The sequence below is a fragment of the Paenibacillus sp. FSL H3-0333 genome (assembly GCF_038002805.1).
Classification (GTDB): Bacteria; Bacillota; Bacilli; order Paenibacillales; family Paenibacillaceae; genus Paenibacillus_AQ; species Paenibacillus_AQ silagei.
On the sequence record NZ_JBBODG010000001.1, the window covers coordinates 6,446,279 to 6,503,949 of the forward strand.

Genomic DNA, 57,671 nt, shown 5'->3' on the forward strand with positions numbered 1-57,671 from the left:
GAACTCCCGCCGGGAATTGACCCCTATGTCATCAAAGGAGTGCCTTCGAGCGGACTACTCCCGCGTGTAAATGCGGACCGCGGCGGTGATGCCGGCGAGGGGGACCGTAAGCTGCAAGCCTATAACTTCCGCATGTGTCTGACAGACAATCCGGGCAACCGGATGATGGTCGGCAAGCCTGAGGGCTATCACGAAGCCGATTATGAGATTCTGTTCCGGGCCATTGAGCAGGGGCAGCGCTCACGCTTCTTCAAGCTGAACCGGGTCACTGCGGACAAGACCGATTCCAATAACAACAGCGGTATTTCAACAGATTACAACGGGATGAACCACTGCTATCCGGAGGCGGATTATGCGGCGCGGGACAAGATATGGGAGGCTCACCGCATCTACCAGCAGGGGGTTGTCTGGACGGTCCAGAACCATCCTCGGGTGCCGGAGGAGATCCGGGAGTCCTATAAGCCGTGGGGCCTGCCGCTCGATGAATTTACGGACAGCGGCCACTGGCCTTCCCAGCTCTACATCAGGGAATCCCGCAGAATGAGCGGAGATTATGTGGTGACGGAGCATGATGTAAGGCGGGAGCACCCGGTGCCGGATTCCGCCGGAATGGGCTCCTTCGCCATGGACTCACACCATACGCAATACTATGTGAACGAAGACGGGCATGTCAGCACAGAGGGCGGATTCTACATCCGGCTGGACGAGCCTTATCCGATCAGCTACCGGGCGATGGTGCCGAAACGCAGCGAATGCACCAACCTGATCGTACCGGTATGCTTGTCGGCCACTCATGCGGCCTACGGCTCCATCCGGATGGAGCCGGTCTTCATGATTCTAGGACAATCGGCGGCCGCCGCTGCTGTACTGGCGCTTGAGGCGGACGGCGTGGTTCAGGATGTGGAGTATGAGCGGCTGCAAGCCTTACTCCTTGCGTCCAATCAGGTGCTGTACACCACCGGACTCACCCGGGATTGAACCGGAAGCCGAAGCTGCGCCGGTACTCTCCCGGGGGAGCGCCATACCGTTCCCGGAACATCCGGCAGAAATGGGCGTAGCTCTGGAAGCCCGTATTGTCGGCAACCTGCTCCAGGGAAAGTGAGCTGTAGAGCACCTGCTGCTCGGCAGACTTCAGCCTGACATTAATGCAGTAGGCGAATGGCGATTGGCCAAAAGCGGCTTTGAACAGACTGGAAGCACGGGAGATGCTTAACCCTACGGAGGCGGAGATCTGCTCCAGGCTGAGCGGTTCATGGGCATGATTGTCAATGAACTGCTTCAGCTTGTAGGCGGTCTCCGTCCCTTTGGTGCGCCGCCGTGCCTGGATCACCTGCTCCAGCGTCAGGCAGAACGTTCTAAGCAAATAATCCAGCAGCTCCTCCTGATGCTGCATCACCTTCCTCTTCTCGCCGGCAATATGCTTCCATAGGGTAATGACCGTATCATCGAAGCCGATATTCGTCCGGGCCGGCAGCCTGCGGTCCTGCCACCACGAGTCCAGCCACTCGCCGCTGGCGATCAGGAAATAATCCGAGGCGGGCTGAACTCCGCCAGAGCCTGGATAGCTGCGGGGCTGTACGATCAGCTCGTACGGCTGATCCGGAGCATAGATCAGCAGATCGCCGGGGATGATCGTCTCGTACACTCCTCCTACCAGCGCACGGCAGGTCCCTTCCATCTGAAGTCTGAAGAGATAGAAGGATAACCCGTCCTGATACTGAACGGAGTGAGGCTGCGTGTGTGTGAAGTAATTGGCATACAGGACGCTGCACCGTTGCGGATCGGACGCTGTCACGGGTAGGACTCCTCATGGCGGTCCGGGTGGTACCCCGCCCTGAATTCCGACGGCGTCTGGCCGGTGATTTTCTTGAACATCTCGCTGAAATATCTGCGCTCCTCATACCCCACAGCGGCAGCCACCTCCTGCACCTGCGCCCCTTCCACCAGCAGCAGCTTGGCCCGGTGAATACGCTCTGCGGTAATATACTGGGTAACGGTCACTCCGTTCACCTTCTTGAACAGGCTGGAGAAGTAGCTGGGGCTGAGATGAACATGTGCCGCACATTCCCCGACCGTGATGTCCTCGGACAAACGGCCTTTGATATACTCTACCGCTTCATAGATCACCTTCTGCCCTTCCGACAAGCTGCTTCTGCGCACCAGGGCGGCCCCTTCTGTACACAGCTCCAGCAGCAGCCGCTGAAGAGTGGCAAGCGGCAGTCCCGCTGTTCCCTGCACCGCCCGGAACCGCTGGATCAGCGGCTGAATCTCCCCGTACGGAACCAGCTCATAGAAGGTGCGGATCGCTGATGCGGCCAGCTCCTCATACAGAACGAGCAGATAATCAGGATTATGCCCGGAGCTCAGATTCTGCAGCGATTCTGAGATCGCTGCGAGGATCGCGCCAGTCCGGCTGACATTGCCGGAGCGCAGCGCCAGCAACAGCTCGTCCTTGTATTCCAGCGCCAGCGGCTCCTGGCTTCCGTTCTGGTGAACATCTGTATACATAATGGCCGCATTGCCTCCGGTGAACAGATGGTGAGCCAGTGCCCGGTGCGCTTGGCGGTAGGAATCCGGCAGCTCGCTGGTCTCTTCCACCCGGCCTCCGACCCCGGCCGATACCGTGAACTTGGTATACCGTTCAATGTTCTTGCAGCAGCGCTCGGCAATCTCCACTGCACTGGCCGGACCACAGTCATTCATCACCGCAAGATAGCGGTTATGCTTGGCCCGGAACACCACGCAGCGCGTATGCCCGGCAATGGTCTCCTGGGTGATATTCAGCAGGGAGAAGCGGATCAGCTCCACCTCGTGGATAGACAGCTCTGCTGCCCGCTCCTGAAAGTGATCAATCTCCAGCAGCATCACCACGAACCCCTTGGGGTTCAGATCGATGTCTAAGAATTCCCAGCGCGGCTTCGCCTGCTCCCACGACGTTCGGTGGCTGACCAGCAGAGCGAAATATTCCTGCCGCAGCACCGGCAGACTCTCCCGCAGCTTGCTCTCCATCTCCCGGAGCGTATCCAGCCTGGAACGCTGCTCCATAATCTCCGCCTTTGCCCGCAGCACCGCCTTCATGATCTCCTCTTCCGTGAACGGCTTGACCACGAAGTCGAACGCGCCAAGCTGTACAGCCTGCTGCGCATATTCAAAGTCGGCATACCCGCTGACCAGAATGATTTTACAGTCCCGGTGGTGCTCCAGTACGGCACGCAGCATGGCCAGCCCGTCCATCCTTGGCATACGGATATCCGTAATGACCAGATCCGGGCGCAGCTCCGCGATCAGGTCCAGCCCATCCTCCCCATTGGCCGCGGTCCCTGCCACCCGGATGCCGTGCTCCGCCCAGTTCATGCAGGTCAGGCCTTCCACCACGCTTTTAATATCATCAATGATACAGAGGGTTACGCTATGATCGTCCATCCTGATGCTCCTCCCGTTTGGGTAAAGATATAATAACCGCCGTCCCCCGGCCCGGCCCGCTGTCCACCCGTAATGCTGCACTGTCCCCATAGTAGAGCTGCAGCCTGCGGATCAGATTGGATACGGCATAGCCCTTCTCCGATTCCCGCCGGAACAATGCACGGACCGCCTCCTCGTCCATACCAGCTCCATTGTCGCTGACCTTGATACACCAGCGTGCTCCCTCATCGAAGACTTCGATGTCAATCTGCCCCCCGCTCTCCCGGTTGCGGAAGCCATGCAGAATACTATTCTCCACCAGCGGCTGCAGCAGAATGCGCGGAATCGGGAGGGTAACCAGCGCTTCATCCTCGACATAAATCTCATAACGGAACAGCCCTTCATAGCAGCTGCATTGCAGTTCCAGATACATGCGGACATGCTCCAGTTCCTTAGACAGCGTAGTGATCTCCTGCCCCTTGTTCAGCCCGAGCTGGAACAGCCGGGACAGCGACATGACCATGCTCTGCGACTGCTTCACCTGCTTCAGATTCAGCTTCCAGTAGATCGTATTCAGCGTATTGTACAGGAAATGAGGGTCCATCTGCGCCGACAAGGCCTTGATCTCTGCCGAGCGCTTATTGGTCTGCGCCTGTGTGACCTCTCCGATCAGCACTACGATCTGCTCCAGCATCTGGTTGAACCGCATCCCGACCTGGGCCAGCTCGTCTCCGCCCCCGCTCTCGAATCTTGCCGTCAGATCATTGCTCTCCACCCGCTTCATCACCTTCATCAGACCTTGCAGCGGACGCAGCAGATAACGGGTAAAAGCTCCTGATACCATCATGGTAACAGTGAAGGCGAAGAGGGCTACCACCACGAGCAGCCATTTCACATAGATCATATCCTTCAGTACGCCGGACTTGGACTGGATCGTGGTCATCGTCCAATCAGCAATACCCAGATGCGCATAGTTCAGCAGATACGATTCGCCGCCCAGCTTGAAGGTATTGCTGATATCCCGGCTGCTGCTGATCATGCCGGTCAGATCACTGCCCTCCACCGCCTGCAGAACGAGCGGGTCCTTCACAGAATAAACGGGGCTGCCTTCCGCGTTCAGCAGGAAGCTGCGTGCCCCTCCGCCGGTATCCCCGCTCACCAGCTTGCGGAAGCCGTCTTCACGGATGTTGACGATAATATAGACCCCGCGGACCGCTGTATCAAATATAGGTTCCAGAATCAGTGAAATCACCCGTTCCTTCCCGGAGAAGAGCATGTCCTCATGGCCTTCAACCCATGTATTCTTCTTCTCCTGTTCGATCCGCTCATATAGTAAGGTATCCTTGAACTCCGTCAGACGGTTCCGGTTCATCGAGGAAGGGTAGAACTCCCCGATCGGCGTGGACACATAGATCGAATGGATCAGCGGCTCCGCAATCCGCGCTTGTGAGAAAACGTTATCAAGATCATTCAGGTGAGTATAATACCGGCCCGTGTCCCCGGTGACGACATCCCTCATCATATCGTGAAAGGGCTGGCTGATCATGAAGGTCATCATAATCAGCATCAGCTTGTTCAGCTTCTCGTCGATGATCTGCGCTGATTTGACAACGTTATCCTGGGTAAGCTTCAGCGCATTCTTCTCCAGAGTCGCCGCCGAGATGGAATACGACAATCCCCCGGTCATCAGTACGGAGAGGAGGATCACGGCTAAGAATGCAGTTTTTAATTTGCTGCGGAATGATTGCTTCCGGAAATAGTTCAAGTCGTTCACGCCTTCCTGTGTGCAGATGCCCTGCTCTTCGATTATGTCACCTGAACGTCCGGTCCGACAATACGCAGCGCACGAAATAGTGAATTCACCGTATGCGGAGCATGGATCTACCGTATGTACAGGGCAACCCGCCGCCTCCCTCTCCGCCTGCACCAAATAGCCTGTTTGAATTCCGGCAGGCACCGGCTTCAAACAGGCTATATTAAGTATGGCTATGAATATCTCACTGGTTGCAGAACACCAGGAGGAGTATGCGCCATCAGGACTCCGGCTTACTGTGCTTCAGCAAAGCCAATATGTTATTGAGCAGATGCACCTTACGGATGGGCTTGATAATGATGGAGGAAAACTGCGCTTTGGTCTCCTCGTCCAGATTCGTCCCCAGGGGAGCAAGCAGAATAACGGGCAGCTTCCTGCCCGGAACAAGCTGACGCATGTGCTTGGCAAGCTCTGTGGCTTCTGTCCCCGCAATATCCTTATCCATAAGGATTAGATCATAATCGTTATTGGCCGCCAGAAGCTCCAGGGCCTCTCCGGCAGTCCGGGCAGAAGACACTGCCACGCTCCAGTCCTCAAGTACCGAAGAGATGACATCCAGACTGGTCTGATTATCATCCACAACCAGAATCTTAATTGCGTCAAGCACATCCTTCTCGAAGGGAATCGAGGGCAGGCTTGTATATTTCTCAAGATACAGCGTGACCTCCAGCTTCGTCCCTGTCCCTTCCTGGCTTTCCGCAGAGATCTCTCCCCCCATCAGCTCCACCAGCTGTTTACAGATGGCCAGCCCCAGTCCGGTACCTCCGTAATGATGCAGCTCGCTGCTCTGGTGAACCTGGGTATATTTGTTGAACAGCAGCTTCAGCTTGTCCTGCGCTATACCTATTCCAGAATCCGTAACCGTGATCCTAATCCCTATTTCTTCACGGTGAACAGGCAAGGATTTCAGCTCAATCAGAATTTCCCCGGCGTGGGTGAACTTCAGGGCGTTGCTTACGATATTCATGATGATCTGGCGTATCTTGGGGGCATCCCCCAGAACATAGAGGGGAATCTCCGAATCCACATTCAGAATAACCTCCAGGTTTTTCTCAAAAGCCTTGGTGGAGAACAGATAGACGCTCTCTTCCAGTGCGGTAATAATATCGAACGGTTCCTTTTCAATGAGCAGCTTGCCCGCTTCCATCTTGCTGAAATCCAGAACATCGTTCAGGAATTGCAGCAGCTTGGCATTGCTTGATTCAATGATCTCCATGTAATACTGCTGCTGCTCGTTCATCTCAGTCGTCATCATCAGATCCGTCATGCCGATAATGCCGTTCATCGGGGTGCGGATTTCATGGCTGAGCATAGCGAACAGATCCATTTTCGTTTGTCTCCGCTGTTCCAAATCTTCAAGCTTCCGTTCCAAGTTCATAATATAGGTGAAAAAATAAGCCATAGCGCTTAAGAGGTCCAGGTCTTCCTTCGTATGCCGCCCGGCAGCAGGGTCCAGCAGGCAGATCGTTCCCAGAGATTCGCCATCCTCAGTGAGCAGAGGAACGCCAATGAATGAATGTACTCCCTGTGTGTGTATGAAGTCAAGTGCAGGGGACGCGGGCTGTTTATGCGTATCAGAGACCAGTAACGGTCCATTGTCATTCAGAAGGATCAGACTGCCAATAGCATCAAACAACACAGATCCCTGTATATCCGGCCCCAACAGCTGTTCCCGGTTGAACACCCGCAGCAGGGGATCTGAGCTTACACCATGCACCGAAATCAGAATCGTGTTTGACTTGAAAAGTTGGCTTAACAGCTCTATCATCCGGTCTGCGGCATCCTCTATATTGCGAATCGCCGAACTGCCGGTATCGTTCATCTCCATCGTCGTTCCAGAACCCCATTTCCAAAACCTAAATATGTTACCATAAACTTGACTGGTCCTTATCATAACAGAAAAAACACAGCAACAACCTGCAAAATTCACAAAAATAGGCTGAGGAAGGAATTGGATGGGATGAAAAAGATACTTTGTTACTCCTGCAGGGATTCTGTGGTCCTCTTCGCTCCGGTGTGGGCCAGCTGGACTTTATTGATCAGACGCTTATACCGATCCTGGTCTTCCGCTGAAGCGTGCGGCCGGAATTGCTCGAATAATCTTACACAGCGGATCACACAGGCTATGCTGCCAAGTGCGGCGGAAGCCTCCAGGCTCCCGAAGATATAACGTATCCCCTGCTCTATCTTCTCTGCTTTGAGAGAGTACAGCGCCAGCTCATAGAGCAGTACCGGATATTGCTGAGGCGTCTCCCTGCCCGGAGTTCCTTCGGCTTGCCCGGAGGCCGTTCCCTCCGGCGTAAGCAGCGGCTGGAAGCGGCTGATAAGCTCATCTACCTTCCAGCCATACCGGTTAGCCGCTTGAACTGCCTTAAGCAGCCCGTCCAGCAGTCCAAGCCCGGGGGTGCCGATAGATTCCATCACCTCGGGAAGAGCCTCCAGCTCACCGCACATCAGGCGGTATAGAGACTTGTAGACTGTCCCCAGCCTGCTGAACTGCGCCCGGATCTGCTGAACCTCTTCCGATTCCTCGACAATCCAGCTCATTTCAGTGTAAAGGCCCACATATTCCAGCGCCCGCTCATATTCACCGGATTCCTCGCATACCTTGGATTGCAGCCAGTAAGCATACAGTATATAGAAGCAAAGAGGTCTGGGCGCCTGCCTCAGCTCCTTCTTCTTTTTCGTTTTGTAGAATCTGATTTCGTACTGGATAGATGTCTTATGACGGAGCTCCTCTGCCAGTAGTCTGGCCTTCTCCCAGTGCTGTAGAGCAATATAGATATCCGCCAGCTTCCGAAGCGCTTCCAACTGGTCTATTTCCTCCAGGCGCTCTACAAAATATTCAAACCGGGTCGCCGCACGGAAATCCGCCTCCGGGCTCTGTCCGATCCGGATCATGAACAGCCGGTACTGACACAGGGCCAGCCGCTCCGAATGCTGATATTTCTCAGTGTCGGCTACCCCTTCATACAGCAGAGCCGCTGCCTGAAGCTTGCCTTGCCCGTAGAATTCCTCCGCCGTATCGAACAGGAGCGGGGCATATGTAATATTGTCCATGATGATTTGAACCACCTGCCGGATACACTCCAGCTTGTCCAGCTCCGCACAGCGGTGCAGGAAGGGGCCCAGCCGCCGCCAGTCGGGTGCGGAATGTACGACACATTCATCTATATATAACTCATAAAATGTTCCTTCAGGAAGCCCCATTCCGGCGGTAATCCGGTCCAGCTGCTGCATGGCAATAGGACGGTTACCATTAATAATGCTGCTGAGCGTTCCCGAATTGACACCGGAGATTCCTGCGAACTGATTGATTGTCTGGCCTTCTTTTTTAAGAAAAGCAGCCAGTTCTGTTTGAATTGTAGTGTGCTGTTGCAAACCAATACCGCCCCTCAAGAACCAGATATTCTAGTAAAAATCCAGATATTCCTATATCATAAATCCCTTAATTAGGCAGGTCAATCTGGTTTGAACGGTTCAAAAGAGGTTGACAAAGACGGAATATTTGTTATATATACCCAGTTAAAAAATCTTTTGCAACATTTCTGCTGATCCAACGTTTATTAGGGTATAAACAAGTTTGAGAATATTCCGGCAGGGTAAATAAAGAGTGTAGACTCACGCCGTGTAAGATTACGCCAAGGGGGAAATTCATAATGTTAAAAAACAAAAACGTCTACCTGCTTCCTGTTCTGGTCCTGTTGTTCCTTTCCCTCGTGACTACGGCAAGCACAACCATAAAAACCGCTGATGCCAAGAGCGAGGGGTTGGCCCAGCATCTGACGGTGTATATACATTCCTTAGAGAATCATAACGGTCAGACGACCCTTACCGGGGATGAGATCGAATGGTATGAAGGCGCAGCTGCCGACGCGGTCTTCGCCCAGCGGGAGCCGGAATCCGCATCCGAAATCGGCGGTGCCCCGGACGGTTACTATATCGTGAACGACAGCGACACGCTGACTACTTATACGGTAGCCCCGGATGCCAAGGTCACCATGCAGATCTATGATCGCACCGGCAAGCTCGAAGACCTGGACATTAACTGGAACGAATCGCTCACGCTGAAGCAGTTCATTCATGAATTCGCCAAGACGGATGTATTCGATCTAAGCGATTCGCCTTATCACCTCACGATCAAGGATGGCCAGATTGTATCGATCGTGCAGCAGTACACTCCATAAGGAGCTGCTATCTTAATCCCTTCCATAAAATAACCTCAAGCCACAGCCTGTTGCCCAGCAGCGGTTGTGGCTTTTTTACGTCTAATCTCTCTCCCCAATCTAACCTTTTCACACATATTCAATCCTATCACTATTTACCCCCAAGCCCTTTATCTATAAGCTTAAATATAGGATATTCATCCAGCAGTAACCCTACAGAAACCATAGGAGTGAGAATACAAAATGACAATTACACCCCATCAGCCTCTGGCGGCCCCGATTCAGGGTAAGCCCTTGTACGAGGAATACCGCATGGACCAGGTCCGTGTGTCCGATCCGTATATCGCGAACGCCTTTGCCAAGGAGATCGAATATCTGACCAGCTATGATCCAGACCGCCTGCTGGCGGGCTTCCGCGAGAACCGGGGACTGCCGAAGCGTGCCGACAAATATCCCGGCTGGGAGAACACAGAGATCCGCGGACACACGCTGGGCCACTATCTGTCGGCGCTGTCCCAGGCCTATGCTTGTACGCGGGATGACGCGCTGGCGCTCAGGCTGAACTATCTTCTGGGAGAGCTGGCCCTGTGCCAGCATGAGAACGGTTACCTGTCCGCGTTCGAGGAACGCCTTTTCGATCATGTGGAGAACAAGCAGCCGGCCTGGGTCCCCTGGTATACGATGCACAAAATCATCGCCGGACTCACCGCGTCCTACTCTGCTACCGGCAGCAAAACGGCCTATGACCTCGCGGATACGCTCGGTGACTGGGTGTACCGCCGCACAGCCTCCTGGTCTGAAGAGGTTCATCAGCGTGTATTATCGGTGGAATACGGCGGGATGAATGACTGCCTGTACGACCTGTACAGAATCACCGGAAAAGCAGGCCATTTAAGCGCCGCACATAGCTTCGACGAGCTGACGCTCTTCACTCCTGTCCATGAGGGCAGGGATATCCTCAAGGGCAAGCACGCTAATACCACGATTCCGAAATTCCTCGGTGCGCTGAACCGTTACCGGACGCTCGGGGAGAGCGAAGCCTTTTATCTGGAAGCGGCGGTGCAGTTCTGGGAGATGGTTGTTCATCATCACAGCTACATCACCGGAGGGAACAGCGAATGGGAGCACTTCGGTGACCCGGATATGCTGGACCGGGAACGCTCCAACTTCACAGCGGAGACCTGCAACACCTACAATATGCTCAAGCTGACCCGCGAGCTGTTCAAACTCACGGGAGATCCCCGTTACGCCGACTTCTACGAGAACACGTATCTGAATGCTATTGTGTCATCACAGCACCCGCATACCGGCATGACGATGTACTTCCAGCCTATGGCGACCGGGTATTTCAAGGTCTACAGCTCGCCGTTTGAGCATTTCTGGTGCTGTACGGGAACCGGCATGGAGAGCTTCACCAAGCTGAATGACAGCCTGTATTTCTACGATGAATCCAGCATTGTGGTCAACCAGTACTTCAGCTCTACTCTGAATTCTGCTGCGCACGGCCTGATGCTGATCCAGTCGGCCAATCTGCCTTATAGCGATATTGTAGAGTTCAAGATCTCAGTGATACAGCCTCAGACTCAGTCCACCACGCTGAAGCTTCGTCTGCCGGATTGGCTGGCCGCAGAACCTGAGCTTCTATTGAATGGGCAGCCTGTGAACTCAGCGGTCAGCGGAGGTTACCTCTTGACGGACAGAGTATGGGAAGACGGCGACACGCTTCAGCTCAAGCTTCCGATGAAGCTGAAGCACTTCAGCCTGCCGGATGCCCGCCAGGTGGTCGCGTTCAAGTATGGGCCGGTGGTGCTGAGCGCCGCTCTGGGCCAGAGTGACCTGTCCGTGTCTGCTACAGGAGTGGCTGTAAGTGTCCCGACCCGCAACATTCTGGTGAAGGATTTCATCACAACGGTGAACGAGAGCCCGCAGGAGTGGCTGGAGCAGCTTGCGGACCGAGTAGTCCGGCTGGAGCAGGAAGAACTGGCCTTTGCGCTGCGGGGAACGGATGAGGATCAGCGGCTGGTCTTCACCCCGCATTATAAGCAGCATAGTGAGCGTTACGGCATCTACTGGCGTCTGGTGGAGGCGGATTCGGCTGAGCTGCAGAAGCATATTTTACAAGGGAAAATCCGGCAGCGTGTGCAGGACGCTACACTGGACAGCCTGCCTGTCGGCAATGACCAGTATGAGCTGGAGCATGGCATTGAGGGAGAGAACACTTCTGTAGCCACCTGGGACGGATATAACATCCGCAAAGCGGAGAACGGCGGCTGGTTCAGCTACCGGATGAAGGTGGCACCGCGCATGGACAACTACCTCTCAGTCACTTATTTCTCAGGAAATAATGGTAAGAAAATAGCGATTTATGTAGATGGGGAGCTGATTGCGAGCGAGGTCCTGCATACGGATGAAGCCCGCAGCTTCTACGAGCGGAGTTATCTGATTCCTGCTGAAGCAGTTGGCGGCAAGACTGAGGTGGAGGTCAAGTTCGTGGTTCCAGAGAAGGAGAATGGCATCTTCGACCTGCTGCGCATGATGACCGGGTATGATCACAATGCCGGACTGCGCCAGCTTGCCTTCAGTGAAGGAACGCTGTCTACCTCCTTCAGCAGCGGCATAACCACGTATAGCCTGAGTGTTCCGCTAGCGGCAAGCCTGGTACAACTGAACGTTACACCTCACCATCACAATGCCCTGGTCTATACAGACGGGATTCTGATTGAGGATTCACTCCCGCGCGAGATCAAGCTACCACATAGCCGCACTGAGGTGAAGCTTACGGTCAAGGCGGAGGATCATGTCACCGTGCAGGAATATAAGCTTCAGATTGTGAAAGAATAACAGTTGGCATAATGCAATACACTGTTCCACACAAGGGTTATCTCGGATGCAGCTTCTGCTGTATTCAAGATAGCCCTTATTTGATATTGTTGTAATAGGATAAGACTATTTCCACACCGAGGGGGATGATAACATGACTGCATTCACACTGCTGGTAGATAAGCCGGTACATCTGGAGATGACCGGAAAATTCGTGGCCCCCTCGGCGGAGTGGATTCACTTAAGCCGGATTTTACAGGATTATGAGCTGATAGTTATGACCGAAGGCGTGCTCTACCTGGCGGGTGACAACCAGCAGTTCGTCGTCTCCAAAGGCGAGTTCCTGCTCCTGCCTCCGCTTACCAGACAATACGGGTACAAGTCTTCAGACTGTAGCTTTTATTGGCTGCATTTTCATGCTGCGAACGGTAGTCAGACTGCGGCTCCCCCTCCGTCAAACGGCGATAACGAAGAATATGTAATTCACCTGCCTCAATACGGAACCCTGCGGAATGTCGAGAAAATCATCGTCATGATGAAGCAGCTCCAGGACTCGGTGCGGAGCTACAATCAGACGGTGCTGGGCAACTATATGTCTACCGTTATTCTGTGCGAGCTGTACAGCCAGACCCTGCCAACCGATGCCGATCCGTTCAAAAGAACCAAGCAGGAGCAGCTCTACAACGATATTGTAGATTACATCAAATGGAGCCGCAGCGAGCATATTAAGGTATCACAGATCGCCGCCTATTTCGGCTATAACGAGAAGTATCTCTCCCATCTGTTCACCGTCATCTCCGGGATCTCCCTGAAGCAATATATTCTGCAGCAGAAGATGGAGCTGGCGAAATTCCTGCTGACCGACACCAACCAGAACGTCAGCGAAGTGTCATTGCAGCTAGGCTATAAGGATTGCCATAATTTCATGAAATCGTTCAAAAAAATTGTCGGCCTTACTCCCACCGAGTTCCGCAACGCTTATGCCAAGCGCCTGCTGTTCTATGAATGAGCGTGAGAGCATCCGCCAGCTCCTGCCTCTTCTTCGCTCCCTCCACAGCCCTTCCAGAGAGTAACGATTTCTCTGGAATAGGCTGTGGATATTTTTTTGAGAGCATAATGAACTTTCCGGGCGGCTACGCACTCTTATCTGTGAAAGGGGTGAGCACATGAATATAAGCCGTCTTGTCAGAGCCGCACAGCGCGGTAACAAAGAAGCATTATTAGAACTGATCCTAGCCGAACAGGACGCTTATTATCGTCTTGCCTATAGCTACATGAGGAATGAGCATGACGCGATGGATGTAATGGAGGATATGATCGTCACGCTCTATGAGAAGCTGGCGCAATTGAAGAAGAGTGAGGCCTTCTATAGCTGGAGTAAAACCATTCTGGTCAACCGCTGCAAAACGGTCCTCCGCAACCAGAACCGGTTCGTTCCCCTGGAGGAGGACGAGGCGCCGGAGCCTGCAATGGAGGCATGGACTGCCACTAACCCGTACCGCGATACCGAATCTGAAATGGATCTGTCTGTCCTGCTCGCACATTTGAATCCCCGGCAGCGGGAGGCGATTGAACTGCGTTATGTCCACGATCTGCCGTATCAGACCATTGCCGATATCACCGATGCGCCGGTCGGCACGATCAAGTCCAGAATTTCGCAGGGAATACAGAAACTTAAAAGCTATGATTGGAGGTGACCGTTATGAGAACGATCGAGGAGAGATTACAGGAGCATCAGCAGATCAAGGCGCCGTCAGAACTTGAAGGCAGATTGCGGAAGGCGCTGGAGCAGGCTCCGGTTAGACGGAAATCACGGGCTGGACGGGCACGGTCCTGGGTCGCCACAGCCGCAGCAGCCATGTTACTGACAGTGGGCGTCTATCAGTATCCTGCGCTGGCCTATTACGGCGGGAAGCTGTTCAGTCAGACTGAGCTGAATACCATGGCCTTTTCTGAATTGGCGGATCACGGATACGGTCAAAGCGTCAATAAAAGCAAAACGTTAGGTGACGGAACGGTGATTACCATTAACGGGGTAATTGCAGACGACAACGCCTTGACGATGTATTACAGTATTGATCCGTCTTCAGGCAGTATATATACCGGCGACTTCCCTGACGGCAACTATTCACTCCGTTACGGAGTAGATAAACTGGAAGGGTTCATGACAGATTCAGATCCCCTGGGGGGGAGCGGCGGCGGCAGTAAGGACAGTAGCCGCTTCGAGGGAGTATACAAATTCGAGCCGGCCAGCCCCTTCTCCAGAACATTGACCGTTACCTTCAGCGAGCTGCTGGAGAACGGGAAAGTGGCACACTATCCTATCTCCTTCAAATATGACCCGAACCTTGCCATGAAAAGTCTGCTCGTCGCAGATATTGACCAGGCTGTACCGGTGGATCAGGGAACCGTCTACTATGACACGATTACGGCTTCTCCTACGTCAACCATCGTAAAGGGACATTATAAGATGGATAATGGCGAAAATCCAAGATTCTCTGCTGTAACCAAACTGTATGTGAATGGGACGGAAATGAATTACCGGTCGATGCGGGGGACGAATTCCAGCAAAAAGGGAACCCCGGAATTTATAATTGAATACGATGTGCTGCCAACAGACAAGCTGCAAAGTGTTGAACTTGTACTGGATAATTTCAGCGGATATCAGAAGGTCGGGCAGCCGATCCCGCTGGCCTCACCCTCAGACCACTCCGTTACAGTCGGCGAGGAGAAACTCTGGATTCGCAGCGTCTCCCGGACTGCTGACGGCTATGATATTGTGGTCGCCGGGAAGCAGTTCACTATGCTGGATAAGGATACTTTGGCTGTTCAAGCCGGAGGAGCCGCCGTTCCCGTCAGTTCGATATCCGATTCCCGCCCGTGGGATCTCAAGAACGGCAATATCCTGTGGGAACGCACATATTCCTTCCAGACCACAAAAAAGCCGGAATTCATGATGATGGATGGCTTCCACTATATTAAGTTCTATAGACAGACTGTTCCGGTTCCTCTAGGGGACAAATAAAACAGTTCATGCAGGAGTGTAGTCAGCCGCTGCTGGCAGCGGCTGATTAGAGCCCAATAAAGCCTTTAGCCCCACGCTGCAAGTGGGACTAAAGGCTTCAAGTTTTTATAGGCTTTATATCTGCTGATCAGATGCTTACTGCAAATAAGCTTTGGCGATCTCAAGCAATTCCTCCTTGGTAACCCCCTTTGTAGCCTCAATATAATAAACGATGTGGAAATCACTGCTGGGAAGATTGTGAATGAAACGAATCCCGTGGCTGCCGCTTGTATATAAGGAATACAGCATTTCAACACCATCGACCGTTATAGTCTCTGCTGACGGCTCCTCAGAATGGTGTATCGTTAGCTTCTCATTCATTTTCATCGGCTGAACAAGAATTGTTTGTCCCTCCCCTTTATACGTAACGATCATACTCCAGCCCTCTTTAGACACATCAAGCATTCTCATAGCATATCCATCCTTGGAATCCCGGGCTTCTTGCGCTAATTGTTCTGTCAATTCAGCTTCTTTCTGGTCGGTGAGCGGATCAGGATTATAGGTCAAAACACCTGTAACAAAATCATATTTATTCTGCAGGCTATCATAAATAAGTGCGCCGGACTGCTTCAGCTCATCGCGAAGTGTAGCTGCATCCGAGAACCCGGATGCTGCTCCTCTCCTGATGTAAAGCTCTCCCTCAGTATTCTCTCCTGCCATATAGATTGCTGCTGCCTGGCCCGGCTGCAGCAAGTCTTGTCCCAGACGGTGTGCTTTTAAGCTGCGCAGCTGCTCTTCCTTCGTATAATCTGGAAAATTTGAATCCTCGAATTTCTTTTCCTCATAGATTACATCCCCTTTGTTGTTCGTGAGTGTAATCAACTGTGTAGCCGCAAAGGCTGATGAAGCTAATAACAGTGATGCCAGAACGATAAGAGTACTCAGCTTATATTTAGAATAGAAGGTAACCCGTTTATTCATTTTCTCATCCTCCAATATACTCATCACAGCTTTCGTTACATCAGCCTCAGGAACTTTGACGTTATGAAATATGGTTCTGAGGTCTTGATTGTTGTCGTGATCCATCCGATATCCCTCCTGTAAGATGAGCATAATACTTTCTGAATTTAGCGGCCGTGCGTTCAAATTTCTTACGGAGGCTGCTGCTATTTTGCTGCATAATTTCTCCGATTTCCTTATAGCCCTTATCTTCCACACAACGCAGAATCAGCAGGCTTCGTTCCTCCGGTGTTAATTTGGACATCGCCCGCAGAACATGCTCATTGTAATAGTTATCCTCAATGGCTTGATCTACATGCTGATTCTGTTCATCGCTGCGATACAGGAATGGAAGATATCTACTTAACCTTCGCTTACGAATGATGTCGATACAGCAGTTAGAGGCTATTGTATACAACCAGGCTTCAAAAGGCTTCTCCAGATTGTATTGGCTTAACTTCCGGAATGTCTTAATAAATACCTCCTGCGTACAATCCTCCGCTTCTGTATAATGACCTAACATATGGTAACAATACGAAAAAATACGCCTCTGATACCGATGCATGATCTGTTCAAACCGAGCAGTATTCCCTTTGAGGATATCCGGGATGATCTGCTGCAGATCAGTTTCATCCATTTTCCCACCCCTTTCCTGAAGTCCCTGTGAACTCTTTATATTCTGTACTACGGATGAGCCCTGCCCTGATGTGACATCCCGGCTAATAAAGTTGAATCCGCGCAAGGTCAACTTCTCCAGGCTGAACCTATGTAAAAATAGAGGTAGCCAAGGACATCATCATAATGTCCTTGGCTACCTCTATTATAGTATATTTCTATGGAGTCAACCGCTTAAGCAGCGCCGCAATAGCCGCGTTCCTGATGCATTGAAAGCTTCGGCATCAGAATGCTGCTTGTTATGTATAGCTGCTGGATCTCCGCTTATTATCAGAACTTGTTCAGGCTATCCTTCACCGGCACGCCGAAGTCCGGCATACCGTCCACGTTCCACCGCAGGCGCTTGGCCCGGGTGTGGCGGTTGTGGTCGTAGAGCGGGTCTCCGGTGATCTCCTTATAACTTCGGGCATGGTAGATCAGCACATCCTCACCGTTCTCGTCCACTGTGAAGCTGTTATGACCCGGACCGTATTGCCCGTTCTCCTCACTGGTCTGGAAGACTGGCTCCGGATGCTTGATCCAGGATGCTGCGTCCAGCAGATCGCTGTCCACATCAGCGGTAAGCAGTCCCAGGCAATAGTTGTGATCGGTGGCGCTGGCCGAGAAGCTTATGAAGATCCGGCCGCCCCGCTTCAGCACCGCAGGGCCTTCATTCACTTTGAAGCCGATGACCTCCCAAGGATACTCCGGTGTTGAGATCATCGTCTGCGGACCCTTGAGCGTCCAGCCGTTCTCCATGGCTGAGATATACAGGTTGGAGTTCCCATCGATCTCAGGGTCCTTTTGCGCCCATACATAGTAATACACGCCCTTATGCTCGAACGTTGTAGCGTCCAGGGCGAAGGATTCCCAGGCGGTCTTCACCTGCCCCTTCTCAGTCCACTCCCCTTCCAGCGGGTTCGCTGAAGTATTCTCCAGGGCGTACATCCGGTGGTCAAACAGCCCTTCCTTCGTCTCCGTGGTCCGGGCCGCCGCGAAATAAATATACCATTTGCCATCAATATAATGGATTTCGGGTGCCCAGATATTGGCGCTGAGCGGGCCGCTCTCATATTTGCGCCAGGCGACTACCGGCTGTGCTTCCCGAAGTCCCTCAATCGTTAACGCTCTGCGTACTTCAATCCGGTCGTACTCCGGCACGGAAGCGGTGAAATAGTAATAGCCGTCGGTATGCTTGTATACCCAGGGATCTGCACGCTGTTCGACAAGCGGGTTAGTGTACTCTCTATTTGTATTCATTATGGTTTCTCCTTTGGTCTTGAACTGGTGGCTGGCGGTGCTCAGCCGGTAATTCGGTATTCCGGAGGAAGGGTCAGCCCTTCACTCCGGAGATAGCAACAGATTCAATAATTTGCTTTTGGAAAACAAGGAAGATAATCAGCATCGGCAGCAGGGCAATAATCGAAGCCGCCATAATCAGCGGATAGTCCGTCTGGATCGCATAGGTCGCATTGAAGTTGGCGATAACCAGCTGGAGGGTCTGCTTCTCCGGTGAATTCAGATAGATAATCGGAGACAGGTAGTCGTTCCAGATGCCCATGAACCACAGGATCAGCTGCGCTGCCACCGCCGGCTTGATCAGCGGGAAGGTAATCGAGCTGTACAGGCGGAAGTACGAGCTTCCGTCGATTTTGGCCGCTTCGATAATGGCATTCGGCACACTGCTCAGATACTGCCGCAGGAAGAAGATCATGACGATATTGCCGAACAAGCCCGGCACGATCAGCGGCAGCAGCGTATCAATCCAGCCCAGCTTCGAGAACATGAAGAACTGCGGAATCATGACTGCCGGATACGGAATCATCAGGGATGACAGCATCAGCAGGAATATTTTATTCTTACCCGGAAACCGCAATTTAGCAAAGGAAAACGCCGCAAGGCTGGAGGTGAACGTACCTACAATCGTCACCGTCACCGCGATGATCAAGCTGTTCCTGATCCCGCTCAGCAGCGGACCCGCCGTCCAGATCTCACTGTATTTATCGAAATGGAACGGCCGCGGAATCCACACCGGAGGCAGAGCGAACACATCCTGCTTATCCTTGAATGAGGTGGACAGCATCCAGAGCAGCGGACCAATCATGAACACCGCGCCTATTAATAGTAGGACAAAGATAATGCTATGGGTAACTCTTCTTCTGCTCGTCATATTTATGGTCTCCTCCCTCTTCAGTTAATCGACATCGAACGATTGCTTCTCGTTCATTCGGAATTGGATAAGAGTCACAACAAATATGAACACGCCGAGGAATACCGCCATAGCAGAGGCATAGCCCATCTGGAAGTTGCCGAAGGCTTTTTGCCAAATGTAGAACACCACGGAGGCTGAAGCATATTCAGGTCCGCCTGTAGGGGTCATAATGTTCATCTCGGTAAAAATTTGCGATCCTCCAATAATGTTGGTCACGATGATGAAAAAGGTTACCGGGCGCACCATCGGCCAGGTGATATGCCAGAAGGACTTGAAGCCGCTGGCTCCGTCCAGCTCCGCCGCTTCATAATAAGATCTGGAGACACTCTGCAGCGCCGCCAGATAGAGCAGCATCGTATACCCGAGGCCTTTCCATACCGCCATAATGATCAGCGCCGGCTTGACCGTATATTTATTCGCCATCCAGTTCGGCCCGCTGATTCCGAAGAGATCAAGGAACTGGTTGACGAGACCATAATCACCGTTATAGGCCCAGTTCCACATGATCGATACTGCGGCCAGAGAAGAAATGACCGGAACATAATAGATGACCCGGAACGCTGTAGTCCCCGGCACCCCCCGGTTAAGCCCAAGCGCCAGCAGCAGTGCCAGTGTAATGCCGATCGGAATGCCAAGCATCATAAACAAAGTATTGAATAAGGCCTTATGGAACAGCTCATCCGACCACAGATCCTTGAAGTTGCCGAGGCCGATGAAGTTCATCTGGCCGAGCCCATCCCAATCCGTGAATGAGCCATAGATCGAATAGATCATCGGATACAGCGTAAAAATCAGCAGTCCCAGCAGCGGAGGCAGGATAAACAGAAATCCGTAGATTTTCTCCTTGCGGTACAGACCCAGCTTAGTGTTCATTAGAATCACCTCAAATTCGGATAGTCTATAACTTTCCCCACAAAGTGATGCATCAGCTCCGATGAGTATTCAGATACTTTGCGGGGTCCCCAAAATATATACAAGTTCATCTCAGAATAAAGTGATGCCGGCCCGCTGTTACAGGAGACCTGACATCACTTTGTATGCTGGATAAGAACGATGCGTACCGCTTATTTCTTGGATTTCGCCTCTTGCTCAACCGCTTTATCCAGCAGCTTCTGCATCTTCGGCTGTTCCGTCTTCACGTACTCTTCAGGGGTAACCTTGCCGTCAAGCACTGGCTGGATGTCCGTGTAGAACAGGTTATACCATTCAGCATTGTACGTGTAGTGGCCAGGCAGCACCCGTCCGTATTCATTCACGACCTGGAGGAATTCTTCCTTGTTCGCCGGTTTGGTCGTAGTATCAGCAGCCCATTCCTTAGCCATATCCATCAGGTTCGGAATTTGCACCTTAGCCTTCACCAGCGCTTCCATTCCCTCCTTGGAGGCCGTCAGATAGTTGATCAGATCCACGGCTTCATCGGGATGCTTGGTTTTGGCGGAAGCACCGATGCCGAGTGAGCCGGTCCATGTGGCGGATTTGCCTGTGGAGCCTGCAGGATATGGAATCAGGTCATAATCGAAGGGAAGCTTCTCGTAAGTGCTCATATCCCACGGACCTACAGGGAAGAAGGCCATTTCACCTTTCATCCAGCGCTGGTAGGTATCCAGAGTCTGTGCTTGTTCTGTGGACGGCGTAATGCCGTATTTAAGCTGCATGTCAGTGAAAAATTGCAGGGCTTCGATAAACTTCGGATCATCAATCGTAACCTTGGTCTTGGTCGCATCCAGCCAGTCCGCCCCGTTGCTCCAGACGAAGGAAGGCAAGGCCCACTGTACGTTGAAGCCTGCGCCGAATTGATCCAGCTTGCCGTCCCCGTCCTTGTCAATCGTCAGCTGCTGGGCGACTTTGATGAATTCATCCCAGGTGTACGGTTTGTCTTTGTCCGGCAGCGGGATACCCGCAGCTTCGAACATGGTCTTGTTATAGCCGAGTGCAAAAGGGCCTACGTCCTTGGGCATCCCGTACAGATTGCCTTGCCCTGCCATGGTGCCGTCGTAACGGTACAGATCCACGCCATATTTCCAGATATTATTCAAATCAATGTTAGGGTTCTTCTCCACATAGCTGGTCAGGTCCAGCAGCACACCGCTGTTCACATACGCCTTCAGGTCACCGGATTCAAAATAGAAAACGTCCGGAACGCTGTTTCCCGTAATAGAGGCTTTCAGCTTAGTCGCATATTGATCCGCCGCAGTCACAACGATCTTAACCTTGACGTTTGGATGATCGGCTTCATATTTTTTCACAACACCCTCATAGGCCTTCTGCTCATCGGTTCCCCCGCGGAACATAAAGGTAAGATTCTTGGTTTCCTTGGAATCCTTGCTGCCGGCATTCGCCGTCGCTTCGCTTCCGCTATTGCCCCCGGACGATGCATTGTTCTTCCCGCCGCAGCCTGTAAGTACAACCGATACCATCAGAACTAACGACAGCAGTGTGAACCAGCCCTTTTTCTTTAACACTGTAACCCCTCCTAGGATTTGCTGAGCAATTCGATTGATACAATCTATATAGAAGAACTAGGGAACCTCACCGGCTCTGTTAGTTCAAGCTACCGCATGACGCATTATGTTTCACTCTTTAATTAAATAATTGAAATACAATTGAATGTATTCGCTTACAGGTATAAAATAGCATATATAAAGTGGAGTGTAAATATAAAAGTATAAATCTTTTTAAACACATTCAAACTAAACGTTGTTTATTGTCTTTTTACTGAAAGAAATCATTTAATATTGACTTAACCGCGCATTAATTATTCATACTTATGTAAAACAAATAGCCTTAAACTTTTGCTTTTAACTTAAATTTAATCGTTTTCTACAAATAAAGGCAGAATACTTTCCTTTTAGGGTGGGTTAGTTTATAATTTTATAAAATAGTTTCGATTCTCATGACCTCAGTGGAAGAAGGTATTCTAAATATGATTTATATTAAAGATCTGATGAGCGGAATTGATATCTTCAAGGCGCTCAGCTCGGAAATCCGCATCCAGATTCTTGAGCTGCTGGCGACCAATCAGGCCCTGAATCTCAACGAAATTGCCAAGAAGCTGAATCTCAGCAACGGGGCCATTACAATGCATATCAAGAAGCTGGAGGAGAGCGGCTTAATTGAGATCAATACGGCTGTAGGCAAGCACGGAATTCAGAAGGTCTGCTACCTGAATAAAGATAAGCTGATGGTGGATTTGCGCAGCAAGGATGTCGATAATCTGTACGAGGTCGAGATTCAGGTGGGCCATTACAGTAATTATCAGGCTGTTCCGACCTGCGGTCTGGCTACCAAGGACAGCATTATCGGGGACTTCGACGAGCCGCGTTACTTCGCCGATCCCCAGCGGATCGATTCCGAGATTATCTGGATGGCCGAAGGCTTCCTGGAGTACCGCATCCCTAACTATCTCAAAGCCAACCAGACCTTCCGGGAAATCCAGTTCTCCATGGAGATCGGCTCCGAGGCTCCCGGGTTCAGCGACAATTATCCCTCGGATCTGTATTTCTATGTGAACGGCATCGAGATCGGCTTCTGGACCAGCCCCGGTGACTTCGGCGATGCGCGCGGCACCTTCAACCCGGACTGGTGGCCTCCCCACCTCAACCAGTACGGCATGCTGAAGCTGATCCGCATCAATCAGGAGGGCAGCTTCATTGACGGCTGCCGCATCTCAGACATTACCCTTGACGACATCAAGCTGGATTACAAAAGCGAGCTGACCTTCCGCATTGCCGTCACCGACAAACCGGTCAACAAACGCGGCTTGACCATTTACGGCAAGCACTTCGGCAATTACAGCCAGGATCTGCTGGCGCGTGTGCTCTATAATGTGCATGAGGTCGAAGATCCGGCTGGCCGGGCGACCACAGCGGGAGTGGCAGATTGACCTTTGAAGTATAATTGTCCCGGCCTTAACCCACACTAACGAATGTCTTTCAAACTACCGCGAGGGAGTGTTTCGAATGCGTGAAGGGTTAATACCAGCCGTACTGGGGACCGTAGTTACTGCTTCGAGTGCAGCTTTTCTGGGAAGCAGATATAAGATCGCAGCAACCGGCATTCTTGGATTTGGTCTGGCGCATATTGTACTCGGCACCATCGATTTGTTCGAACACCGGTAAGCCTGCTTGAAAGATGACCGGGCCGTATCCTTCGGATAGGGTCCGGTTTGCTATGTCATGCAGATTAGAACGGCTGATGCGTCCTTTTGTACAGATGGTACTTGTACATCTGCCTCACTCGCCCTCGCACCAGCACATTGCTCCGATTCTATGCTGTTTTCCACATACATTTTGTCCATGTACCTCAGCAGCGCCCATTGTATGCTGTTTTCCACATACATTTTGTCCATGTACCTCAGCAGCGCCGATTGTATGCTGTTTTCCACATATATTTTGTCCATATGACCCAGCAGCGCCGATTGTATGCTGTTTTCCACATACATTTTGTCCATGTACCTCAGCAGCGCCGATTCTATGCTGTTTTTCACATACATTTGGTCCATGTACCTCAGCAGCGCCGATTGTGCGGTTTTTCGCAAACATTTGATCCATATCAAGATCAAAGAAGGCCCTTACCCAATTCAGGTAAGGACCTCCCATACAACCTCAACCATATATGAAGCTCTAAAGTATTAAACGAAAAGCAAAAAGGAACGGAGGGGAAATTTGGAACTGTAGGAGCGGTAGCGTCCGCCTTTGTCTGCGGATTTCTACCGCGAATAGCGGTATTAAATCATGAAATCTGCAGACAACAGCGGCCGTAAGTCCAAATGTTCTCCGCAGTGACAATTACGCTTCAAGTTTTCTTTTGTAGCTTCATTTCACAGCCACATAGAACAGCCGCTGCGCCGAATCATCCGCCACCACCCACTCGAAGTCCGCATACACCGACACCTCGCTGAATCCGGCGGCAAGCAGCTCCTGCTTCATCCACTCCGGGTCATAGGCACGCTGGGTATGAGTCTCTTCGAAGCGCCGGTACGTGTCTGAGCGGCCCTCCTCGCGGGCGAAGATGGACAGGTGATGCTCAATCTCCCGGCGCGGCACATCCAGCTCACAGGTCCAGATGTAGGATACATCCAGCTCATCCAGCACGAAGGGCTGCTCTTCCTCATAGCGGATCAGCGTATTCGGATGATGCACATCGAACAGGAAGGTCCCGCCTGGTTTAAGCCCGTCATACGTGCAGGAGAATACCTTCCGGATGTCCTGCTCCTCCAGCACGTAATTCAGGCAGTCGCAGAAGGAAATCACCGAATCCACCGGCTCCGGCAGCTCCCATTCCTTCATGTTCTGCTGAACCCACTGCACACTGCCCTCCCGCAAAAAGCGCCGTCCCTGCGGCTGCTGCTCCAGCTTACGCTGGGCAACGGACAGCATGTCCGATGAAAGATCAATCCCCGTCATGTGATACCCTGCCCCCGCCAGCGGAATCGTCAGGCTGCCGGTACCACAGCCGAGTTCAGCTACCGTGCGCGGCTTGCCGTATTTGCCCCATGCCGTCTCGGCAAAGGCCAGCCAATCGGGATACGGCATATCCGCCATAAGCGCATCGTATACATAAGCAAATTTGCCATAGGAAGACACTGCGTACACCGCTTTCTCTATACTATTGGTTGTCAGAGTCGCTGTCCGGTCCGGCCTGCTCCTCTTCGCGGGCAGCCAGATAGGTCCAGTTCTCCTTCTGGACAACCAGCCCTTCCTTCATCAGCTTGCCAAGCGCGCGCTTGAACGCTGATTTACTGATACCGAAGCGCTGCTTGATAATATCGGGAGGCGTAGCATCCGAATATGGCATTCCGCCGCCCGGACGGGAAGCCAGAAAATCTAGCAGAGCCGCCGAATCCACATCACGGCCCACTTCCTTGCGGTGGCCCATGCTGAGGTTGACGCGTCCATCCTCACGGATATGAGCCACGCGCGCTTCAATCACTTCACCCAGACGCAGCAAGCGAACGCGTTCAGAGGAGTGGACCATACCGATGATGCCGAAGCCGAGCACACCGGCATCTACAAGCACGAAGGTGCCCATCTGCAGCGGCTTGTACACCCGGGCGGTGACACTCTGCCCCTGCCAGGATTCCGGTGCAGGCAAGGCCAGCGGCGCAAGCTCCTGCTCTCCGGCCAGCTTGGCACGGAGACGTCCCTGCTTGTCATGCTCCATAATTGCGAAGACCTTGTCGCCAATCTGCGGACGCAGCTCCACCAGCTCGGGAAGCTCGCTGAGCGGCAGCAGCAGCTGCCGTCCAAGCCCCATTTCCAGGAAGCAGCCCAGCCGCGGATGGATATCCGCCACTTCAAGCAGCGCCATCTCGCCAAGCGTCAGATATGGCTTTTTCATCGTTGCCGCAGGACGGTCCTCGGTATCGAAGAAGAGGAAGACCTCCACCTTATCGCCGATCTTCGGCTTGCTGCCCACAAGCTCGGTGTAATGAAGCATGATATCCTGGTCGCCCGCGCTCAGGAAGTACCCGTAAGGGGATACCTCCCGCATCACTTCAAGCGTAACCGTAGTTCCTGCAATCAGACTCATACCGTCTCCATGACCTTGGCATCCGACCACAGACGCTCAATATTGTAATATTCACGTTCATCGCGGTGGAAGACATGGACGATCACATCGCCAAGGTCCATCAGTACCCAGCGTGCTGCATCCATCCCCTCAATGCCTTTGATCATTCCGCCAGCTTCATGAACAACCTTGCGCACCTCAGTGGCAATTGCCTGAACCTGGGTATCGGAATTACCGTGGCAGATGATGAAATAATCGCTGATCGGCGACACACTGCGCAGATCGAGGGCCACCACATTCATTGCTTTTTTATCCTGAACGGCGTGTAACGCCAGCTCAAACAGCTTGTTTGATTGTACACTCATAGTTTATCCTCCAATGTTCTAACTAAATCGTTGCGTGCCAGCACCGTAAGCGGAAATACGACCCGGCGCTTCTCCAGCAGTACGCGTATAGTGGAGTCCAGTCCGGCAATCAGGCCTTCCTCCAGGCTGACCTTCGATAGCCTGCGGATCTCCTCCACACCGGGGAAGTCCCGTCCAGGCTCAATATAATCAGCCAGACAGACGATCCGCTCCAGCAGACTCATGTTCTCCCGGCCCGAGGTATGGTAACGGATCGCATCCAGTACCTCCGAATCCGTAATGCCATAATCATGCTCGGCAGTATAAGCACCAACCTCAGCATGCCATAGCTGCTTGTCATATTTCAAAAGCTCAGCGGATAATCCGTTCTGTTCAATGATCTCCCGCATCCGTTCCACCGGCCAATATTTGGCCACATCATGCAGGATGGCGGCGGTCTCGGCCCGCTGCGGGTCAGCGCCATACCGCTGCGCCAGCTTCACAGCAGACTCCATCACACCGAGTGTATGCTTCCAGCGTTTGTCCGGCATCTGGCCGGATACCGCCTCAATCAGCGCTTCACGGCTGTACTCCATACAATCCACTCCTTTGAACATATTCATATACAGCATCCGGAACCATATAGCGGATCGACTTTCCTTCGGCGGCCCGGGCTCTGAGCATGGTGGAGGAGAGATCGACCAGCGGCATATCCGCCAGCAGCACTTTACCGGCAATGAACTCCGGCAGCAGTCCCAGATCCAGCGGAGTGCCCGGACGTCCGACACCGATGAAGGTCAACCGCTGCACCAGCTCTTCGATCCCCTGCCACTTGGGCAGATACTGAACCATATCCGCACCCACGATGAAAAAGAACTCATGCTGCGGATACTCCACCTGCAGACTAATCACCGTCTCCAGTGTATAGGATACTCCGCCCCGCACGATTTCCCAGTCAAGAATGCCAAAGGAAGGATGATTCTTCACCGCTCCCTCCACCATAGCCAGCCGCTCTTCACCGGTTGCCCCGGCCTCATGCTTATGAGGCGGAATATGCGAAGGCATGAACCAGACCTCCTGCAGACTGTAGCTCTCGCGCGCCGTCTCAGCGGCCATCATATGGCCGATATGCAGAGGATCGAAGGTCCCTCCCATTATGCCTACTCTCAAGAGGTCAACCTCCTATCTTGGAAGCTCGATCGTTTTGTTGTCGCGTGATTCCTTGTACAGAACGATAGTCTTGCCGATAACCTGAACAAGCTCCGAACCGGACTGCTCGGCAAGCGCGGCACCAATTTCCTTGGGATCATCAGCGTTGTTATTCAGTACACTGATCTTCATCAGTTCGCGTTTCTCAATAGCTTCTTCAATGTGACGGATCAGATGATCGTTTACGCCGCCTTTGCCAACCTGAAATACAGCATCCAGATGATGAGCCAAAGAGCGCAGATAACGTTTTTGTTTGCCTGTTAACATAAATGTGAAAACTCCTTAATTAACATATATTATTACCCTATTCAGTGAAAATCATTTGCCCGGCACCTGGCCAAGGCAATCCGCAATAGTCTGCCGCATAATCGCTGCAGGAGCCACAAGCCCCGTCCAATACTCCAGGGCGTAAGCTCCCTGGTAGACGAACATGCCCAGCCCGCCGTGAACGGTGCAGCCGCGCTTCAGACTCTCTGTAAGCAGCCGGGTATGCAGCGGATTATAGATCAGATCGCTGACGATCATCCCTTCGTGCAGCCCGGCCGGATCGATCGGCATGTCCTCCATATGCGGATACATGCCTACGGATGTTGTATTAATTACAATATCCATGCTGCCAAGCAGGCCGGGAACGGCATCCATCCCTGCTCCGGTTAAGCTGCCCCGGCTGCTGAAGCTATCTGCCAGCTGACGGGCCCGTTCCTCATTTCGGTTCACAATCAGGACCATTCCCGGCTGCTCCTTCAGCAGCGCCGAGACAATCCCTCTGGCCGCACCGCCAGCTCCAATCACGAGGATGCGGGCGCCGGTAAGATCCGGCGCAGCCTCTGTCTTCAGTGAGCGGACATATCCGATGCCATCCGTATTGAAGCCGGTCAGTATACCATTATCGTTGACGATGGTATTAACTGCGCCGACATCCACCGCACTTGAATCCAGCCGGTCCAGATACTCCATCACGGCAACCTTATGGGGGATCGTTACATTCACGCCCCGGAAGCCAAGCGTCCGTATCGCCTGCACCGCATCGCCCAGCTTGTCCGGCGTGATGTGCAGCGGCACATAAGCCCCGGAGAGACCGAGCGCCTGGAGCGCCGCCCCGTGCATCAGCGGGGATTTGGACTGGGCAATCGGGTCACCCATCACGCCCAGCAGCAGCTCCCCGTGACTCTGCGTGTTCCTGCCTGTCTCAGTCATGTCGCCTTCCTCCTGTACAATTAGATCAGCGAAGGACGGGTAAGCACCTTGACGCCGCGCGGCACATGGACAGCTACTACCGCTCCGGCTGTACCGTTCACCTTGATCCAGCCCAGACCGGAGATGAACAGGTCGGTCTCACTATTCCTGGCGATACGGAATTCATGGCGCTGCCACTGCGGCAGCTTGTCCATGTCGGCAGTCCCCGGCGGAGACAGCAGCTCGCCCCGGTGGTCCTGATACAGGGAATCTGCACGCTCCAGCTTCGTGCGGTGAATCTTCAGGGTGCCACTGATGAAGCAGGTGAAGGACTGGCGTTCCCCCTGAATGAAGTCGAAGCGTCCCAGTCCGCCGAAGAACAGCGACTGGCCTTCATTCAGCTGATAGACCGCAGGCTTGAGCGGATTCTCAGGCATCACTGCGCCCAGATCCTTGCGCTCGACCAGCTCGCTGTACCGCCACGGGTACACGATTCCCGGCGTATCAATGATGGAATGGCCGTCATCCAGCGGGATTTTGACCATATCGAGGGTAGTGCCCGGATAACGGGAGGTCGTCAGCTCCTCTTCCAGGTCACTGTAATCGGAGATCAGCCGGTTAATCAAGGTGGACTTGCCTACATTGGTAGCCCCGACAACGTACACATCACGCTGGCCGCGCAGCTCGGTAACGGCCTCCAGCAGACGGTCGAAGCCCTGATTGCGCTTCGCGCTGACCAGGACAATCTCCGCCGTGCGCAGTCCCTCTTCCTTGCAGCGCTGCTGCATCCAGTTGCGCAATCGGTTCCAGTTGGTCACCTTCGGCAGCAGATCGATCTTGTTCACCGCCAGAATGACCTGATTATTGCCGACAAACCGCTGCAGCCCGGAAATCAGACTGCCCTCGAAATCGAACAGATCCACAATATGGATCACCAGTGCATTCTTCTCGCCTACTCCGCTTAACAGCTTCAGGAATTCATCCTGATTCACCGATACGGAAGAGGCTTCATTGTAATTCTTGATCCGGAAGCAGCGCTGGCAAATTACCGGCTCCCGTTCGAAGGCGACCTCCGGGATATAACCGGGGAGCTCCTTGTCTACGCTCTGTAGCTTAATGCCGCAGCCGCTGCATTTCTCAGGCCGCGCTGTTCCATCGTTCATTGCATTCATTAAGATTTATCCTCCTCTTGCCACAATCCTTGCTTCCGCAGACGGGTCAAGGCAATCTGCTCCACTCTGCGGTTAATTCTTGTTCCTATTCCCTCATCCTTGACCGAGATCGGCAGCACGAGTACCGTGAACAGACCCAGCCGGTTGCCGCCGTATACATCGGTCAGCATCTGGTCGCCGACTACAATCGTCTGCTCCGGTCCCAGCTCCATCAGCTTCATGGCCCGCAGGAACGGGGAATTGCTGGGCTTCTTGGCCTGATGTACAAATTCAATATTCAGCGGGGTGGCAAAACGCGACACCCGGTCCATATTGTTGTTGGATACGATCACAAGCTTGAAGCCCAGCTCCTTCACCTTGGCGAACCAGAGCAGCAGCTCAGGAGTAGCCAGCGGCGCCTTGGCGCCGACCAGCGTATTATCCAGATCCGTAATAATTCCCCGGTAGCCTTGGCGGTACAGCTCCTCCAGAGCGATATCAAACACCGTGTTTACCCGGAGCTTGGGGACTAATCTTTCAAACAATACATTCACCTCATTTTCATACAGGAAACTTGTAACCCGGCTCTATAGGACTGCAAAAACCCCAGGGTCCGGCAGCATTTCATCACCAGTGGGCATTACTTGCCGGACTTCATGCTTTTTCGCAGCCGCAAAGCTTCAGTATACACGCTGTGCCAGTCTTTGTCTTCAATAACCTCAGGGCTGTAATTCGCCCGCTCGAACATCTTCAGCAGCGCAGCAAGACTGCCTGCAGCTTGCGGGCGTTCCACGCTCCACCGTGCCACTGATTCGCGCAGAGTTTCATGCTCTTTCTTCAGCATACCCTTCCTGCGCATATACCTTACCCAGCGCTCCGTTTCTGCGACAACTTTTTGCGCCGGACTCGGCTGACCGCCTAGACGCATACGGGTAATCAGGAAACGCAGGCTCAGCCGGCGCTGCCAGATCAGGAATAGGGTCCAGAGCAGGAGTACAGCGGCTGCTCCAGCCACGGCCCAGGTGCCGGGATGGAATCCGGAAGACTTGTCCGTCTGGCCCGCTGCCGCCGGTTCAAGCTCCTCGGGCTCCTCAACCTCTACTTCAGGCTGGTCCGGATTATCCTGCTCACTCTGCGTCAGCACCGGAACATCGAAGCCCGGCGTTGCCTCTACTGGAACCCACCCGTAATCGCCGAAATAGATCTCAGCCCAGGAGTGGGCGTCCGCATTGGTAATCGTGTAGTTGTTATTCACATAACCGGCAGCGCCCTGCTGAAGCATTACGCTATCCGGAATCTCGGCCTGCTCCCCGGGAGCATATCCCTTCACCCAGCGGGCCGGTATATCCAGTGACCTCGCCATGGTGACAAGCGCCGTGGAATAGTAATCGCAGTATCCCTCCTTAATCTCAAACAGGAAGCTCTCGACCATGTCCTTGCTTCTGGCCCGTGAGGTATCCGGCTGATTCGTATAAGGGAAAGAAGCTTGAAGATATTGCTGCAGCAGAATCGTCTTCTCGTAAGGCGTCTGCGCTCTCGCTGTAATCTCCTTGGCCAGCGTGCTCACCCGCTCAGGATAGTTATCCGGGAGCTGAAGATACTGCGCGTCAATATTCTTGTTGCTGTAGAGCTGCTCGAAGGTCTGCATGCTCAGTTCCTTAAGGGGAACCACCGGCACCTCCGAGGTTACCACATAGGTCTGCGGGTAAGCTCTTGTTTTGCCTCCGGGATTCCACAGCAGTTCACTGTCTTCACTCCGCCAGGACAAGCCGCTGCTCTGTTCCTGCCCGTCCACCGAGTCTACCCCCGAGATCGAATAGCCGCCGAACAGAACCGGATAGCTGTTCCCTCCGAGCAGCTTGACGGTCTGCTTGAGCGTACGGGTCTCCGTCTTGGAGGCGGCAGCACGTTCCAGCGGCTCGCCCACCTGCACCTCGTTATGCGGTCCCCGGCCGGAGGTATCATCATCTGTCCAGCCTTTGCCCGAATACACGCTGCGGATCTCGCCGCGCATATAGGTGCGCAGATCGGAGGTCACTTGCATGACCGGCGAATAATCGAAGTTGAAGCCCCCGCCCAGATTGTCATCATTCAGGCTGTAGCCCGAGGTCGTCCCGTTCGCCGCTGACCCGCCGCTTGCGCTGTCACCGCTCCCGGAGGAGGGTCTGGACGAGACGGAGTTACCGTTCCACTTTTGCCAGGCGGTATAAGGGTCGGTCAAGGTGGGACGCACGCCCGGCATATTCACCCCGGCAAGGATAACCAGTGAGAAAATAATCGCTATATTCAAGGCAACCTTCATCGGATACCTCAGCATATAGGTCCAGCCGCGCGGATAATGCAGCTGGAAATTCCTCAGATGCCGGGTGACCAGCCAGCCCATACCGGCAAAGACCGTCCAAGCTACCTCCTGCCACATTACCGCTGTCGTGAATGAATCCAGCGCGGCGAAGGCCGTGATATTCGCTGCGATGAACATCAGAATCCGCGCCTTGCCGTTCACCCACCAGGCGGACACAAGCAGCAGCGCCCAGGCCCCCAGCGCAAACCAGATGTAAGGAATCATCGATACCGCTATCCCGGGCAGCCGGTCAAGAAATGCCGGCAGCAGAGGATCGGGAATGTAAATCCCGTAGCTGATAATCACGTTGTATACAATAAATACCACTGCCGCGCCTTCCAGCAGCATGCGGTACACTCTTTTAAACGGAAAAATGATTTCAATAGCTGTAACAGCCAGCAGGGTTAGCGCCACAGAAACGGTGGTCTCCTGCAGCCAGAAGGGCACCGTATAGGACACCCACTGCATAGCGATAATGCTCAGCCATAACAGCGTCAGCCCGTGATGCCATGAGGAACGTATCGCCTGAAACCAGTGCTTCATCGGACAGAATCACCTCCAAGTACCGCAGGAAGCTCCTGAAGTGTGCTGATGCTATGTCCGGTAACGCCATGCGAGTGCAGAATATTCTGCCACTCTCCGGCCCGGTATTTCCCGGAAGGATGAAGAACATGAATGTGGGAAGGGGTCATCCCCCGGTTCTCCGCCCAGCGCAGCGTATCCAGTACCGCTCTGCCGCTCTGCGGACTGATCAGTACGAAATACGATCCCTTGGGGAACATCCGCTGGACACTCTCCAGCCTGTCAATCAGCGGCCCCTTGCCTTCTGCGTTGATGTCTATTAAATACTGAATCATCTTTTGCCGCTCGGCATTGCCTTCCGCCGGACTGAACACCTTATTATGCTTATCCAGACAGCACAGGCCGATGCCGATCCGCTCCCGGATGCCGAAGCCGAGGAGAGAAGCCGTGACCGAGACTGCCAGCTCGAATTGTGCGGAGTTGTAATAGCCGCTGGAGGTTCCGTCCAGCACCAGAATGGTTCTGGGAACGGATTCATGCTCGAATTCCTTCGACTTCCACTCGCCGGTCTTCGCCGTTGCATTCCAGTGAATGCGCGTCAGGCGGTCCCCGTAGACATAATCACGGACACCGTTGATCTGCGTGGTCTCGCGCCTGGACTGAAGCAGCGATACCTGCGGCCCCGACAGCCGCGCCTTACGCTCATACAGCTGCCAGCGCGGCACTACGACGGCCCGGGGCATCACCCGGAATTGGCCTTCTGCCTTGAAAGTCCCCTTATGCTCCATCAGACCGAAGATATCCTCGCTCAGAATATCCGTATTCTCAAAAGAATAACGGCCCCGCTCCAGCAGCGGCGTCTGGAACAGCAGCTCGCCCCGTCCGCCCATGTTCGGAATCAGGCTCTCCTCGAACACCCAGGACTCTCCGTTATGGCGCTTCAGAATTTCTCTTACCACCACATAGGGCAAAGGCAGAAATCCCGGAATGGTTACTTCCAGCTTCACCTTGAGAAAACCCCCGGCATAGAGCAGATCCGGCTTATCCTGTTCGGAATAGAAGCTGCGTGCGCCTCTGGCCCGCCGGACCCCTTCAAGACCGCCAATGAACAGATACAGAAAAAGAACAGAGACCATGATGAACAGCATGAACGAGGTTTTGCCGCCCTGAAACAGCACGTAGAAGAGTGTAATGACCCAAATCGCCAGAACGCCCGTGAACTTCCTCAGCTGAACCGCAGCGGCAGCCCGCGTAAGTAAGGCCCTCATCTTATTGCCTCATGGTTACAGGCACGTTAATGCTCTGAAGCAGCTTCTGCAGCAGGGAGTCCATGCTGACGTTGTCCAGGCGTGATTCCGGCCGCAGCAGGATCCGGTGTCCCAGTGTATACGGGGTCAGGGTCTTCACATCATCAGGCAGCACATAATCCCGTCCCTGGAGAAAAGCGTAGGCCTTGCAGGCCATCATGAATGATAAGGATGCCCGGGGGCTTGCGCCGAGCAGCACCAGCGGATGCACCCGCGTCTGGCGGACCACATCCAGCAGGTAGTTCAGCACCGGCTCGCTGATGAACACATCGCGGATCTCCTCCTGAATGGCCGCAATCGTCTCCATGCTGGTTACGGGAGCCAGCCTGTCCACCGGCTGGCCCTGCTGATGGGTTAGCAGCAGGTTCTTCTCGGTATCGGCATCGGGGTAGCCCAGGCTGATCCGCAGCATGAAGCGGTCCAGCTGAGCTTCGGGAAGGGTATAGGTTCCCTCGAAATCTATCGGATTCTGGGTCGCACAGAGCATGAACGGGTGCGGAAGGGGATAGGTCTCTCCATCGACCGTAACATTGCGTTCTTCCATTACCTCAAGCAGTGCGGACTGGGTCTTGGTGGTCGCCCGGTTGATCTCATCGGCCAGCAGGATATTGGTCATCACCGGACCCGGACGGAAGTGGAACATCTCATCACGTGGATGATAGACGGATACGCCGGTAATATCACTCGGAAGAATATCCGGGTTACACTGGATGCGCCGGTATTCGCCGGACATCGACCGGGAGAGCGCGCGGATAAGCTGGGTTTTTCCAGTCCCCGGAACATCCTCAATCAGGACATGTCCGCCTGCTAACAGTGCAGTCAGCAGCAGTTCTATTTCAAAGCTTTTACCGAGAATACAGGATTCCAGATTAGTGCGGACAGCGTTCATAATTTGCGTGGATTCTTGACGTACGGGCATGTATATTAAACCCTCCTATATCAGAATAAGCAGTAATATATACATTTTACATGATAGGAGTACCGAAAGTACATGTTAGGCTGGTGATATCACTGTAAATGCCAAAACAAACAGCACAAATCCCGGATAAGGGAATTGTGCTGCAGTACCTGTCGTACTTGACATTAAACCTTGAATTTGCCGATCTGCTCCTGAAGCTCTTCAGCGATAGTGGACAATGAAGCGGCCGAAGCTGAGATGCCTTCCATTGAAGCCAGCTGCTCCTCGGTAGCAGCCGATACATGCTGTGTTCCCGCCGCTCCATTCTCGGCTGCGACAGATATCTGCTTGATGAAGTTGACCACTTCATCCGTTCCTGCTGACAGCTGCTCTGATCCGGCCGATACTTCCTCAATCTCTCCGGTAACCTGATTGACAGTATTCAGAATATGCTCGAAGGAATTACCGGCGCTGCGGACGGCTTCCAGCCCAGCAGCGACATCCTGTCCGTTCAACGTTACCGCTTCAATCGCTGTGACGGTATCGGATTGGATGGCTTCTACCAGTTCGGTAATCTGCTGGGCTGAGCCGGCGGACTGCTCTGCAAGCTTGCGGACTTCTCCTGCAACCACAGCAAAGCCCCGTCCCTGTTCTCCGGCACGCGCAGCTTCAATGGCAGCATTGAGCGCCAGAAGGTTGGTCTGTCCCGCGATGCCGGTAATGACACTAACGATTTTGCCGATTTCATTGGAACGTTCTCCGAGCGCCGACATCATGCCACCGAGCTCTGTAACCGACTGATTCACAGCGTTCATCTGTGTCACTGCTTCCTGAATCCGCTGATTCCCTTCGGCAGACTTCTGGGCTGCTCCTTGTGCAGATGCGAAGACAGACTGGGCGCGTACAGCAATCTGTTCTACACCAACGGACATCTCTTCAATAGCCTGCGTAGATTTCCCAACCATATCCACCTGAAGTGCAGCCCCGCTGGCTACTTCCTGCATTGTCTCTGTAATCTGCATAGACGCCTGGCTGCTCTGCTCTGCACTTGCTGTCAGCTCTTCGGAGGAAGTAACTACAAGCTCTGTCGTCGCGTTTACAGCCTGAATGAGGCTCCGGAGATTCTGTACCATTGCATTGAATGCAAGCGAGAGTGTATGCATCTCGTCCCTGCTCTTCACGGTTACCGGTTCACCGGTCAGGTCCCCGCCAGCGATACGTTCCGCAGCACGGCTGATTCTCAGCACCGGACGCGAGATGGAGTTCGACAGCAGGATCGAGATCACAATCGCAACCAGGATCGCGGCAGCGCTGAAGACAATGATCATCCGCTGTCCTGAAACGTAATTCGCCACCGCTTCATCGTTCATCAAGGCGGCTCCGCTGTTATTAAGTTCAATCAGCTTCATAATAGTGTTATTCGCGTTATACCACAGCCCATAGGATTCTTTGTGCAGCATATTGGCCTTGCCATAGTCCTTGGCCTCTCCGGCACTAATAATCTCCGGCAGCTTGGCCAGATAGGACGCATATTGTTCAGTAAAGCCCTTGTAGATTTCCCTCTCCTCATCGGAGCTGATCAGGGCTTCATAGACCTTAAGTCCGTCGTCCACCTTCTTAAGCACATCATTATAATCGGCTTGAACCTTGTCTCTTTGCGCAGTATTCTGCTCCAGCACCAGATTCAGCGCAAGGCGTTCAACATCCGAGACATCTCCATTCAGCGTACCAAGAATCGTGACACTGGGCATCCAGTGTGAGTCGATGTCTTTCGCTGTTTCTCCAAGCTTGTTCAGGCTGAGCAGAGAAGCAGTGCTACTGACAAACAGCAGTGCTACGACAACAAAAAAAGCAAGCAGCATCTTCAATCGTATATTTATTTTCATCTCTACGCTTCCCCCGTTAACTTATGTATTCTCTTGATTGCACAAGCATACATCTATATCGACAAAAGCTGACATTTCGTTAATATTTCGATTATATATTTTTTATTTATTCAAATTACTGTTAAGACCCAAAAACAAGCATAAACGGATGCCTCCTTTATAGGGACGACATCCGTTTATAAAAGACCGCCAGAAGAGGAAGCGGTCCCGAATATACTTATCTATGCTGCGCTACCCCTTCGGCCGGACCACCAGCGCAGCCAGGAAAGAGAAGACAATCGCCGAGGAAATCCCGGCGCTGGTCACATCGAAGATCCCGGTGACGACACCGACCCAGCCATCGCGCTCCAGCTCAGTCAGCGCGCCGTGGACCAAGGAATTCCCGAAGCTGGTAATGGGTACGCTGGCCCCGGCTCCGGCGAATTTCACGAGCGGATCGTAGATGCCAAAAGCATCGGCAGCCGCTCCAAGCACCACCAGCGTACTCATGGTATGGGCCGGAGTCAGCTTCAGCACATCGAACATCAGCTGGCCGATCACGCATATCGCTCCTCCGACCAGAAAAGCCCATAAATAAATCATGCTCCCTCACCTCCGATCTCCAGGGCTACCGCATGGGCTACGCACGGAATACTCTCCCCTTGCTGATAAGACAGCGGCGAGAGCAGCGCTCCAGTCGCCACGATTAATACCCGTTTCAACTCACCCTTCTTCATCCGGCCGATAATATGCCCGTAGGTTACTGTGGCCGAGCAGCCCGCGCCGCTTCCCCCGGCAATGACATACTTCTGCTTGTCCAGGTCGTACATCATGAGGCCGCAGTCATTGAAGACCGTCTGCTCCATTGGGATGCCTTCCTTGGCCAGCAGATCCTTGGCAATCGGCAAGCCGACGGAAGCCAGATCGCCCGTAACAATCAGATCATAGTGACTAGGCGACAGCCCCGTATCGCGGAAATGTGCCGTGATGGTATCGGCGGCTGCAGGGGCCATGGCCGTTCCCATATTGAACGGATCTTTCAGCCCCAGGTCCATGATGCGCCCAAGCGTTGCGTACACCACAAGCGGCCCTTGAACCGTCCCATCGTTCACTCCTACCACTGCGCAGCCGGAGCCTGTAACGGTATATTGGGCGGTGGGCGGCTTCTGCGAGCCATACTCTGTCGGGTAGCGGAACTGCTTCTCAACTGTACAGTTATGGCTGGATGTGCCGGCCAGCGCGTACTTGCCGCCGCCGGAATCCACAATCATGGAGGCGATCGCCAGGCTCTCCATCGAGGTGGAGCAGGCACCGAACACTCCCAAGTAAGGCACGCCGAGCTTCCGCGCGGCGAAGGAGCTGCTGATGATCTGATTCATCAGATCCCCGCCGACGAAGAACTCCAGCTTCTCCTGCTCCAGATTCGCATTCATCAGGGCGAGCTTGGCGGCTTTTTCGAACAGGGCGCGCTCTGCCTTCTCCCATGTCTTCTCGCCCATCTCCAGCGAATCATAGACGAAGTCGAAGCTTGAGGCCAGCGGCCCTTCTCCCTCTTCAGGCCCCACTACAGCGGATGTCCCAAGGATCACCGGACGGTTCGTAAATTCCCAGGTCTGACTGCCGAGCTGCTTCATCGTTTAATGCGCACCTCCCCAGCCCATAACGGCATACACTACACCCACGATAAAAGCGGCAACGACACCGAACACAATAACCGACCCGGCCAGCTTGAACATGTTCCCGCCCACGCCCAGTACCAGCCCTTCAGCCCTGTGCTCCAGTGCGGCAGAGCACATGCTGTTGGCGAATCCTGTGACGGGCACCGCTGTGCCTGCACCGCACCACTGGGCGAGCTTGTCATATACCCCGAAGCTGGTCAGAATGACGGAGAGCAGAATCAGAATGGCCACGGTCGGACTTGCCGCCTCTCTTGAGGTCATATCGAATATCGCCATGAATGCTTCCTGGATGCCTTGTCCCAGCACACAGATGAGTCCCCCGGAGAGGAAGGCGCGTATACAATTTTTGAATACAGGACGAGAAGGCACGTAAGGCTTGGCCAATTCCTGATAAGCCTTCGGGGTCAGACCGTCAAGGTTCAGCTTGACGCCTGACTTTTTTGTTTTTGCCGGCAATGCAGACACCCCCTGAACTGTTGGATACGAAAGGGAACGGGCAGCGGGTAAGCTGTAGTCCCGTTCCTTCGTGCTATGCGGAATTAAGTTTTCCTTATTGTTCACTTCAGGCGGCCCCGTTATGTCCCTCCTGCTCAGGAAAAATAAAACAGCACAACAATCAGCAGCAGAAACAGCACCAGAATCAGCACTGCCTCATTCTCCCGCCCGTACCGGCGGCGGTACCGCCTGGGCAAGCCCTGCCTGCGGACCGGCACTTTCCGGAAACCGCTCCGGCTGCCTGCCTGGGCTACGCTCCCCGAGAGCCACATTCTCCTCGCTTCCTTTCTCCGGCCCCTGCCTGCAGAGCCCTTACCGTATAGTATTCGCACAATGAGCCTCTGTGTTCATTTGCCCTTCCAGCATGGACAAGAGGCGCAACAATGTTCATACTAGATGACATAAAGGAGCGATATATGTATGAATACAGACACACTTGAATTATTTAAGACATTGACTGAATTCCCCTCAGCCTCCGGCTTCGAGCGCGAACTGCGCGCTTATGTCAAAGAGGCAATGACGCCTTATACGGACGAATTTGTACAGGACCGACTGGGCAGCCTGTTCGGCGTGATGCGCGGTGAAGTAAGCGGTCCCAAGATTATGGTGGCCGGCCATTTCGATGAGGTAGGCTTCATGGTTACCGGCATTACAGACAACGGGATGATCCGCTTCACACCGCTGGGCGGATGGCTGGCTTCGGCCGTGGCCTCACAGCGCCTGCAGATTATTACGCCGAAGGGTACGCTGAACGGCGTGGTCGGCAGTACACCTATCCATCTGCTGAGCGCGGATGAACGCGGCAAGGCCGGGGAGATCAGCAAGATGTACATCGATATCGGCGCAGACAGCCGGGAAGAGGCGCAGAGCTTCGGTGTAGCTCCGGGACAGCAGGTCGTGCCGGTCTGCCCGTTCACACCGCTGGCCAATCCGAAGAAGATTATGGCCAAGGCCTGGGACAACCGCTACGGTGTCGGCCTGGCTATTGAATTAATGAAGGAACTGCACGGACAAGCCTTGCCGAATACGCTCTACTGCGGCGCTACCGTTCAGGAAGAGGTCGGGCTGCGCGGTGCCCGGACGGCTGCCAATCTGCTGCAGCCGGATATTTTCTTCGGGCTGGATGCCAGCGCCGCTGCCGATATGACCGGCGACCGCCAGGCCTTCGGCCATCTGGGCCAGGGCGCGCTGCTGCGTATTTTTGACCCGACGATGATTACCCACCGGGGACTGATTGAATATGTGCAGGATACGGCTGATACCCATAAGATCAAATACCAGTATTTCGTCTCCCAGGGAGGAACGGATGCGGGTCAGGTGCATCTCAGCGGAATCGGTATTCCTTCAGCGGTGATCGGGATTTGCTCCCGTTACATCCACACGGCAACCTCGATCATCCACAGTGATGATTATGCGGCAGCCAAAGAGCTGCTGATTAAGCTGGTACAAGGACTGGACCGCACGACACTGCAGACGATTCTGGAGAACAGCTAATAGCCTCCCCACAAAGTGGGGCTTTAGCTCCGAAGCTTATTCAAGTACTTAGCGGGGACCCCAGAACATATAAAGTCTTATCTTTCAAGCGAAAAACCGTATTGCCACTCTTTTAAGAGTCACAGACTAACGCAAACAGCCGCAGGGATAAGCTTATAGGCTTTCCCTGCGGCTGTATTTATATGTTGTTAGCTCATATGAGCTTAGCTCAGCTTCGCGTATTGCTCCATCGCCGACTGATGAATAGGGTGATCCGCAGCAAGACCCGTATACTTCGTCAGCGCTGCTTCTGCTCCAAGCTCCGCGATTGCGGCCCCCAGCTCCACCGCTTCGGGGTCATCGCCTGCCTTGAACAGCAGCGCACCGGCCATGGAACGTGTCAACGCCGTGTAGCTCAGCCCTCTGTCATACGCCTGCGTTGCAGGGGATACCAGACGGTCATTTGGCGACAGCTTGCGCAGCGGCGAACGGCCTACACGGGACACCTCATCGGTCAGCGCCGGATTGCGGAAGCGCTCCAGGATTTTATCGATATACTTACTGTGCTCTACTTCATCGAAGCCATGCTTCTGGACCAGCACCGCGCCGGTCTCCTCGAGTACCTCACGAACCTTCGCCGTTAACGCCTCATCCGCCATAGCCTGCTGTATGGTCTCGTAGCCCTGCAGATAGCCCAGGTACGCCGCAGAGCAGTGCCCCGTGTTCACAGTGAAGAGCTTGCGTTCAATATACGGCTCCAGATTCTCTACATAATGCACACCTTCAACCGGCGTATAGCCCGGGATCATCTGCGAGGCGTCCACCACCCATTCATAGAACGGCTCAACGACCACCTTCAGAATATCCTCATGCTGCTGGAGCGGAACGATCCGGTCCACTGCCGCGTTAGGAAAAGCAACCGAAGATTCAGCCTTCTCACGTGCAGCTTCATCGAGCTTCGCGTACACCAGCTCCTTGAGCTGTGCACTGCCGCCAATCGCATTCTCGCAGGCAATGACATGCAGCGGTGCGGAGGAGACAGCTACTCTCCGGCGGATGCCGTCCGCCACCGTTCCCGCAATGTGCTTCAGAATGGACACGCCGACCGCGGTTGTAACCAGATCGGCTTCAGCAATGGCGGCCGCCACTTCATCCGCATGCGTGACACTGCTAAGAGCCGTTACATTCTTCACGATGACCGTTTCCTGACCGTCGCTGGCCAGCGTGACCGGATACTCGCCGCGTTCCTTGAGCTGGGTAACAAAGGCCTCATTCACATCCACAAAAGTAACTTCATAGCCCGCATGCGACAGCAGCAGCCCGATGAAGCCCCTGCCGATATTGCCCGCGCCGAAATGGACCGCCTTCATTACTCCAGTCCCCCTTCGAAAATTGCAATAACATCAGCAGCCGTAGGGGCGTTCATTACGCGGTCAATGGCATCATCCTCGGTGAAAATCATCGCCACGTTCGTCAGAACCTCCATATGCCCGTCACCTGCGGCTGCAATGCCGATGACTACAAACGCCGGCTCATCGCCGCCGAAATCCACCCCGTCCGGAAAGCGGATGATCGACAACCCGGTTGACTTAATAAAAGGCCGCGCTTCCTTGGTACCATGCGGAATAGCCAATCCGCCGCCCATATAAGTGGACACCACTTCCTCGCGCTCCAGCATCTTGGGAACATATTCTTCCGTTACATGCCCTGCATCAACCAGCAGCTTGCCTGCCATCTTGATGGCTTCGTATTTATCGTTTGCGGCACCGTGCATAATCACTTTATTTTCTGACAGTATACTCATATGGTTTCTCCCGCTTTCAACTTTTATTTTGGAAAAAATGAAGCAGCTCCGAGGACAAATACCCCCGGATCTCTGACTCTGAACGCTCTTCCAGCAATTGAACCAGCTCGGAGTTCAGCAGCAGTGCGCTGATCTCGCTGAGCACCTCCAGGCTCTCCTTGGAGAGTCTGCGCGGAGCCAGCATGAGCAGAATGACTCTGACCTCTGTATCCCCCTCCAGAATTACGGGCTGATCGAGCCGGTACAGGGTCAGCGAGGACAGGTGAATATGGCTGCTTCTGGTATGGAACAGCGCCAATGCGGTATCCGGGATCACCTGGCTGGTCATCCGCTCCCGTTCGAGCAGACGCTCCAGCACAATACCGGCATCCCCGACCACGCCGTTTCCATTCAGTGTCTCCAGCATCTCCACTATCGTCGCTGACAGATCCATCCCCTTATTATCAATCGGATGGAAGCGGAACCGCTCCAGCAAGCTGACGATCTCATCCAGAATACCCTTGTAGCTCCTGAGCCGTTCAAGCGAGGCTTCCTCCCGCGCCGCATGTTCCGGTTCACCGGACATCCCCTTCCCTCGTTCCCGCAGGGTAGTATTCTGGATGTAATTCAGCAGCTTCTCAATCTCCTCCGCTGTGAGCAGGGGGCTGATCTTGATGTAACGCTCCTTATCAATCGGCAGATCAATGGTAGATATAATCAGATCGTAATCTTCATCCGGCAGGCGCGCCGCCTCATACCAGGAGATGTTGCCGAGAATCTCAATCTGCGGCATTTCCTTGGTCAGCCGGGTGGCTAGCAGACGGGAGGAGCTGAGACCGCTGGCACAGACCAGAATGGCTCTTACGTTGCGCCTTAGCTGGTTCAGCCGCTCTGCGGAAGCTCCGAAATGCATGACCAGAAATCCGATCTCTTCATCCGGAATCGCAAGTTCCAGCTGCATATCCTCCACGGCTGCGCGGATGATGTTGAACAAATATTCGTAATCCCTGCGGATCGGGCCGAGCAGCGGGTTGCGGATCCGTGTGCCTTCCCGGATCCGCTTCAGCGCCGGATCAATATGCTCCAGCAGCCCCTCGCGCAGAGTACGGTCACTCTGAAAAGGCAGCCCTGTCCGCTTGACCACACTCTCCGTCAGCTTATAGACAATCTCCATTAATTCAATATCGCCATAGGCGTAGCCCGACGAGGAGAAGGAATCCTGGACCCGGTCGAACAGCCCGGCGATATACAGAATCTCTACCCGGGGGATTTTCAGCTTAAGCACCTCAGCGAGCTGCCCCACAAATCGCTCGGCTCCGGCAATGTTCCGGTGATCGGACACCCTGGAATAGCCCGCTTCCGCCCCGCTGTCGATGCTTCGGCTAAGCTCAATCCGCCGGGTAGTGACAGCAAGGGCCAGGAGCATCTCCATATAGACAATTTCGGGCAGCTCCGCAGTCCATTTCCATTCCATATCCCACAGCGTATTCTCTACTTCCATAAGGTTGGATTGTCCAACTGTAGTTAATAGAACACGAAAAGCCGGATTGCTCTCAGCCACAGAACCATGGCCAACCAGATCAGACAAATCCAGATGCTCTGCGGCTAACCGTCCAATCGCCCGGCGCTTGTCGATCTCGCTGCCGGTGATTTCTACGCCGTAGCCTCGTCTACGAACCAGCTCCAGGCCGAACTTACGGACCCATTGCTCCAGTTCATCCAGATCGTAGCTAATAGAAGCAACTGTAACCTTGAGGGAATGCGCAAGTGTGAACAGCTTCACCGGCTCCTCTGCCTCCAACAGCACGCAGAGCTCGAATACCTTGCGGTCTTCGCCGGAATAATCCGCCGGCTTCTCTTCCCGCAGGAATAGGCGCAGCTCCGCAAGACCGGCCTCCGGGCCGCTCAACTGGATGCCTTTGCCTGATTTTTTGATCAGATCAAGACCAAAGTCCTCAAGCGCGGACTCTATATCCTCCATCTCCCGGTGTACGGTTCTTACGCTTACCCCGGTAGCCTCGGCAATTTTTACAGCGGTAATCTCTCCGCTTGCTTCAAGCAGAAGCCACAGGATCTGGCGCTGTCTGGCGGTAATTTTCGTCATTTCCGCTAACCCTCCGCCTTGCATCAAGTACAAACGGATATGCCGTCCTATAAGGGACGGCATCCGTTTCAGCGAGAACTATATACTTAGATTTTACACTTGTGCCTCTTACTTCAAACGTTCTACGAGCTCATCATATTTCGGGCTCTTCAGGAAGTTATCGATCGAGATATGCTCTGCCTGCGGATTGCTGGCAATCGCCCGGTCGGTAAGAGTTTTCTGGGTGACCACGATATCCGCATCCGCCGGAATTTCACTGACCGCAGAGTTCGTAACGGTGACATTCACCCCTGCATTTTGCAGCTTCTTTCTCAGGACCGAAGCGCCCATGGCACTGGATCCCATCCCTGCATCACAAGCGAAGACGATTTTGTTCACATTGGCTTTGCTGCGGACATTGGAAGCTACAGCTGTAGTTGCGGCGGTCTGTGCTGCTGTACCGGCCGACTTCATGTCTCTCATTCTGGCTTCTGCCGCTTCCAGATCCATCTCCTCTTCATCATTACTCTTGGAAGATCTCAGAAGCACAGCTGCAATCAGGAACGATACGATGGTAGCCACGACAACCCCTGCAATCATCGGAAGATATCCGCCCTTAGGCGTCATTGCGAAATAGGCAAAGATACTGCCTGGTGAAGGCGAAGCTACCAGACCGGCGCCCAGCATCTGGAAGGTGAATGTACCGGACATTCCGCCGCCGATGACCGCCAGAATCAGACGAGGGTTCATCAGGATGTAAGGGAAGTAGATCTCATGAATCCCACCCAGGAAGTGAATGATAATAGCGCCCGGTGCGGAGGATTTGGCAGAGCCTTTGCCCGCCAGCCAGTATGCAAGCAGGATACCCAGACCAGGACCCGGATTCGATTCAAGCATGAACAGGATGGATTTGCCGATTCTCTGGGACTCTTCAAGCGCAATCGGTCCCAGTACCCCGTGGTTAATTGCATTGTTCAGGAACAATACCTTGGCCGGCTCAATGATGATATTAATGAGCGGCAGCAGGTTATGGTTCACCAGGAACTCCACGCCATTCGAGAGGATATTGGTCAAGCCTTGAACCAGCGGTCCAACGCCCTTTAAGGCTCCCAGAGTCAGCGCACCACCGATGATGCCCAACGAGAAGTTGTTGACCAGCATTTCGAACCCGGCTCTGATTTTGCCGTCCACAGCTCTGTCGAACTGCTTCAGCACCCAGGCAGCCAGCGGACCGACAATCATCGCACCCAGGAACATTGGAATCGTCGAGCCGACGATAACCCCCATGGTGACCAGCGCGCCGATGACAGCACCGCGTTTGCCGTGAACCATCTGTCCGCCGGTGTACCCGATCAAGAGAGGAAGCAGGTAGTTAATGATTGGCCCTACTAGAGCTGCAAGGCTCTCATTGGGATACCAGCCCGTTGGAATGAATAATGCTGTAATCAATCCCCAAGCGATAAAAGCGCCGATATTCGGCATAACCATACCGCTGAGCATACGTCCGAATTGTTGAACCTTCACCCTTGCACCGCCGGATGAAGCTTGTTTCGTTGCCGTTGTGGCCATTTAAGATGCCCCCTTATTGTAATGAACGGGAACCTTCCGCACCGCATACTGAAAGGTGTTTTCCCTTTGAACACATCGTAAATCAAAGCGCTTTCTTTGTCACCAAATTGAAAACACGGTTTCGGCATGAACGTTGTTGACAACATTTAAGAGCTCCTGCCAAGGGGCTTAAGTCCAGTATCCGCCTTGCTTCCAACGGCCTACAAGCTTCTCCATAGGTTGCACAAATTCCGGTATAATATCATTTAAGGCTTAGGTAGTGTAAAGAACAGAATCAACCTGCGGATGGATAATGTAAGAACTTAGGGGTGTAGCTCATACAGCTATATTTGCCCGCTGTCGGGGGCATGCGGAGAATTCAGGGGCACTTGTGCTCCTCATTTACACCTTTGGTTCACTTTCTGCGAATTCAGGAGCATTAGTGCTCCTCATTGGCTCCTTTGGCGCTCATTCCGCGAATTCAGGAGCATTAGTGCCCCTCATTGGCTCCCTCGGCCCACTTTTTGCAAATTCAGGGGTATTAGTGCTCCTCATTGGCTCCCTCGGCCCACTTTCTGCAAATTCAGGAGCATTAGTGCCCCTCATTTACAGCCTGTAGGCGGTATCCGACCCCGCACCTTTGCGTCAGCACATTGTATTCGGTTTTCCGCATAAAATCGGCTCACGTACCTTCATGTCGCATATTGTATTCGGTTTTCCGCATACATTTGGCTCACACACCTTCATGTCGCGTATTGTATTCGGTTTTCCGCATACATTTGGCTCACGTACCTTAGCAGCTTCCATATTACTGTTTCCCAGACAACAAAAAAGCCGCCCCCTCAGCGGAGACAGCTATGCCATGCAACAGCGGTTAAGCTATGATTAAATCATGTCCAGCGGAACCTTCCACGACGGCTGGGGAAAAGCATCGTCGAGCTGCCACAACTCTTCGTCTGAAAGCACAAGCTTCGCGGCAGCGGCATTCTCATTCACATGTTCGCGGGTGGCGGCTTTGGGGATAGCCAGGATATCCTCGTCCCGGATACTCCAGGCCAGCAGAACCTGCAGCGGAGTGACCTCATGATTCCGGGCAATCTGCTGCACAGCTTCATTCTCAGTCAGCCCTTTTCTCAGCGTGCCTGCCTGGGCCAGCGGAGAATAGGCCATGACAGGAATCTTATGTCCTCTCAGCCAGGGCAGCAGATCATGCTCGATCCCTCTTGAGCCCAGATGGTAGAGCACTTGATTGACTGCGCAGTGATTGCCGCCGGGAATACTCAGCAGCTCCTGCATATCTGCCGTATCCAGATTGGATACGCCCCAGCGGGCGATTTTGCCCGAAGCAACCAGTGCCTCCATCCCCTCCACGGTCTCTTCCAGAGGAATGTTGCCGCGCCAATGCAGCAGGTACAGGTCCAGATGGTCCGTGCCGAGCCGCTTCAGACTGGCTTCGCAGCTGCTAATCAGCTTAGTCCCGCCCGCATTATGCGGATAGACCTTGGAGACCAGAAATACGCTGTCGCGGATTCCCCGCAGCGCTTCACCAACCAGCTCCTCGGAGCGGCCGTCCCCGTACATCTCAGCCGTATCAATCAGACTCATCCCCAGCTCTACACCCTGGCGAAGCGCAGCAATCTCTTCTGCCCGCTTCCCCGGCTGGTCGCCAATCCGCCACGTTCCCTGCCCCAGTCTGGGCAGCACGGCTCCGTCCTTCAGGCGGATATTCTCAGATACAGGTCTGCTCATATGTGATAAGTCTCCTTATAAGAATAATGTTCTTACTTACTATACTTACCATATCCAGGGCAACGAAACATCCGTTAAGTGTCCAACTCAGTAACGTTTCAGCGGAATTCTCAGCCGATCAGCTTCAATCCGGCAACCGCACCGAGAATCAGCACGATGCAGAAGATCCGCCGCGGATCGCGGGCTTCACCGTAGAACAACATGCCCATAACCGCTGCCCCTGACGCTCCAATCCCTGTCCAGATCGCATATGCAATCCCCATCGGCAGACTCTCCATCGCCAGAGACAGCAGCAGGAAGCTTGCCCCGAAGCCTAGAACCAGCAGGCAGACAGACTGCCAGTTGCGGTCCTTGTGCAGCTTGCCAATCATGGCGACCCCGAACATTTCACATATACCAGCGGCAATCAGCATCACCCATGCCATATCAGTTCAGCCCCTTTGTCTGTTCAGATTCAGCCTGAGCCGGGGTAACCAGCTTCAGTCCGACGACCCCGGCCAGCAGCAGGCCAATCAACAACAGCTTCAACGGCCGCAGCGGTTCACCGAATAGAACTCCTCCCGCCAGAACGGTACCCGCGGTTCCAAGTCCGACAAATACAGCATAGACCGTCCCGACCGGCAGCCTGCCGCTGGCCCAGATGAGGGCGTAGAAGCTGATCACGATAGCCGCTACAGTAACCGCCCATTCCCATGGAGCGGAGGCGTGCTTCAGCCCGATGACCCATACCACTTCAAAGCAAGCAGCGCCTGCAATCATGATCCAGCTCTTAGTGCTCTTCTTCATTTCTCCTGCCTCCTGTTTCATAAAATAAGCCCGGAAGGTTATCGTCATTATTGACGATACCTCCCGGGCTTTTGTCCCTCCGTGTATACACGGATTGGCTTCATCCGTGTGTTCTCCCTCGGACCAGGCCAGCGGTGTGTACCTGCTGCGGAACCCTAGAGAACTATTAACTGCTTATGAACTTATAACGTATGTTAGCAAATTACGTTGCCAAAAGCAACTCTGTATCTCTTACTCCTGTCCGGCCAGCCTGTTCAGCTCCTGTAGATCCGCTTCCAGATCCGCCTCGGTATACTTACCCTGACCGAAGCCGATCATGGCGCGCAGCGGCATGTATTTCATCATGGCCAGCAGCATCTCCGGATTGTCGCCAAGCACATCCTCCAGCCCGAACACGCTGCTGAAGCTCTTCGCCTTCTCCTCCGTCAGCGGATTGGCAAGCAGGTCACCGACGGTGGTGTTGCGGTGGAACCGGGTGGGCAGCTTCACGGTGGATTCTACCTCAAGCTCCGTGCTCAGGCGGATATCGCGTGACGAAGCTCCAACAGATATCTTGAACATCCCGCTCTCTACATGCCAGTCAGCCAGCTTCACATTGTAGTAGGCAAAGGAACGCTTATCCAAAGTGAAGGTTACGATGCGTTCTTCCCCAGGCTGCAGCTCAATCTTGCCGAAGCCCTTCAGCTCCTGCAGCGGACGGATCACACGGCTCTCCACATCACTGACATAGAGCTGTACGACTTCCTTGCCCGCTCTGCTGCCGGTGTTCTTGACAGTGACCGATACCTGAACGGTATCTGTGTCCTGAATGCGGGTCTGATCTAGCAGCAGGCGACTGTACTCGAATTCCGTGTAGCTAAGGCCGTAGCCGAAGGGGAACAGCGGCTCGATTTCTTTTTTGTCATAATAACGGTAGCCTACGAACAAGCCTTCCTTGTACTCCACCGTATCGCCTTCACCGGGGAAGTTCAGGAATGACGGATTGTCGCTCAGCTTCATAGGGAAGGTCTCCGCCAGCTTACCGCTCGGGCTCACTTCGCCGAACAACAGATCCGCAACCGCACCGCCAAAAGCCTGACCGCCCAGGTAGCCTTCAAGCACCGCCTTCGCCCTATGCAGCCAAGGCATCTCGACCGGCGCGCCGTTGCTCAGCACTACAATAATTTCGCTCTGAACCTCGGCCACCGCTTCAATCAGCGCCTTATGGCTCGCAGGAAGCAGCAGATGGCTACGGTCATAGCCCTCCGATTCGTAGCGGTCAGGCAGACCAAGGAACAGCACAGCTGCATCCGCCTTAGCTGCTGTATCACAGGCTTCGCGCAGCAGATCAGCATTGATGTCATCGCTCTCCAGCTCATAGCCCTGTGCGTACAGGAAGCTGGCCGCATCCCCGGCAACAGCTTGCAATTCGACGAAGGCATCATCCATCCGGGATGGATTCACATGCGAGCTGCCCCCGCCCTGATACCGCGGCTGCTTGGCGAATTCACCGATCACGGCGATCCGGCCGCTCTTCACGAGCGGCAGAATCCCGCCTTCGTTCTTCAGCAGCACCATACTCTCCCGGGCCACTTCGCGTGCAAGGTGATGATGCTTATCTGCATCGAAGACCGCTTGCGGGTTGCGGTTTTCGACACTTTTGAAGATAAAGGCCAGCATCCGCTCTACAGCGAGATCCAGCGTCTCCATAGCCAATTCACCGCTCTTCACAGCCGCTACAATCTTGGCGTCTCCGATTCCAGCGCTTGACGGCATTTCCAGCTCAAGCCCTGCTGCCAGTGCCTTTACCCGCTCATTGACAGCTCCCCAGTCGGACACGACGAAGCCTTCGAAGCCCCATTCCTCACGCAGCACCTTGGTCAGCAGCTCATAGCTCTCGGAAGCATACTCTCCGTTCACCTGATTATACGAGCACATCACACTCCACGGCTGGCTCTGCTTCACCGTGCCCTCGAAGCTGGCGAGGTAGATCTCGCGGAGCGTCCGCTCATCAATAACCGCATCCACTGACATGCGGCGGTGTTCCTGGTTATTGGCAGCATAATGCTTCAGCGACGTCCCCACTCCCTGGCTCTGCACACCCTTCACATGATTTGCAGCCATCTCTGAGGCCAGGAACGGGTCCTCCGAGAAATATTCAAAGTTCCGCCCATTCAGCGGAGAACGCTTGATATTATTGCCTGGTCCGAGCAGAACGGCGACATTCTCCACCTGGCATTCCGTTCCCAGCGCCTCGCCCACCCTGAAGATCAGATCACGGTCCCACGAGGAGGCAAGTCCGGCTGCTGACGGAAAACAGGTTGCCGGTACACTGTTATTCAATCCAAGATGGTCTGCGTCACCCTGCTGCTTGCGGAGACCGTGGGGACCGTCTGTTACCATCACTGAGGGGATACCCAGACGTTCAATGCCTTTGGTGTTCCAGAAATCCAGCCCGGAGCAGAGTCCGGCCTTCTCTTCCAGTGTCATTTGCGAAATGAGCTTTTGAAGCTCTGTTACGTCCTTTGCCATTATATAGCCTCCTATGAATACGGTTTCTTGACTCCATTCTATACGACTGTTCCGGCCAATTATGGTACTCTCATTCGATTTTTGGTATTCTAAGTAGAGAACAAAATCACCCTTACGGGTGAATGAGATTAACTGCGCGCCAGCAAATGTATGCTGTTATTCGCATACATTCGGGCCATGCGCCTGCATGTGAGCACAATGTATGCTTTTATCACAACAGAAGAAAATCATAATTTCCTAAACAACAAGTGGAAACGGCGAAAGATAATGTATAGCGTGAATTATATAAATTATATTTTAAAAAAGGGGGGCGGCCTATGGCGAAGGGAATCGGGAATGACGAAGGTATACACTACATCTGCAAGCTGATCTACGAAGCTTACCGGGTCCCGGTCTTGTGGGTTGATGAAGCGGCTGCGCCCCGTCTAGCCCTGGGACCGGCTGCACTAAACCGCCCTTCCGTTCAGGGAACGGGCGGACTGCCGGTTGAGGTGATGGAGCTAGTGCGTGCGGACCCCAGCGCGGAAGCCGCCGCACCCGCGTTACCGCGTCTGTACGCGACTGGCTTTCTGGAGAATTTCATTATTCTCCAGCTTCCCGGCGCTGAAGGGGCCATCGTCACCGGCCCGGCGCTGAACGCACCTGTTACCGGTGATAATGCAGCCAGCCTGCTGCGCGACCACAACATCCCGCCCGGGCAGCAGGCAAGCTGGCTAGAGTATTACGGCAACCTGCCTATAATTAGCCGGAGGCGCTGGTATCATGCGGCGCTGCTGCTCTACACGCTTGTCACCGGGCAGGCATTATCCGTAACGGAGCTGCTGCTGGCGGCGGGTCCGCTGGCGGAACCGCTGTATCCGGCGGACGACAGCCCGGATCTGGACTTGTCCTACCGCCGCGAGCATACATGGCTGCACCATGACCCGATGCAGGAACGCGAAATGTTCCGCTATATTACCAGTGGGGACAAGGCGGGGCTGCTGCGGACCCATGCTTCTTTTGCCGAAGAGAGCTACGGAAGGTTGTCCCGCAAAAGCCAGCTGCGCAGCAAAAAAAATCTGGCTGTCTCCTCCATCACGCTGGCCACCCGCGCGGCGATTGAAGGCGGGCTGTTCTGGGAGATTGCCTATACGCTAAGCGACTTCCATATCCAGTATATTGAGGAGCTCCGCGATATTCCGGCGGTGGACCGGGCTATGCTGGCTGCGCTCTGTGACTTTGCCGATCAGGTAGAGGGCAGCCGCAGCGCAAGACATTCCCGCATCTCCGACCGGTGCCGGAATTATATTTACAATCATCTGTATGAGGAGTTGCCACTCGGCAGGCTGGCTGAATACGCCGGAATGAGCGCCAGTTATCTGTCCCAGCTGTTCAAAAAAGAAACCGGCACCGCCATCAGCGACTATATCCAGCAGCAGCGGGTCGAAGAAGCCAAGCGTCTGATCCAGCAGCCCGGTATCACGCTGTCGGATATTGCTACCCGTCTGCATTTTAACGACCAGAGCTATTTCACCAAGGTATTCAAGAAGTATACCGGCCTCACCCCGAGACAATTCAAGCAGCACTCCAAGTAGTTTCCAGAATTATGGTATGATTCTGCTATGAGGGCAATCCTACATTTGGTTAAAGGAGAGGTTCTGCATGGTTGGAAGCTTAATATTCGTAGTAGCAGTTATATTCGTTGCGGTGATGGCTATTAATCGAAGCAATCGGAATGCCCGGTACAAAAATTACGGCAATAGAACCCGCTCTCACGCGGGAGATCATTATTTCATCGCAGGTACGGGAGCCGATGCGGGCAGCTACAGCGAAGACAGCCACCACAAAATTCATCCGGGCACGGACGGGCACAGCGGCCCCAGCCATCATCAGGGCCACCATCACGGGAATCATACCCCTGATCATCATCACGGCAGCCACGGAGGCTGGGACAGCGGAGGTCACGGCAGCCATGGAGGCAGCGATTTCGGTGGCGGCGGGGATTCCGGCGGTGGAGATTCTGGCGGCGGCGGTGGCGGTGGAGACTGATACAATTGACATTAGAGCCCCCAGGCTGCTGTAGTTCAGCAGCCTGGGGGCTCATCTCATGTAGCGATAGTTTTCACCTCATTCGCTCATTCCGCCTACTTCTCCCGAAATCAGGTGCACTAATGCCCCTCATTCGCTCATATCGCCTACTTCTCCCGAAATCAGGTGCACTAGTGCCCTTCATTCCGCCTACTTTTCCACGAAATCAGGAGCACTTATGCCCTTCATTCGCTCATTCCGCCAACATTCTCCGAAATCAGGTGCACTAATGCCCCTCATTCGCTCATCCCGCCGATGCATCCCGGGTTAGGCTGTTACTGGGACGGGCTGATGAACTCCTGCTGTTCGGCACGGACTCTCCGGGCCGGGGAGAGTACAGACTGGAGGCTAAGGGCCAGCAGAAACGCCATGAAGAACAGCATAGTGGAGATGCCGAAGATCAATCTGGCTCCAGTGTACACATACAACCATCCGAAGAATAGATAAGACAGCATATTGGTCGCCAGCGGACCGCCTTCAAACACGGAACCGACGCGTCCGAGCAGGTTCTCAGGAACATAGGTCATTAACAGAGTCGACAGCGTAATGCTCAGCAGGGATATGCCAATCCCGATAATGACACGGCTGAGCAGCATGGACCAAGAGCCGAAAGAGAGCGTGAGCAGCAACAGCCCCAGAGTCATGACCGCTGCTCCCCAAATGTTGATTCGCACATAATTTTTGAATTTTGCCCCAAGCAGGTTCAGACCGAGCGCCCCCGCGAACATACCGATGCCCCCGGCGCTGCTTGCCCAGGCTAAGTAATTCTGGTCTAAATGCAGCTCTTTCACCACGAAATAGATGTTTAACAGATTAATCGCCCCTGTGCATGCCCCCATTACCGCCAACATGATAAATAAGCGTTTGGTGAGCGCAGAAGCGAAGATATACCGGAAGCCTTCCAGGACATCCACCCAAAATGAGGTTGCCGGACCGGAATCGGAGGGTGCTGCCAGGGGGGCCGGGCTCACCTTAAGACTCAGAATGAACAGGCTGCCTGCGATGAAACAAAAGCCGTCCACAATTAAAGAAGTTGACGCCCCCCACCATTGGTAGACAAAGGCTCCGATTGCAGGCCCGGCAAGACTGATCAGCGTATCAACCGTCTTTACAGAGGAGCTGGCGGTACCGTAATCCTCGTTGTCCACGGCTGTGACCGTTAATTTACTGATGGCAGGCTGAAAAAATTGCTGAACCGTACACGTGAAGGCCAGCATGACCAGCAAAAGCGGCACCTGCTCCATCCAGATTAATCCGGCCAGTACAAAAGACATCGCAGCCCGGATCACCAGTGTCGCCTGCAGCACCTTCTTTGGTTTCCTGCGGTCAACCCATGTTCCGGCAAGAGGAGCCATGATAAAGACCGGGAGCATCTGGGCAAACAAAAGAGCCGTCCGGTAAAAGACAGCTTGATCCGCTTCCGCAAATACCCAGAACAGGATGGCCCAGTTCCTGATCTCATCTCCTACAGAGGATAAGGTCTGCGTGCACCATAACCGGCGGAACACTCCGTTCTTCAGCATACTCCACAAGGCAAGGCCCCCTCTCTTTCGGTATTGTCACCCTAGGAAGTCAGCAATTCATGCGTATAGAAATGGTCGTACACCCGGCTGATCCATTCCTGCCGATCCTGTTCGCTGGCAGCAAAAGGATTCTCTAACGCCAGGTTGTGTACAACCGTCCTGAAGTCGCTCCCGTCCTCCATCTGTTGAATAATAGCAATGCTTAAAGGGTCCATGCTCATCACCCGGACGTAGCGCCTGCGCCCTTCAAGAGCCGGTGCGCTCTCCAGCACCAGCAGAATCCAATCTTCATGCCCTTCCGCAAGCTCAAGCTGTGCAGGAAGGGGACTGTGCAGCTTCAGCGCAGGGATGGAATAGTGCGGCTGCATCACTTTGACAGGCTTCATAGCTGTGTCCTGCGATGCTGTATCCTGCTGCATCAGTTCCATCACCGCACGCTCATAAGACAGGAAGTCCTTAAGGACCCGCCCGGTTTCCGGCACAAGACCCTGCACCAGCTCATCAAGAATGAGGGCCAGCTCCGCTTCCGGCGGCATTGCCTCATGCATATCCAGCCTGGCAGAGACATATTCGATTGTACGGGTGTATGGAACAGCCGCCAGATGATTGAGATAATACAAGGTGCGGAAGAACGAACGGGCCAGCGGGTAGTAGAGCTTTCTGATCCTGTGCAGAGTGTGTGTATCCACAGACTGCAAGGAGTAATAGTTGCTGAAAATTTGCGGGTAGCTGGCAATCCAGTTCTTTTCAATGCCGGATAGCTGGAAATCACTGTTCATATCGTTCGTGCTCCAGAACTGCTCGTCCAGCACCAGGCTGCCCTTCGCTGCGTCAAACAATTGGGTTCCGGGAAAAAGGGACAGTTGATGCAGCTGGACATCCGCTATTCCTATGGAGAGCAGCCGGACAATCATATCCAGCGTCTGATTAAGGTCTTCGGTTGTCTCTTCGGGAAATCCGGTAATAAATGAAGCCGTACATGACAGACCCAGCCGGTGAAGCTCGCGGAGCAGCTCATAAGCCTGGTTCAGATCGAGCTTTTTGCCAATGACCTGCTGGATGGGCTGGCTGCCGCTCTCAATCCCGAAGAAGACGCCATTACATCCAGCCTGCATCATCACCTCAAACAGTTCTATATTGACGTGGTCCGTCCGGGAGGAGCAGCTCCAGGTGAAGGGCTCGCTGCAATCCAGCAGCTCCCGGCAGAACTGTCTGACAAACTTCTGATTAACCGTGAAATTATCATGCGTTAAGCTGAAATGGGTGATTCCCCAACGATCCCTGACGTATCTCATCTCGGCGATGATCCGGGCAGGACTTTTGGTTCTGTATTTTCGTGAAAAGAAGGTGGAGGTACTGCAAAAGCTGCAGTTAAAGGGACAGCCGCGCCCCGCCTCAACCGGAAAGAAACGGCTCTCCGGAGTGGTAAAATAGGCTTCAATATCCTCTATTAGATGAAAGGCGGGGAAAGGCGTATCATCGAGATTCCTTAGAATCGGCCGCGGCGGATTGGTGCGGATGGTCCCCTCTTCACGGAAGCAGATTCCTTCTACCTCTGAGAGCGGATGGCCCGACTCCAGGGCCGCAATCAGCTCCGGCAGCGTCAGCTCGCCTTCTCCGGCAACGATATAGTCTATCGCCGGGAAATGGGTTAAGGTTTCAGCCGCTACGAAGCTCGCATGGGGGCCGCCAAGAATAATGATTCTGTCCGGGTCCAGCCGTTTGCATTCCTCCGCAATTCTCAGCGCGATCGAATAGTTGCCGCACATCGCCGTGAATCCGAGCACTCTGGATGGCTTGCCGATGATTAACCGGGCAATACCGGCAAGGGCTGCTGCATCGAAATGGCTGGTGCCTGAATAGAGTAATGCCAGATCGGTGAGACACACCCCGTACCCCGCTTCAAGAAGTGCAGCGCCGAGCACAAGCAGGTTAAGCGGGGGATCAACGGTATCCACAGCTGCATTATAGGGCGGACATATCAATTGGATCATTTCCCAACACCTCACGTAAGAGAAGATTTAACTTAAGGCGGTGAATGAATCATTCAGCAGCTCCAGATGGCTGTCAAGGTCACGCTTCACATTTCCGCAGTAGGCGCCTAAGATCGAACCGGTGGTGCGGCCGGCTTGAACCGGACAATTCCCGGAGCATAGAAAAGCGATATTGCATCCTTTACACTCCGGCTGATTCAAGACATGACGTTCCTTCCAGAGCGCCAGCTTCTGTTCATCCAGCTCAAGCTGCGGATAATACGTTCCGAGACTCCATTTTTGATCCCCTATAATACTGGTGCAAGGGTAGACCTGGTGGTCCGGCGAGAAGGTGAATGTTTTTCCTCCGGCCGCCTCGCAAAAGTAACAGTTAGGGAAATAGCTATCTTTCGCGAGACCTGTTCCCAGCACGTTCTCAAATGGCAAGGAGAGTCTGGTTAGATCACTGTTTAACGCGGCATTCAGCCTTTGTAGTTTATCGTTTGGCACATGCGCTTTGATAAATTCCGTGAGCTGATAGCTGGGCAGCAGGCCCGGGGCGGAATTCCCTGCATAATTCTCAACGGGAGACAGTGAAACCGAGAAGTTAGGGTAAGCATTCCATTGCCGTTCCTGGAAGAAATCCAGAAGTTCATTCAGATGCTCTATATTCTCACCATCCAGATTGACACGAATAGCGATGTCGAAATCATGCTCCAGGAAGGAGTCAATCTGAGCGGTTATTTTCATAAAGGTTCCCTCATTAGCCCGGGTGATCCGCCGCCGGTCATGAACCGCCTGGGGGCCGTCTATGGTTAACTGGATTCTGAGCATGTCCTTGTAAGGCTCTAGCAATTCCTGATAATGTGACAGGAACACCCCATTTGATATGACCGTTCCTGTGATTCCCCTTGCTTGGGCCTGCTCAAGAATAAGCCCGACGATGGAGCGGTTCAGGGGCAGGAGCGGTTCTCCGCCAAAAATAACAAAATGATGCCGGGTGGACTGCTGCTGCTGCATGATTTGATCCATGGCCAGGAAGGCAGCCTGCACCTGATCTTCAGTCATCCGTTCATGGCTGGAGCGGATCTCTTGAGGCTCAAAGCAGTAGACACATTTCAAATTACAGGTCATGGAAGGGCAGAACACAAAGGAAATGTCACCTGAGCCATGTTGATCCTGGTATTCTTGGTACCGGCGGATCAGAGCTTGCTCCTCTTCACGCTCCCTGTACAGATAACCTCTGCCGGCCAGAAACTGTTCTTCTTCAGCGGTGAGAGTATAGGCAACAGGCTGTTGTTTCTGGAGGAACTGGCTGATATGCTCTTCCACAATATCCATTGCGCCTGACAGGGAATTGAAGATAAGATGACGGCCGTTTCTTAAGCGATACGTTAGAATATATTCTGAAATATACAATGTCTATCCCCCCTGGTATGAACAGCGGGAAGGCATAAGGATGCGCTTCCCGCTATTTCCCAAATATAAGGATGCTGTTAGATGGCTTTTTTGGCAGGATTGTTGATTTGAATGGATGCTTTCTGGCAACATGCCATTGGAACCGTAATTTCTTCAAGGTCTTTGGCTGAGAGATTCGTCCAGAGATCC

General features: G+C 53.6%; 52 protein-coding genes and 1 riboswitch (2 of these 53 running past the window's edge). Of the genes, 10 read left to right on the forward strand and 42 right to left on the reverse strand.

Annotation, left to right across the window (positions count from 1 at the left end):
- Positions 1 to 978, forward strand: partial view of an FAD-dependent oxidoreductase gene (locus tag MHH78_RS28275; protein WP_341169608.1) — the 3' portion only. It extends 531 nt beyond the left edge of the window; the window shows 978 of its 1,509 coding nt (coding positions 532–1,509); its start codon lies off the left edge, out of view; the stop codon is at positions 976 to 978.
- Here the strand turns inward: MHH78_RS28275 and MHH78_RS28280 are convergent.
- The 5 genes from MHH78_RS28280 to MHH78_RS28300 form a co-directional block, all read right to left on the reverse strand.
- Positions 965 to 1,795 carry an AraC family transcriptional regulator gene (locus tag MHH78_RS28280; RefSeq protein WP_341169609.1) on the reverse strand — a complete coding sequence of 277 codons (831 nt, stop codon included), beginning with the start codon at positions 1,793 to 1,795 and terminating at the stop codon, positions 965 to 967. The genes MHH78_RS28275 and MHH78_RS28280 overlap by 14 nt on opposite strands.
- A complete protein-coding gene (locus tag MHH78_RS28285; protein ID WP_341169610.1) occupies positions 1,792 to 3,423 on the reverse strand; it encodes a response regulator in 1,632 nt (543 codons plus the stop codon). Before MHH78_RS28285 ends, MHH78_RS28280 begins: the two co-directional genes overlap by 4 nt.
- Positions 3,410 to 5,167, reverse strand: coding sequence for a cache domain-containing sensor histidine kinase (locus MHH78_RS28290; RefSeq protein WP_341169611.1), 1,758 nt, complete (start codon positions 5,165 to 5,167; stop codon positions 3,410 to 3,412). Before MHH78_RS28290 ends, MHH78_RS28285 begins: the two co-directional genes overlap by 14 nt.
- A gap of 268 nt (positions 5,168 to 5,435) precedes the next feature.
- On the reverse strand, positions 5,436 to 7,043 hold the full coding sequence (locus tag MHH78_RS28295) for a GAF domain-containing hybrid sensor histidine kinase/response regulator (protein WP_341169612.1): 1,608 nt from the start codon (positions 7,041 to 7,043) through the stop codon (positions 5,436 to 5,438).
- A 149-nt stretch (positions 7,044 to 7,192) separates the two neighbouring features.
- Complete coding sequence (locus MHH78_RS28300; protein WP_341169613.1) at positions 7,193 to 8,596, reverse strand: helix-turn-helix transcriptional regulator; 1,404 nt, start codon at positions 8,594 to 8,596, stop codon at positions 7,193 to 7,195.
- Between the two features lie 278 nt (positions 8,597 to 8,874).
- Here MHH78_RS28300 and MHH78_RS28305 point away from each other — a divergent pair, with 278 nt between their 5' ends.
- From MHH78_RS28305 to MHH78_RS28325, 5 genes are all read left to right on the forward strand, one after another.
- Positions 8,875 to 9,402, forward strand: coding sequence for a hypothetical protein (locus tag MHH78_RS28305; protein ID WP_341169614.1), 528 nt, complete (start codon positions 8,875 to 8,877; stop codon positions 9,400 to 9,402).
- A 222-nt stretch (positions 9,403 to 9,624) separates the two neighbouring features.
- On the forward strand, positions 9,625 to 12,222 hold the full coding sequence (locus MHH78_RS28310; RefSeq protein ID WP_341169615.1) for a beta-L-arabinofuranosidase domain-containing protein: 2,598 nt from the start codon (positions 9,625 to 9,627) through the stop codon (positions 12,220 to 12,222).
- Between the two features lie 133 nt (positions 12,223 to 12,355).
- Positions 12,356 to 13,210 (forward strand): AraC family transcriptional regulator, encoded by an 855-nt coding sequence (locus tag MHH78_RS28315; protein WP_341169616.1) that lies wholly within the window; start codon positions 12,356 to 12,358, stop codon positions 13,208 to 13,210.
- A gap of 157 nt (positions 13,211 to 13,367) precedes the next feature.
- The gene (locus MHH78_RS28320; RefSeq protein WP_341169617.1) at positions 13,368 to 13,898 is read left to right on the forward strand and encodes a sigma-70 family RNA polymerase sigma factor; all 531 of its coding nucleotides are present in this window, start codon (positions 13,368 to 13,370) and stop codon (positions 13,896 to 13,898) included.
- Between the two features lie 5 nt (positions 13,899 to 13,903).
- Entirely contained in the window at positions 13,904 to 15,226 is a 1,323-nt protein-coding gene (locus MHH78_RS28325) for a DUF4179 domain-containing protein (protein ID WP_341169618.1), read from the forward strand.
- Positions 15,227 to 15,361: 135 nt separating this feature from the next.
- On the opposite strand, the gene MHH78_RS28330 is transcribed toward MHH78_RS28325, so the two are convergent.
- The 6 genes from MHH78_RS28330 to MHH78_RS28355 all read right to left on the reverse strand — a co-directional run bounded on the left by MHH78_RS28330 (position 15,362) and on the right by MHH78_RS28355 (position 21,532).
- Complete coding sequence (locus tag MHH78_RS28330) at positions 15,362 to 16,291, reverse strand: hypothetical protein (protein WP_076079710.1); 930 nt, start codon at positions 16,289 to 16,291, stop codon at positions 15,362 to 15,364.
- Positions 16,248 to 16,946: an RNA polymerase sigma factor gene (locus tag MHH78_RS28335; protein WP_341169619.1), complete on the reverse strand. Its 699-nt coding sequence runs from the start codon at positions 16,944 to 16,946 to the stop codon at positions 16,248 to 16,250. Before MHH78_RS28335 ends, MHH78_RS28330 begins: the two co-directional genes overlap by 44 nt.
- 203 nt (positions 16,947 to 17,149) lie before the next feature.
- Positions 17,150 to 18,118: a glycoside hydrolase family 43 protein gene (locus MHH78_RS28340; protein ID WP_341169620.1), complete on the reverse strand. Its 969-nt coding sequence runs from the start codon at positions 18,116 to 18,118 to the stop codon at positions 17,150 to 17,152.
- A 73-nt stretch (positions 18,119 to 18,191) separates the two neighbouring features.
- On the reverse strand, positions 18,192 to 19,028 hold the full coding sequence (locus MHH78_RS28345) for a carbohydrate ABC transporter permease (protein ID WP_445321988.1): 837 nt from the start codon (positions 19,026 to 19,028) through the stop codon (positions 18,192 to 18,194).
- A 24-nt stretch (positions 19,029 to 19,052) separates the two neighbouring features.
- Positions 19,053 to 19,943, reverse strand: a complete 891-nt coding sequence (locus MHH78_RS28350) for a carbohydrate ABC transporter permease (protein ID WP_036725691.1) — start codon at positions 19,941 to 19,943, stop codon at positions 19,053 to 19,055.
- Between the two features lie 191 nt (positions 19,944 to 20,134).
- A complete protein-coding gene (locus MHH78_RS28355) occupies positions 20,135 to 21,532 on the reverse strand; it encodes an ABC transporter substrate-binding protein (RefSeq protein ID WP_036725692.1) in 1,398 nt (465 codons plus the stop codon).
- 461 nt (positions 21,533 to 21,993) lie between these two features.
- Between MHH78_RS28355 and MHH78_RS28360 the strand changes: the two genes are divergently transcribed.
- On the forward strand, positions 21,994 to 22,953 hold the full coding sequence (locus MHH78_RS28360; RefSeq protein ID WP_341169621.1) for an ArsR/SmtB family transcription factor: 960 nt from the start codon (positions 21,994 to 21,996) through the stop codon (positions 22,951 to 22,953).
- A gap of 76 nt (positions 22,954 to 23,029) precedes the next feature.
- The gene (locus MHH78_RS28365) at positions 23,030 to 23,188 is read left to right on the forward strand and encodes a hypothetical protein (protein WP_036697952.1); all 159 of its coding nucleotides are present in this window, start codon (positions 23,030 to 23,032) and stop codon (positions 23,186 to 23,188) included.
- Positions 23,189 to 23,238: 50 nt separating this feature from the next.
- On the opposite strand, the gene MHH78_RS28370 is transcribed toward MHH78_RS28365, so the two are convergent.
- From MHH78_RS28370 to MHH78_RS28455, 18 genes are all read right to left on the reverse strand, one after another.
- Complete coding sequence (locus tag MHH78_RS28370; RefSeq protein ID WP_341169622.1) at positions 23,239 to 23,607, reverse strand: hypothetical protein; 369 nt, start codon at positions 23,605 to 23,607, stop codon at positions 23,239 to 23,241.
- A 277-nt stretch (positions 23,608 to 23,884) separates the two neighbouring features.
- Positions 23,885 to 24,655 carry a class I SAM-dependent DNA methyltransferase gene (locus tag MHH78_RS28375; RefSeq protein ID WP_341169623.1) on the reverse strand — a complete coding sequence of 257 codons (771 nt, stop codon included), beginning with the start codon at positions 24,653 to 24,655 and terminating at the stop codon, positions 23,885 to 23,887.
- Between the two features lie 22 nt (positions 24,656 to 24,677).
- Positions 24,678 to 25,601 (reverse strand): CvfB family protein, encoded by a 924-nt coding sequence (locus MHH78_RS28380; RefSeq protein ID WP_076079714.1) that lies wholly within the window; start codon positions 25,599 to 25,601, stop codon positions 24,678 to 24,680.
- The gene (gene rsfS / locus MHH78_RS28385) at positions 25,598 to 25,945 is read right to left on the reverse strand and encodes a ribosome silencing factor (protein ID WP_341169624.1); all 348 of its coding nucleotides are present in this window, start codon (positions 25,943 to 25,945) and stop codon (positions 25,598 to 25,600) included. The genes MHH78_RS28380 and rsfS overlap by 4 nt, the downstream gene beginning before the upstream one ends.
- Positions 25,942 to 26,520: a bis(5'-nucleosyl)-tetraphosphatase (symmetrical) YqeK gene (gene yqeK / locus MHH78_RS28390; protein WP_036725702.1), complete on the reverse strand. Its 579-nt coding sequence runs from the start codon at positions 26,518 to 26,520 to the stop codon at positions 25,942 to 25,944. Before yqeK ends, rsfS begins: the two co-directional genes overlap by 4 nt.
- Positions 26,504 to 27,094, reverse strand: a complete 591-nt coding sequence (locus MHH78_RS28395; protein ID WP_341169625.1) for a nicotinate-nucleotide adenylyltransferase — start codon at positions 27,092 to 27,094, stop codon at positions 26,504 to 26,506. The genes yqeK and MHH78_RS28395 overlap by 17 nt, the downstream gene beginning before the upstream one ends.
- A 12-nt stretch (positions 27,095 to 27,106) precedes the next feature.
- Complete coding sequence (gene yhbY, locus MHH78_RS28400) at positions 27,107 to 27,400, reverse strand: ribosome assembly RNA-binding protein YhbY (protein ID WP_036697934.1); 294 nt, start codon at positions 27,398 to 27,400, stop codon at positions 27,107 to 27,109.
- Positions 27,401 to 27,451: 51 nt separating this feature from the next.
- A complete protein-coding gene (gene aroE, locus MHH78_RS28405; RefSeq protein ID WP_341169626.1) occupies positions 27,452 to 28,330 on the reverse strand; it encodes a shikimate dehydrogenase in 879 nt (292 codons plus the stop codon).
- A 20-nt stretch (positions 28,331 to 28,350) separates the two neighbouring features.
- Positions 28,351 to 29,472, reverse strand: a complete 1,122-nt coding sequence (yqeH, locus tag MHH78_RS28410) for a ribosome biogenesis GTPase YqeH (protein ID WP_036725851.1) — start codon at positions 29,470 to 29,472, stop codon at positions 28,351 to 28,353.
- An 8-nt stretch (positions 29,473 to 29,480) separates the two neighbouring features.
- Positions 29,481 to 30,005, reverse strand: coding sequence for a YqeG family HAD IIIA-type phosphatase (locus tag MHH78_RS28415; RefSeq protein ID WP_036697929.1), 525 nt, complete (start codon positions 30,003 to 30,005; stop codon positions 29,481 to 29,483).
- Positions 30,006 to 30,100: 95 nt separating this feature from the next.
- Entirely contained in the window at positions 30,101 to 32,344 is a 2,244-nt protein-coding gene (locus MHH78_RS28420) for a DUF4129 domain-containing transglutaminase family protein (protein ID WP_341169627.1), read from the reverse strand.
- On the reverse strand, positions 32,341 to 33,591 hold the full coding sequence (locus MHH78_RS28425) for a DUF58 domain-containing protein (RefSeq protein WP_339313211.1): 1,251 nt from the start codon (positions 33,589 to 33,591) through the stop codon (positions 32,341 to 32,343). The genes MHH78_RS28420 and MHH78_RS28425 overlap by 4 nt, the downstream gene beginning before the upstream one ends.
- A gap of 1 nt (position 33,592) precedes the next feature.
- Complete coding sequence (locus tag MHH78_RS28430) at positions 33,593 to 34,549, reverse strand: AAA family ATPase (RefSeq protein WP_076079719.1); 957 nt, start codon at positions 34,547 to 34,549, stop codon at positions 33,593 to 33,595.
- A gap of 164 nt (positions 34,550 to 34,713) precedes the next feature.
- Positions 34,714 to 36,414, reverse strand: coding sequence for a methyl-accepting chemotaxis protein (locus tag MHH78_RS28435; protein WP_076079720.1), 1,701 nt, complete (start codon positions 36,412 to 36,414; stop codon positions 34,714 to 34,716).
- 231 nt (positions 36,415 to 36,645) lie between these two features.
- Positions 36,646 to 36,996, reverse strand: a complete 351-nt coding sequence (spoVAE, locus tag MHH78_RS28440; protein WP_036697920.1) for a stage V sporulation protein AE — start codon at positions 36,994 to 36,996, stop codon at positions 36,646 to 36,648.
- The gene (gene spoVAD, locus MHH78_RS28445) at positions 36,993 to 38,027 is read right to left on the reverse strand and encodes a stage V sporulation protein AD (RefSeq protein WP_076079721.1); all 1,035 of its coding nucleotides are present in this window, start codon (positions 38,025 to 38,027) and stop codon (positions 36,993 to 36,995) included. The genes spoVAE and spoVAD overlap by 4 nt, the downstream gene beginning before the upstream one ends.
- 3 nt (positions 38,028 to 38,030) lie before the next feature.
- On the reverse strand, positions 38,031 to 38,528 hold the full coding sequence (spoVAC, locus tag MHH78_RS28450; RefSeq protein WP_076079722.1) for a stage V sporulation protein AC: 498 nt from the start codon (positions 38,526 to 38,528) through the stop codon (positions 38,031 to 38,033).
- Positions 38,529 to 38,662: 134 nt separating this feature from the next.
- Complete coding sequence (locus MHH78_RS28455) at positions 38,663 to 38,839, reverse strand: hypothetical protein (RefSeq protein ID WP_209878112.1); 177 nt, start codon at positions 38,837 to 38,839, stop codon at positions 38,663 to 38,665.
- A 148-nt stretch (positions 38,840 to 38,987) separates the two neighbouring features.
- Between MHH78_RS28455 and MHH78_RS28460 the strand changes: the two genes are divergently transcribed.
- Positions 38,988 to 40,061, forward strand: a complete 1,074-nt coding sequence (locus tag MHH78_RS28460) for a M42 family metallopeptidase (RefSeq protein ID WP_341169628.1) — start codon at positions 38,988 to 38,990, stop codon at positions 40,059 to 40,061.
- A gap of 203 nt (positions 40,062 to 40,264) precedes the next feature.
- On the opposite strand, the gene MHH78_RS28465 is transcribed toward MHH78_RS28460, so the two are convergent.
- The 8 genes from MHH78_RS28465 to MHH78_RS28500 form a co-directional block, all read right to left on the reverse strand.
- Complete coding sequence (locus tag MHH78_RS28465; protein ID WP_341169629.1) at positions 40,265 to 41,410, reverse strand: mannitol-1-phosphate 5-dehydrogenase; 1,146 nt, start codon at positions 41,408 to 41,410, stop codon at positions 40,265 to 40,267.
- Positions 41,410 to 41,844, reverse strand: coding sequence for a PTS sugar transporter subunit IIA (locus tag MHH78_RS28470; protein ID WP_076079725.1), 435 nt, complete (start codon positions 41,842 to 41,844; stop codon positions 41,410 to 41,412). The genes MHH78_RS28465 and MHH78_RS28470 overlap by 1 nt, the downstream gene beginning before the upstream one ends.
- 16 nt (positions 41,845 to 41,860) lie before the next feature.
- Positions 41,861 to 43,927, reverse strand: coding sequence for a BglG family transcription antiterminator (locus MHH78_RS28475; RefSeq protein ID WP_076079726.1), 2,067 nt, complete (start codon positions 43,925 to 43,927; stop codon positions 41,861 to 41,863).
- A 108-nt stretch (positions 43,928 to 44,035) separates the two neighbouring features.
- Entirely contained in the window at positions 44,036 to 45,475 is a 1,440-nt protein-coding gene (locus MHH78_RS28480) for a PTS mannitol transporter subunit IICB (RefSeq protein ID WP_076079727.1), read from the reverse strand.
- 864 nt (positions 45,476 to 46,339) lie between these two features.
- Complete coding sequence (locus tag MHH78_RS28485; protein WP_341169630.1) at positions 46,340 to 47,203, reverse strand: aldo/keto reductase; 864 nt, start codon at positions 47,201 to 47,203, stop codon at positions 46,340 to 46,342.
- 110 nt (positions 47,204 to 47,313) lie between these two features.
- Complete coding sequence (locus MHH78_RS28490) at positions 47,314 to 47,628, reverse strand: DMT family transporter (RefSeq protein WP_341169631.1); 315 nt, start codon at positions 47,626 to 47,628, stop codon at positions 47,314 to 47,316.
- Between the two features lies 1 nt (position 47,629).
- The gene (locus tag MHH78_RS28495) at positions 47,630 to 47,989 is read right to left on the reverse strand and encodes a DMT family transporter (RefSeq protein WP_341169632.1); all 360 of its coding nucleotides are present in this window, start codon (positions 47,987 to 47,989) and stop codon (positions 47,630 to 47,632) included.
- Between the two features lie 58 nt (positions 47,990 to 48,047).
- Positions 48,048 to 48,159, reverse strand: a riboswitch (guanidine-I (ykkC/yxkD leader).
- Positions 48,160 to 48,220: 61 nt separating this feature from the next.
- A complete protein-coding gene (locus tag MHH78_RS28500; protein ID WP_341169633.1) occupies positions 48,221 to 50,500 on the reverse strand; it encodes a glycoside hydrolase family 3 C-terminal domain-containing protein in 2,280 nt (759 codons plus the stop codon).
- Between the two features lie 317 nt (positions 50,501 to 50,817).
- Here MHH78_RS28500 and MHH78_RS28505 point away from each other — a divergent pair, with 317 nt between their 5' ends.
- Positions 50,818 to 52,074 carry a helix-turn-helix domain-containing protein gene (locus MHH78_RS28505; protein ID WP_341169634.1) on the forward strand — a complete coding sequence of 419 codons (1,257 nt, stop codon included), beginning with the start codon at positions 50,818 to 50,820 and terminating at the stop codon, positions 52,072 to 52,074.
- 79 nt (positions 52,075 to 52,153) lie between these two features.
- On the opposite strand, the gene MHH78_RS28510 is transcribed toward MHH78_RS28505, so the two are convergent.
- From MHH78_RS28510 to MHH78_RS28530, 5 genes are all read right to left on the reverse strand, one after another.
- The gene (locus tag MHH78_RS28510) at positions 52,154 to 52,540 is read right to left on the reverse strand and encodes a hypothetical protein (RefSeq protein WP_341169635.1); all 387 of its coding nucleotides are present in this window, start codon (positions 52,538 to 52,540) and stop codon (positions 52,154 to 52,156) included.
- 302 nt (positions 52,541 to 52,842) lie between these two features.
- A complete protein-coding gene (locus MHH78_RS28515; RefSeq protein ID WP_341170395.1) occupies positions 52,843 to 54,090 on the reverse strand; it encodes an MFS transporter in 1,248 nt (415 codons plus the stop codon).
- A 41-nt stretch (positions 54,091 to 54,131) separates the two neighbouring features.
- Positions 54,132 to 56,084: a B12-binding domain-containing radical SAM protein gene (locus tag MHH78_RS28520; RefSeq protein WP_341169636.1), complete on the reverse strand. Its 1,953-nt coding sequence runs from the start codon at positions 56,082 to 56,084 to the stop codon at positions 54,132 to 54,134.
- Between the two features lie 27 nt (positions 56,085 to 56,111).
- Positions 56,112 to 57,482: a radical SAM/SPASM domain-containing protein gene (locus MHH78_RS28525; protein ID WP_341169637.1), complete on the reverse strand. Its 1,371-nt coding sequence runs from the start codon at positions 57,480 to 57,482 to the stop codon at positions 56,112 to 56,114.
- 77 nt (positions 57,483 to 57,559) lie between these two features.
- Positions 57,560 to 57,671: the 3' portion of a hypothetical protein gene (locus tag MHH78_RS28530; RefSeq protein ID WP_339223142.1), read on the reverse strand. The gene runs 23 nt beyond the window's last position; only the last 112 of its 135 coding nucleotides appear in the window; the start codon falls outside the window, past its right edge; it ends in the stop codon at positions 57,560 to 57,562.

Bases quoted from the DNA above. Each gene is read 5' to 3' on its own strand.
- MHH78_RS28285 (WP_341169610.1), bottom strand. From the start codon at position 3,423: ATGGACGATCATAGCGTAACCCTCTGTATCATTGATGATATTAAAAGC.
- MHH78_RS28295 (WP_341169612.1), bottom strand. From the start codon at position 7,043: ATGGAGATGAACGATACCGGCAGTTCGGCGATTCGCAATATAGAGGAT.
- MHH78_RS28305 (WP_341169614.1), top strand. From the start codon at position 8,875: ATGTTAAAAAACAAAAACGTCTACCTGCTTCCTGTTCTGGTCCTGTTG.
- MHH78_RS28310 (WP_341169615.1), top strand. From the start codon at position 9,625: ATGACAATTACACCCCATCAGCCTCTGGCGGCCCCGATTCAGGGTAAG.
- MHH78_RS28315 (WP_341169616.1), top strand. From the start codon at position 12,356: ATGACTGCATTCACACTGCTGGTAGATAAGCCGGTACATCTGGAGATG.
- MHH78_RS28320 (WP_341169617.1), top strand. From the start codon at position 13,368: ATGAATATAAGCCGTCTTGTCAGAGCCGCACAGCGCGGTAACAAAGAA.
- MHH78_RS28325 (WP_341169618.1), top strand. From the start codon at position 13,904: ATGAGAACGATCGAGGAGAGATTACAGGAGCATCAGCAGATCAAGGCG.
- MHH78_RS28330 (WP_076079710.1), bottom strand. From the start codon at position 16,291: ATGGATCACGACAACAATCAAGACCTCAGAACCATATTTCATAACGTC.
- MHH78_RS28340 (WP_341169620.1), bottom strand. From the start codon at position 18,118: ATGAATACAAATAGAGAGTACACTAACCCGCTTGTCGAACAGCGTGCA.
- MHH78_RS28345 (WP_445321988.1), bottom strand. From the start codon at position 19,028: ATGACGAGCAGAAGAAGAGTTACCCATAGCATTATCTTTGTCCTACTA.
- MHH78_RS28350 (WP_036725691.1), bottom strand. From the start codon at position 19,943: ATGAACACTAAGCTGGGTCTGTACCGCAAGGAGAAAATCTACGGATTT.
- MHH78_RS28360 (WP_341169621.1), top strand. From the start codon at position 21,994: ATGATTTATATTAAAGATCTGATGAGCGGAATTGATATCTTCAAGGCG.
- MHH78_RS28365 (WP_036697952.1), top strand. From the start codon at position 23,030: ATGCGTGAAGGGTTAATACCAGCCGTACTGGGGACCGTAGTTACTGCT.
- MHH78_RS28380 (WP_076079714.1), bottom strand. From the start codon at position 25,601: ATGAGTCTGATTGCAGGAACTACGGTTACGCTTGAAGTGATGCGGGAG.
- rsfS (WP_341169624.1), bottom strand. From the start codon at position 25,945: ATGAGTGTACAATCAAACAAGCTGTTTGAGCTGGCGTTACACGCCGTT.
- yqeK (WP_036725702.1), bottom strand. From the start codon at position 26,520: ATGGAGTACAGCCGTGAAGCGCTGATTGAGGCGGTATCCGGCCAGATG.
- yhbY (WP_036697934.1), bottom strand. From the start codon at position 27,400: ATGTTAACAGGCAAACAAAAACGTTATCTGCGCTCTTTGGCTCATCAT.
- aroE (WP_341169626.1), bottom strand. From the start codon at position 28,330: ATGACTGAGACAGGCAGGAACACGCAGAGTCACGGGGAGCTGCTGCTG.
- yqeH (WP_036725851.1), bottom strand. From the start codon at position 29,472: ATGAACGATGGAACAGCGCGGCCTGAGAAATGCAGCGGCTGCGGCATT.
- MHH78_RS28420 (WP_341169627.1), bottom strand. From the start codon at position 32,344: ATGAAGCACTGGTTTCAGGCGATACGTTCCTCATGGCATCACGGGCTG.
- MHH78_RS28425 (WP_339313211.1), bottom strand. From the start codon at position 33,591: ATGAGGGCCTTACTTACGCGGGCTGCCGCTGCGGTTCAGCTGAGGAAG.
- MHH78_RS28430 (WP_076079719.1), bottom strand. From the start codon at position 34,549: ATGCCCGTACGTCAAGAATCCACGCAAATTATGAACGCTGTCCGCACT.
- MHH78_RS28435 (WP_076079720.1), bottom strand. From the start codon at position 36,414: ATGAAAATAAATATACGATTGAAGATGCTGCTTGCTTTTTTTGTTGTC.
- spoVAE (WP_036697920.1), bottom strand. From the start codon at position 36,996: ATGATTTATTTATGGGCTTTTCTGGTCGGAGGAGCGATATGCGTGATC.
- spoVAD (WP_076079721.1), bottom strand. From the start codon at position 38,027: ATGAAGCAGCTCGGCAGTCAGACCTGGGAATTTACGAACCGTCCGGTG.
- MHH78_RS28455 (WP_209878112.1), bottom strand. From the start codon at position 38,839: ATGTGGCTCTCGGGGAGCGTAGCCCAGGCAGGCAGCCGGAGCGGTTTC.
- MHH78_RS28460 (WP_341169628.1), top strand. From the start codon at position 38,988: ATGAATACAGACACACTTGAATTATTTAAGACATTGACTGAATTCCCC.
- MHH78_RS28465 (WP_341169629.1), bottom strand. From the start codon at position 41,410: ATGAAGGCGGTCCATTTCGGCGCGGGCAATATCGGCAGGGGCTTCATC.
- MHH78_RS28470 (WP_076079725.1), bottom strand. From the start codon at position 41,844: ATGAGTATACTGTCAGAAAATAAAGTGATTATGCACGGTGCCGCAAAC.
- MHH78_RS28475 (WP_076079726.1), bottom strand. From the start codon at position 43,927: ATGACGAAAATTACCGCCAGACAGCGCCAGATCCTGTGGCTTCTGCTT.
- MHH78_RS28480 (WP_076079727.1), bottom strand. From the start codon at position 45,475: ATGGCCACAACGGCAACGAAACAAGCTTCATCCGGCGGTGCAAGGGTG.
- MHH78_RS28485 (WP_341169630.1), bottom strand. From the start codon at position 47,203: ATGAGCAGACCTGTATCTGAGAATATCCGCCTGAAGGACGGAGCCGTG.
- MHH78_RS28490 (WP_341169631.1), bottom strand. From the start codon at position 47,628: ATGGCATGGGTGATGCTGATTGCCGCTGGTATATGTGAAATGTTCGGG.
- MHH78_RS28495 (WP_341169632.1), bottom strand. From the start codon at position 47,989: ATGAAGAAGAGCACTAAGAGCTGGATCATGATTGCAGGCGCTGCTTGC.
- MHH78_RS28500 (WP_341169633.1), bottom strand. From the start codon at position 50,500: ATGGCAAAGGACGTAACAGAGCTTCAAAAGCTCATTTCGCAAATGACA.
- MHH78_RS28505 (WP_341169634.1), top strand. From the start codon at position 50,818: ATGGCGAAGGGAATCGGGAATGACGAAGGTATACACTACATCTGCAAG.
- MHH78_RS28510 (WP_341169635.1), bottom strand. From the start codon at position 52,540: ATGTCAATTGTATCAGTCTCCACCGCCACCGCCGCCGCCAGAATCTCC.
- MHH78_RS28515 (WP_341170395.1), bottom strand. From the start codon at position 54,090: ATGCTGAAGAACGGAGTGTTCCGCCGGTTATGGTGCACGCAGACCTTA.
- MHH78_RS28520 (WP_341169636.1), bottom strand. From the start codon at position 56,084: ATGATCCAATTGATATGTCCGCCCTATAATGCAGCTGTGGATACCGTT.